The sequence below is a fragment of the Mycobacterium sp. MFM001 genome, assembly GCF_003402475.1.
GTDB lineage: Bacteria > Actinomycetota > Actinomycetes > Mycobacteriales > Mycobacteriaceae > Mycobacterium.
On sequence record NZ_BFAB01000011.1, the window covers coordinates 113,408 to 160,533 of the forward strand.

The window sequence follows — 47,126 nt, forward strand, 5'->3', positions numbered from 1 at the left end:
CGGACGATCTCTTCGATGAAAGCCCTGATCTGCCTTGGGTTGTCGCGCAGCATGGCGCCCAGCGCCGGCCTGCGTGCCAGTTCTAGCAAACAGAACCCTATTGCGGCCGTTACCGTGTCCAGGCCGGCCAGGATCAACAGGTGGCTCATGCCCAGCAGCTCGAGATCACTGAAAGCACCCTCGCCCGTCATCACCAAAGACAACATGTCGGTGCCCGGGTTCTGCCGGCGTTGCTTGATCGCGTCGACGAGGTACTCGAAAAGCTCACGCGCCGAATCGAGTTCGGCCTGCGTCGGATAGGGCGAGTCGGCGATGATGGCGTCTTTCCAGGCGATCAGACGGTCACGATCGTGCAGCGGCAGACCGTAGAGATCAAGGAACACCTGGAACGGATACACATTTGCCAGATCCGCCATCGCCTCGCACTCCCCGCGCTCGGCGATCGCCTCGATCATGGCCGCCGCATGTTCGCGCAGCACGGGCAGCGATTTACTCAACCCGTGCGGGCTGAAGTACGGCTGCAGGATCTTGCGGTAGCGGGTGTGCTCCGGCGGGTCGAACGCCAGCGGTACCACCGGCAGCGGACTGTCGGGCGGTTGGAGCGCCAATCGCGAGGAGAAGACCGTGGGATTACGCAGCGCCGCGAGCACGTCCTCGCGGCGGGTCAGGTAATAGAAGCCGTTCATGAAGACCACCGGCCCGGCATCGCGCAGGACCTTCCACCCGACACCGCGGTCGGCCGCCATCGGCAGCGAGGCGTAGTCGAGCATCGGCAGATGGAAGCTGCCGACCCCGCCGTCACCCACGGTGCTCATGTCAGGCATCGTATGCGCGCACTCGTGGCTTCTAGAATCGGTGTGATGCACGGTCGCGGAAGGACAACCCCATGAGAGTTCGTCTGGAACAGTCGAAATGCGTGGGGCATGCCCAGTGCTATGCGGTCGACCCGGATCTGTTCCCGATCGACGAATCCGGCTACTCCATCCTCGAAGAACACGAAGTGCGGCCCGAGGACGCGCAGGCGACTCGCGACGGGGTGGCGGCCTGCCCGGAGATGGCGCTCATCCTCGACGAGGATTGACGACACGTCTGATGGACGATCCGGCGCCCACATCGATCGATCCGTCGACGTTGCGCGAGGCCATGGCCCGGCGGTTGTTCCGCCGGGCGGTGGCCTCGGGCCAGATCACACTGCCGGCCGTCCCCGCCATGCTCGACGAATACGTCACGATGTGCCACACCGTCTTCGCCGGTATGGGCGTGGAATTCACCGACGACCAATTCGCCCAGCTGACGGCGGTGCTGGCGGCTCAGCTGGCCCAGGCCTACACGGCCTCTTCGCGTTCCAACATCGTCATCTCCTACCACGCGCCGTTCGGCACCACCCTGCACTATCGCGTCCAGGCGGAATCGTCGACGATCGAGACCGAGTACGACCACTGGGTCACCACCCGCGAGGGACCGCTGTTCGGCACCGAACCGGATGCCCGGGTGTGGGCTCTGGCGAGCGAAATAGCCGATCCCACAACGCATCCGGTTCTCGACATCGGCGCGGGAACCGGGCGCAACGCGCTGGCTTTGGCGCGACGCGGCCACCCGGTCGACGCGGTCGAGATCAGCCCGAAGTTCGCCCACATCATCCGCTACGAGGCCGAACAGGAATCACTTGACGTACGCATCATCGAGCGCGACGTCTTGGCGAGCGTGGATGGTCTGCGCCGGGACTATCAGCTGATCGTGCTCTCCGAGGTGGTGCCCGACTTCCGGACCACGCAGCAGCTACACGCCATGTTCGAACTGGCCGCCGGATGCCTGGCCCCCGGCGGACGTTTGGTGTTCAACACCTTCCTGCCCCGCAGCGGCTACTCCCCTGATGACGCCGCGCGAGAACTCGGACAACAGTGCAACACAATGATTTTCACCCGCGACGAGATGACGGCCGCGGCGGCCTCGTTGCCTCTCGAACTCGTTTCCGACGACTCCGCCGGCGAGTACGAGAAAGCCCATCTGCCCCAAGGGGCCTGGCCGCCCACCGGCTGGTACGAAAACTGGGCCAATGGCCTCGACCTGTTCGACGTCGCGCCGGCCGAATCGCCAATCGAGTTGCGCTGGCTCGTGTACCGGCGTCGCCCGTGATGTCAGCCGGCGAACGGCGGGCGTGACATCACCGTCGGACGGAACCCGTATCGGGGACCGGCACCTCCGGCATGTCCGGCACCGGCGCCGGCCAATGGCATGCCGCCCAACAGATTTCCGGCACCTCCGCCTTCGGGTGCGGCGGCGACGCTGCTGATGGGCATCGGGGCATGCGGGGCCGTCATCGGCGCTCCGCCGCTCCACGTGGGCGGCACCGACAACCGGCCGACTGCGCCCGCGTTGCCCAAGCCGGCCGACACCGCTGCCGGCGCGCCACCTCCGGCGCCTGCGCCGCCGCCCAGCAGGCCTCCAAGCCCGCCCAGGCCACCGGCAGCTCCGTTCGCAGCACCCGCGGCGGCCGACGGCGCAGAGCCGCCGATCATTCCCAGCGTCTTCGCCATCTGCACGAAGTTGTTACCCATACCGATGCTGAAGTAGGGCAGACCCTCGGTGTTGTAGAAGAAGCCGGCGAAGGGCGAGTAGGCGTTCAGCAGCCCCGACAGCGACGTGGGTGCGGTCGACGAACCGGTCAAGAGCTGCCAGATTCCGCCGAACGGATCCGTCGTGGTCGACGATGCGGTGGACGTCGGTGTCGCAAGGCTTTGCAGCGCGTTCGGCACCGCAGATTGCAGCTGCGACAGCGTCGACTGCGCGCTCGTGCCGGACGCGGTACCGGCGGCGTTGGTCACCGCGGCGGCTTGAATGGCCTGACCGGCCGGGTTGGTCGTCTGTGCCGGGGCGGCGAACGGCGTCACCTTCGTGGCCGTCGCCGCCTGGCCCGCATAGCCGTACATCGCGGCGGCATCCTGGGCCCACATCTCGCCGTATTGCGCCTCTAACTGCGCGATCGCCGGGGTGTTTTGGCCAAGGATGTTCGTCGACACCAGCTGCGCCGTCTGGGCGCGGTTGGCCGCGATGAGTGGCGGGGGCACCGTCGCCGCAAACGCCTGGTCATAGGCTGCTGCGGCGGCCCGGGCCTGAGTGGCGGCCTGCTCGGCCTGCGCAGCCGTGGTCTGCATCCACCCCACGTAGGGGGCCGCGGCGTTGGCCATCGACGTCGACGCCAGCCCCATCCACTCCTCGGTGGCGAGCCGCGTGACCACGGTGTCGTAGCCGGCGGCGGCCGAATTCAGCTCGGCCGCAAGGCTGTTCCAGGCCGACGCGGCGGCCTGGAACGACGACGATCCCGGACCGGCGTACATGCGCGCGGAGTTGATCTCCGGCGGTAACGCCCCGAAATCCAGCACTACTAGCCTCCTCAGCCCGCCGCGATCGCGTTGGCGGCCTCGGTGGCCGCATACGACCCGGCGCTGGTGCCCAGCGTGTTGACGAACATCTCGTGAATCGCCGCGGCCTGCGCACTGACTGCCTGGTACATCTGAGCGTGCGCGGCGAACTGTGCGGCGGTCAGCGCGGACACCTCATCGGCGGCGGCGGGGACCACGCCGGTCGTCGGGGCAGCGGCGGCGGCATTCTGCGCGGCCATCCCCGAACCGATACCCGTCAGGTTGGCGGCCGCCGCCGACAACGCCTCAGGCTGCGTTGTCACGAACGACATATGTTTTCCTCCCTCACAGACCGCAAAGACACCTCGATTAGTGAGGTTAGGGGCCGATTCCGCCCTGCACCCCGTCCAAAACCAAGTGTTCATTGGTGGACGGTTAGTGTTCACCCGCCAGCCACCGCTGTTTACCCACCGTTTGAATTGATGTCGCCTGACTCGGTGACGGCGAACACACCCGTCTACACCGAGCCCTGCGGGCCGACACGGCCCAGCATCGACCCGTCATCGGTGAGAGCGGCGCCGACCAGCGGCACGGTACGGATCGGGCGTAGCGGATCAGCCGTCTGCCATCGCGGTCACTATCGTGATATGGGCGATCGGCATTCGGACTCGTTGACTCCGAAGGGGACTGAGGCAGTCGCCAAACGCCAAGACCGGAGGACGAATGTCAATCCATTCGGCATCAGAACCGCTGCACGTGTGGGCCTTCGGCGATGCGCATGTCGGAACTGACAAGCAATTCGGCAGACACAGCCTTGCCGAGGCGATTTCGCAGTCCGAATTCGGTGGGAGCGAAGGCGGTCCGGCCTTCGCCTGGGACCTTGCGATCGATGTGGGCGACATGTCCGGTGCGCACCACAGCCTTCCCGATGACGCAGAAGGGCAAGAGGTGCGTCGACAGTTCTCGGTCTTGCGCAAGCACCGACGCGAAGACGTCTACAGCGTCTGCGGTAACCACGACCGAAGCGGTTTAGCCGAACCCGAGGCGTGGTGGTGGCGAAAGTGGGTGGACCCGCTGGGCGAACACACCGAATTCTCGGGTGTTGACGCCAAAGCCCGCCGATATCCCATTGACGGGACGTGGCAACGGTATTCCTTTCAGGTGGGCAACCTGCTCTTTCTGATGATGAGCGACCGCAACGAGCCCACCCAAACGGTGGGGCGGGGAACGCTCGGCGGTAATCCGGGCGGTGTGGTCAGCGGTGAAACGTTCCAGTGGTGGAAAGACGCGGTCCGCGACAATCCCGACAAGATCATCATTTCGGTGCACCATTACGTCCTGAAGGACACGACCGTCGCCTCAGGCGCATGGGAAGGTGTGCGCAAAGGCCCGGACGGACGTTGGCAGGAGCATTATCACCGATACTTCGAGCAAGGCACGCCACAGGGCGCGTCTTATCTGTATTGGGTTGACAGCAAACCGGATTCAGGCGCGTTCGAGAAGTTTCTGGCCGAACGGCCGGGACGCGTACAGATATGGATCGGCGGGCACACCCACACCAACCCGACTGACTCGTTCGGCGGCAAAACCCACATCGAGCGACGCTGGGGCACCTGGTTCATCAACGCCGCGTCGTTGAGCCGCCACCACATGCCGCTCACCACGTTGCCGATCAGTCGACTGCTGACCTTCACCCCAGGCAGCCGCGACGTGCGTGTGCGCTGCTACCTGCACACCAGCCAGCATGCACCGCAAGGCTGGTATCCCGAGGCGGAACGCACCCTGCGGCTCGACATCCCGTTCCGGCGTTGAGGTTCTGCCGTCCGACGCAGTGGCGTCAGCGAGACTCCAAGACGTAGTCGAAGCGGCGGTCCACCCAGTCGGCGAATCTTGGGGCGGAACGGATCTGACCGTCCGCCGCCAGCAGGTCGGCGAGCCGTTGCTGCGCGGCGATCACAGTGTCATCCAGTGGCGTCGGCTGGCGCAGAGTGCGGCCCTGTGCGACGGCGGCCACGACTGGGTCGAGGCCGGCTGACTCCGCGTACTTGGCCGCCCACGCCTGAGGGTGTTCGCGCGCCCAGACCGCGGCCCTGGCGTAGCGGGTCAGCAGGTCGGCCAGGGCGGTGTTGCGTTTCGGGTCGGCAAGCGCCTCGTCGGAAGCGATCGCGAACGAGTACTTGTACTTGCGCGAGACGAGACCGCGCACTGGGAGCTGCTGTTCGGCCTGGGCAGTGTAGGGATCCCACACCGCCCAGGCGTCCACCTGACCGTTGCGGAATCCCGACAACGCGTCGGCGGGCTGCAGGAAAACCAGGCGGACGTCGGCGGGTTTGAGTCCGGCCTTGTCGAGCTGGTCGAGCACGTTGGCGTGCGCCGAACTGCCCTTGGCCAGCGCAATCGTCTTGCCGCGCAGGCCGTCAACGGCCTGAATCGCCGAATCGGTGTGGACAAGAATCTGGTCGCCCGGGCCGCCTCCCTCGTACGCGGACAGCACCTTGATGCGGGCGTTGGCGGCTGCGCCGAAAATGGGCGGGGTGTCGCCGGTGATGGCAATGTCGACCTTGCCGGCGGTGGCGGCCTCGACCATAGGCGGCCCAGATGTGAACGTGGAGAACGTGATCCGATACGGCAGATGGTCGAGCTGCCCTGCCGCCCGCAGCATCGACTCGGTGCCGACGCTCTTTTGGTCCCCCACGTGCAGCGTCAGGTCGGCCAGCTGTGATAACGAAACTTTGGCCGGCTCGTGGGCGGGGCCGCTGGCAGCCTGGCGTGAGACGCATGCGGCGAGCAGCAGGGCGATAACGGCCAAAAGTACAGCGGTATAACGCCGGGGGGACATTGTTCTCCTCAGCTCCGCGCTCTAGCGATCAACTCAGGATGGTCACATTGTTGGCCATCTCAGCCCGCGAATGGTGGGCGGGCCATCACCGTTGGCTTGAACCCGTATCGGGGGCCAGAACCGCCCACGTGTCCAACGCCCGCACCAGCTAGGGGCATCCCGCCCAACAAGTTTCCGGCACCGGCGCCTTCTGGTGCGGCGCTCACGCTGCTGATGGGCAGCGGAGCATGCGGGGCCGTTAACGGGGCTCCGCCAATCCAGGTGGGCGGCACCGACAATCGACCGACTGCGCCCGCGTTGCCCAAGCCGGCCGACACCGCTGCCGGCGCGCCACCGGTTCCGTTTCCCAGCAGACTTCCGAGCCCACCCAGGCCACCGGCTATCCCCTTGGGAGCGCCTCCCGCGGCCGCGGGCGCGGACGCGCCGAGCAAACCCAGCGTCTTCGACGTCTGAATAGCGGCGTTGGCTATCCCGGTGGTGAAGTTCCCCATGCCTTCGCTGTAGTAGAGAACGGAAGCGGGCGCCACAAGGTCGGAGAAGATCGCCGACAGCGATTGGGGAGGAGTGGACGACCCGGTAAGGAGCAACCAGAATTCGCTCCACAGGTCCGGCGTCGTCGAGCTCGAGGACGCGGCCGACGCGGGCGTCGCGAGGCTCTTCAACGTACTGGGTACCGACGATTGCAACTGCGACAGCGTCGACTGCGCACTCGTGGTACTGGAGGTGGCGGCCGCGTGGGCGACCGCGGTCGCTTGCGTGGCCTGTCCGGCGGGATTGGTCGTCTGCACCGGGGCGGCGAACGGCGTCACCTTCGTGGCGGCGGCCGCCTGGCCCGCATACCCATACATCGCGGCGGCATCCTGGGCCCACATCTCGCCGTATTGCGCCTCGAGCTGCGCGATCGCCGGAGTGTTCTGCCCCAGCACGTTGGTGGCGACCAGTTGCGCCGTCTGGGCGCGGTTGACCGCAATCAGCGGCGGTGGTACCGAGGCCGCAAACGCCTGGTCATAGGCGGCCGCGGCCGCCCTCGCCTGAATGGCCGCCTGCTCGGCCTGCGCGGCGGTACTGCTCAGCCACGCCACGTGGGATTGCGCGGCATCCGCCATTGCTCCAGATGCCGGGCCCGACCACTCCTCGCTGGTGAGTTGGGTGACCACCTTGTCGTAGCCGAGGGCCGCCGAATTCAGTTCGGCCGCAAGGCTGTTCCAGGCCGACGCAGCAGCCTGGAACGACGCCGAGCCCGGGCCTGCGTAGATGCGCGCGGAGTTGATCTCCGGCGGTAACGCCCCGAAGTCCAGCACGGCCACCCTCCTCAGCCCGCCGCGATCGCATTGGCGGCCTCGGTGGCCGCATACGATCCGGCGCTGGTGCCCAGAGTGTTGACGAACATCTCGTGAATCGCCGCGGCCTGCGCACTGACCGCCTGGTAGAGCTGAGCGTGAGTGGCGAACTGCGCGGCGGTCAGCGCCGACACCTCATCGGCCGCGGCAGGCACCACGCCCGTCGTCGGGGCAGCGGCGGCGGCATTCTGCGCGGCCACCCCCGAACCGATACCCGTCAAGTTCGCAGCCGCCGCCGACAACGCCTCGGGCTGCGTGGTCACAAACGACATCGGGCGTCCTCCTCAAGAACCGTCTGCCTCAACGACTTCGAAACTCGCTTGGTAAGGGAGGTTAGATGGCAGATGCCGAGTCGTAACCCCGCCGACACTCGCTGTTCAGTTCATGGACAACATTCCTTGACCCCGGCACGACTCGCGCCGCCGAGCCGTCCAGCCGATTCGATGGCCGCTACCTGCACAAAGACCCCTTCGCCGCGCCCCCGGCCAGTTGGCCCAGACGGACAGTGCGGTCCTCCTCGCGGATAAAATCTCGGCGCGGATAAAGCTCGTGTGAGCCGGTTTGGTCCGGCCGCGGAAAGCCTGTCTGCCGCAAAGCGTTCGACGAAGTCGCGATCAACACGTGCCGGTCCTGGTCATCCGGCCGAGGGCGGCCGCGACACGACGCTGTGGCGGAACCCGTATCGGTGGACAAAGCCGCCGGTGGCGCGCCGGCCCGCTCCGGTCAGCGGCATTCCGCGGAGCAGACCCTGGGTACCTGGCGAAGCGCCGGATGCCTGGGCGCCCAGCGCCCCCGGGGCCTCAGACTCCAGCGCCGAGGATGTCGACCCGGCCCAACCCGGTGGCACCGACAGCTTCCCGATCGTGCCCGCTTGGCCCACATTCGCCGAAACTGCTCCGCCACCGCCATGGCCCAGACCCAGACCTGCGAATTGCGGTGTTGGATACCAAGCTCCACCGGCACCGGCCGTTGTTCCCCCGGGGCCAAGTGCCAGCTGCTGTGCGATCGAGATAGCAGAGTTGGGCATGCCCTCGAGGAAATAGGTCCCGCCAAAGATACGAGTGGTCAGCAGGGTCCTGATACTGCTGGAACCCAGGATGGCGTTCAGCTGGTCCCAGAACGACGAGCCTGACGACGAGGACGACGTGGATGTCGAGACTTGTTGCACCGCTTGGGAAATGGTGGAGGCCGAGGCCAGCTGCGGTGTCGTGGAGGCGGTGGTCTGCGCGGAAGAGCCTGCCGAAGTGCCTGCGGCTTTGGCGACCGCTGCCGACTGCCCCGCCAGCCCGGCGGGGTTGGTGTTCTGTGCCGGCGACGTGAACGCGGCCAACCTGGTGGCAGTCGCCGACGCCCCGGCATAGCCGTACATGGCCGCGGCGTCTTGGGCCCACATCTCCATGTAATGCGCCTCGGTGGTCGCGATCGCCGGGGTGTTCTGCCCGAAGAAGTTCGTCGCGATCAACGCCATCAACAGCGCGCGGTTGGCCGCGATCACCGGGGGCGGAACTGTCATCGCAAACGCCGCCTCATACGCCGCCGCTGCGGCCCTCGCCTGGTTAGCGGTCTGCTCGGCCTGCGCGGCAGTGGTACTCAGCCACGACACATAGGGTGCGGACGCCGCGACCATTGCCATCGATGCCGGACCGAGCCATGGCGAATTTGTCAGCTCGGAAATCACCGAGGCATAGCCGGTCGCCGCGGTATTTAACTCCGCCGCTATCCCGTCCCAGGCCCCCGCGGCAGCCAACAACGGTCCCGCTCCGGGACCCGCATACATCCGCCCCGAGTTGATCTCGGGTGGTAGCGCCCCGAAATCCATCGCTACGCTCGTCGACCGGCTGGTTCGCGTTTCGGGATGGTCTCGTCCGCGGCGCAGGAATTTGGGCTGCTCCCATGAGCGCGACCCAGACCTCGTGGCGCTTCGAACCGCGCCGCCCGGGCAGACATTTCCAGTTGCGTCGGCACGAGTGGAGACTCGCTTCCTTGTCAATAGCGTTCGGCATCAACCACATTGGGTGGTCGCTCGCGAATCGCGAGCGGTGTAGTGGATGACATTAAAGGGCCAGGGCCGAACCCATTGGCAACGCGGTGTTTACCCCGACGCCATCCAATGTCACCGGTGGGCTATCAACTGTTCATCCCGGCAGTGCGTTGGCCGCACCCGCGGCGGCCGTCACCTGGGCAAACAAAGCGAGGACCGGCCGCCGTCGGGAATTGACGGATGGGCCGCCGGCCGGCCGAGGCGGATAAAAATCTCGACGCGGATTAAGGCTTATCCGCTGCCGGGAAAAGCACAGACCTGCGCGGCAAACGGGCGCTAGCCGCTATCCGGCCGACGGGGGCCGGGTCAGCACGCTGTAGCGGAAGCCGTAGCGGTGGGTGAACCCGCCGGCGGCCCGCCGCCCGCCCGCCGAAAGCGGCATACCGCGAAGCAGCCCCGACGGTCCGCCATCCTCGGATGCGGCACCCAGGCTGCTCACCGAGGACAACGCGGCCGACTCGTTGGCCTGTGCAGCCCCGGCCGCCCAACTCGACGGCACGGACAACTGCCCGATCGAGCTGGCCTGGCCCACACTTGCCGACACGGATGAGGCGCCGCCGCTACCCAGTCCGCCCAGGCCGGCGAATTGCGGCGTCGGGTACCACGCCCCGCCCGACCCGGCCGTTGCCCCGCCGGGGCCAAACGTCAACTGCTGACTGATCGAGACCAGGAATTGCGAGATCCCGAGCGGGAAGTACCCGAACATGCCAGTGGTCTGCTTCAACAGCGCGGTCCAGTTGCCGGTCGTCAGCGCAGGGCCGGTGCCCAAGGGTGCCGGAAGGAACGACGACAGCGATCCGGTCGTTGTCGCCGAGCCCGTCGTTGTCGAGGTCGACGAAAGTTGTTGCAGCACTTGAGGCACCACGGCAGTAGACGCCAGATGTGAGGTGCCCGACGCGGCGGTCTGCGCCGACGTCCCCGCCGGCGTCGCCGCGGCCTTGGCCACCGCGGCGGCCTGGGCACCGAGACCCGCCGCGTTAGCGGTCGGCTTGGGCGGCGTAAACGGCGTCACCGTCGACGCCGCCGCCGACGCCCCCGCATACCCATACATCGCCGCCGCATCCTGGGCCCACATCTCCATGTAATGCGCCTCAGTAGCCATGATCGCCGGCGTGTTCTGCCCAAAAAAGTTCGTCGCCACCAACGACATCAACAACGCCCGATTCGCCGCAATCACCGGCGGCGGCACCGTCATCGCAAACGCCGCCTCATAGGCAGCGACCGCAGCCCGCGCCTGATTCGCCGTCTGCTCGGCCTGCGCCGCCGTCGCACTGAGCCACGACACATACGGCGCGGCCGCCGCCGCCATCGACATCGACGCCGGACCCACCCACGGACCACTGGTCAACTCTGACAGCACCGAGCTATAGCCGCTCGCCGCCAAAAACAACTCCGCCGCCAACCCATCCCAGGCCCCCGCGGCAGCCAACAACGGCCCCGCCCCCGGACCGGCATACATCCGAGCCGAATTCACCTCCGGCGGCAACGCGCCGAAATCCAGCACTACGTCCTCCTCCGCACGGCGCGGCGGTCATGGGTCTGGTAGCCAAATGCCTGATACATGTCGGCCCACGAAGCGCGGTGCGTAGTCACAGCCGAAATGCGCTTTCTTCCCTCAGTAACCCTCTGCATCAACACTGTTGAGCACGCGTGCTCGTCGCTGAACAGACGCTCTTCGGTGAGATTAATGGGCCGTACCGCAGTTAGCCGCCGACGACGCTAACTATTCATTCCTCGACAACTACTGTTCACCCGCGAATGACAATTGTTCATCCGTTGTTGGGTATGTGGACTCGGGCGCGGTCACTATCCGCCGGCTGGTGAGCGCGGGATCACACTGGGCCGAACCTCGAATCGTGGAGTGGCGCCGCCCACCGCGCCACGGCCGGCCATACTGGTGATCGGCATCATCGGCGGCACGCTCGTTTGGGCCGCCGCTTGCATTGCCGGTGCGGTCCCGGCCGGCAGTGCGGTGGCCGCGGCGGGGCTCACCGCGGGCGCCATCCCGGCCCAGCCGGACGGCACCGACAAGGCGCCGATCGAGGCTGCCCGGCCCATCCCCGCGGTGACCGCGGAACTGCTCCCGCCCAGGCCGGCAAAGCCGGCCGAACCCAGGGCATTCGTGGCCGAACCGAGCCCGCTGCCAAGGGCCATCGTGGTGATCCCCGTGGTGGCGGCCTTCGCGGCGGTATTGGTTCCGCCCATCATGAACATCCGCATGAGCATGCTCATCGGCATCATCGCCATCCTCGCAGGCATGGTCAGCATGCTCAGTGAGGACATCGACGACATACCCGACGTGGACGACGACGACCCGGTCCCCGACGATGCAAGGCTTTCCAGGCCTTGGGGTGACGCAAGTCCTTGCAGCGCTTGGGGTGTCGCGGCAAGCAGTTGCGGGCCTGCCGACATCACCGTCTCGGCGTGCGTGCCGGCGGAGGTGCCCGCGGCCTGGGCCACCGTGGCGGCCTGGGCGGCCAACCCGCTCGGGTCGGTGGTCTGCGGCGGCGCTGTGAACGGGGTCAGTTTCGCGGCAGTCGCCGACGCCCCGGCGTAGCCGTACATGGCCGCGGCGTCCTGCGCCCACATTTCGGCGTAGTGAAACTCGGTCGCGGCGATGGCCGGGGCGTTCTGCCCGAGCACGTTAGTCGCGACCAGGGTGGCCAGCAGGCTGCGATTGGCTGCGATCACCGGCGGGGGAACCGTTGCGGCAAAAGCGGTTTCGTAAGCCGCGGCCGCCGCGCCGGCCTGCGTGGCCGCCTGTTCGGCTTGGCCGGCGGTGACGCTGAGCCAGCCGACGTACGGGGTGGCCGCGGCCGCCATCGACGCCGACGACGGTCCCGACCAGGCCCCGCTGGTCAACCCGGAGATCGCCGAACCATACTGCGCCGCAGCAGAATCCAGCTCGGCGGCCAGTTCCTGCCAAGCCACCGCGGCGGCCAGCATCGGTCCCGATCCCGGACCGGAATACATGCGTGCGGAGTTGATCTCCGGTGGCAGCGCTCCGAAATCCAGCATTGCTCCCCCTCTTAGCCGGCCCCGACCGCGTTGGCAGCCTCGGTGGCCGCATATGACCCGGCGCTGGTGCCCAGGGTGGCGACGAACATGTCGTGAATCGCGGCGGCATGCGCGCTGACCGCCTGATACATCTGCGCATGCGCGGCGAACTGCGCCGCGGTCAGCGCCGAAACCTCATCGGCCGCAGCGGGAACCACTCCGGTTGTCGGAGCCGCCGCAGCGGCGTTCTGGGCGATCATCGTCGAGCCGATCCCCTGCAGGTTGCCCGCCGCGGCCGTCAACGCTTCCGGCTGTGTCGTCACAAACGACATCACGCACTCCCTTCACCACTACCCCGTCAGTCACTGCTTAGCGACGTTAACTAGGTAGCGTGAGCCGGCCACAAGAGCCAGCTGTGCGTCGGCTATGAGCCCTCTGTCAGGGCGGCGCAGCCGCTTAGCGGCGCACGTCGGTGGCCGCGACCTGGACGAACACGCCGGTGTCCTCGGCCATCAGCAGGCCACGGCCACGAGGCAGTGGGCCGCCCTTCATCTTGCCGCGGATGAAGCCCTCGTCGGGGTCGGCGTCCATCACCAGCAGCGGCGCGTTGGCCTGGTGCAGCGCCCGCAGCATCGGGTCGCTGCCCGCCGACGACCAGCCGCCGAAGGTGCGGGTGATGATTACGTGCAGCCCGACGTCGGCTGCCCTGGTCACCCACGGCGCCGCCTTGTGCAGCGGAGAGTCGAAGCCCGGCGGCAACTGCTGCACGTCGTCGATGATCAGGAAGATCTCCGGCCCGCTCCACCACGAGTGGGACAGCAACTCCTCGGCGGACAGTCCCGGCGGCGGCTCGCGGCGCGCCAGCGCGGCGGCCAGCTGGTCCATCATCGCGGCGACCCCGTCGAGGTTGTACGCGAAATTCTCGACGTAGTCGGACCCCAGCGTGGTCAGCAGCTGGCGACGCGGGTCGACCAGCCACACCTGCGCGGACGGCCGCGAGGTGGGTGGCGCGGTGCTGGCGCCGGGCGCGTAGATCCGGCCGATTTCGCGCATGATCGTGGCCAGCGTGGTGGTGCGGCCACACTCGCGACGTCCGGTCACCATCAGGTGCGCGTTGTCGTCGAAGTTGAGGTACACCGGCTGCAGGTCCAATTCCGATACGGCCCAAGCGATTCCGCCCGCGCCGACGCCCTGCCGGCGGTCGGCGGCGGCCAGCGCCTGCAGCTGCTCGAGCTCGAAGCGCGCCGGCAGGCGGCGCACCGGGCGGGTCCGGCCGACCGCCACCTGGCTAACCGCCGCGGCCACGCTGTCGGACTCGAACACCGCGTTGGACGTGGTGCCAAGGGCGGGCCGGGCCACCAGCGTGTGCAGACCGGACTGCGGGTCGCTGTCCAGGCGCACGTAGTTGACCGCGACCATGCCGCGGCCCGGCTTGACCGGGACGTCCTTGGCGAACCGGGAACGCACCAGCTTGGCGTCCTCCACCGCGGCCAGCCGCAGCTCGATCCGGGAGCCGAACCCGCTGCGCACCGGCGGCCGCAGCTCCGATTCCCGGTCGGCGGTGACGATCACGTGCACCCCGAACGACGGCCCCTGGTTGATGATCTGGTTGACCTGCTCGATCAGGACCTCGTTCTCCTCGGCCAGCGCCCGGTAGTTGTCGATCACCAGGTAGACGTCGCCGAAGCCGTCGTCCGGCACCGGCCCGGGCTCGCCGGCGAACTTGCGCCGCCGGAACATCTCCATCGAGGCGATCCCGTGCTCGAGGAAGCTGCGCTTGCGGTCGCGCACCAGCGCCAGCATCTCGGCAACGGTGCGGCGGACGCCGTACGGGTCGGTGGGGCCGACGACCTCGCCGACGTGCGGCAGGCCGGCCACCGTCGTCAGCGCGGTGCTGCTGTAGGCCAGGCAGTAGAACTGCACCTGCTCGGGAGTGTGGGTCAGCGCCGCCGCGCAGATCAGTGTCTGCAGCGCGGTGGTCTTGCCGGAACCGCCGGCGCCCAGCACCAGCACGTTGGCACCCGCGCCGGAGGTGTCCACGGTCCACGGCGGCTGGTCGTGCTTGTACGGGCGGTCGATGATCCCGACCGGGAACACCAGGTTGCGGGCGGTGCCGTAGTTCTGCTGCCAGGGCCGGCCCAGGAAGCGGTTGACCAGGTCGTCGATCGCGACCGGCTCGTCCAGCGGCGGGTGCCACAACCGGTACGGCTCGAACGGGATCTGGCGCAGCCGGTCGATGATCACCGTGCCGACCTTCGGCGTCCGGATCGCCTCTTCTTCCTCGTCGTCGACCTCAGCGACTTCGCCGTCGATGACGTCGACGTCCGGGTCGGCGACTTCGCCGTTCACCGTCTCCGGCAGAGCATCCAGGTCTCCGCCGCCCACGCTGACTTCGAGCGGCGTGAACGCGGTGGTAAAGAGTTGCGGGCGAATGTAATCGACGCTGTGCACCAGCGGCGCCTGGCCGTCCTCGTCGAGCGATACGCCGCGGCGGTAGTCGCGCCACAGGAACTCGGCCTGGAACCGGATGATCTCGTCGCCGCTCTTGCGGAAGTATCCCAAGCCCGCCTGGGCCGGCAGGTTGACCGCGTTCGGCACGCCGGCGGCCTGCGCCGCACCGGCGGTGCGCGCTTTCAGCACCAGCCGGTAACCCATGTTCTCCATGAGCTTTTCGGCCCGGCTCTCGATGGTCTGCGACGCCATCATCAGGTGGATCCAGTAGGCGCGGCCCTGCCGGCCGATCGAGTCGAGGACGTCGACCGCGGTCGGCATGATCCGGAACCATTCGTAGAACTCGTCGATGACGACCACCAGCATCGGCAGCGGCGGCATGTCCTGGCCGCGTGCGCGCAGCCGGGTGCGCATCTCGTTGTATTCCTTGGCGTCGTCGACGCCGGCGTTGTCGCACACCGCCTTGCGCCGGGCGATTTCGCCCCACAGCGCGTCCAGGAAGCGCTCCATCAGCGCCTGGTCTTCTTCGAGGTCGGTGATGATGCGCGACACGTGCGGCACCCCGGCGAACGGCTTGACCGCGGACCCACCCTTGAGGTCGGCGAGCACGAACTGCAGTTCGTCGGGTGGGTGCCCGAGCATCAGCGACTCGAGCACGGTGCGCACCAGCGTCGACTTACCCGAACCCGTCGTCCCGGACATCACGCCGTGCGGGCCGTCGCCGCCCTCGTCGAGCGACTTCATGTCCAAAAACAGCAATTCGCCGTTGTCGGAGCGGTTACCGAACGGCACCCGCAACCGCGACCGCCGCATCGAATCGCCGCGCCCGTTCCACAGCGCGTTGAAGTCGATCGATGCCGGGTCCTCGATTCCGTAGTAGGACAAGATGTCTCGCGCACCGATGTGCGCCACCCGCTGCCCGATCTCCTCGTAGGCCTCGGCGAGCCGCCACTGCGCCATGCGCTGCGAGAACTGTTCGGCCTCGGCTGCGCTCAGCTGATCGGCCAGCGCGAAGAACCACTTGTTGTCGTCGATCACCATCCAGGTGTCGCGGTCACGCGGCAGCGCCTCGATCACCCCGGTCTTGTCGAACGTCAGCACCCGCTCGGGCACGGCGGTCCACAGCGCCGCCCCGGTCAGGTCGAAGAATGTCACGCCGTCGACGCCGCCGGTGCTGACCACGTATTCCCACTGCGGGTCTTCGAGGTCGCAGATGACCACGTGGTGCGGGGTAGGTGTCTCGGCCGACGAACTGGCGTGGCGCGGCGTGAATGATCCACGGCCGGCGAACAATTCGGCTTGGTCGGCGCCGAACTCACGCACCGACCCGTACACCATCCGCGCGTTGCCGGCGGCGTCGCGCCGTCGCGGGTCACCGAAGTGCGGCAGCCACTTGACCCAATCCCATTGCGCCACATCAGAAGTGACGACGATCATCTGGACGTGGTCGGGACCGTGCGAGAACGCCAGCTGGCAGATGATCGCCCGCATCAGGCCCAGCGCCTGCTCGCGCTCGCCCACCAGCGAGTACCACGGCTCGACCAGCAGCGACACCATCTTGGGCAGGTTGTAGACGACGCTCTGATAGCGGCCGAACTCCTGCAGCGCCTTCCCGGTAACCGGCTCCAGCTCGATGTCGGTCGGCATGTTCTGCGGCTCGCCCCAAGTCACCTCGGGCCGCGTCATTCCCACGCCGACGCGCGCGACCCCGAAGTTGAGGTCCTTGCCGTCAGGCTTGCGCTCCCACATCCGGCTCGAACCCACCGCAGCCGACAGGGTCGTCGGCTCCGGGTGGTACCAGCGGTAGTTGGCGTCCATGGAGTCGGCGGACTCCTGGGCGGTTTCCCGCAGCATGTCCAGCATCAGCATGAACTGGGCACGCATCGCGTCCAGTTTGGGCCGGCTCATCTGCTGCTGGCCGCCGAACCGGCCGCCGAACATCATCATTGCGACGCCGCCGATCATGAAGATCGGGAAGATCGCGCCGGCGCCTAGGAACATCCGCGAGCCGCTGGCGACCGTCATACCGACCATGCCGACCAGAAGGCCGACCACCAGCACGCCGACGACGACCAGCCACCACGGCTTGCCTTCGGGAGGCGGAACGCTCAGCGGCGTCGGGAGGACGATGTTCTCCGGCTTGACTACCGGCGCGCGCTCCGGCGTGGGCCGCGCAAAGCCACGTTTCACTTCGGTACCGCCAATTCTGCAGGGTTCATGTCTTTGGGGAGGGTGTCGTGGCGCACCAGCGCGTCGGCCCGCGACAACGCCGGGCCGGGCGCCAACAGCCGCAACGCCACCCACGGCGCCGGGCTCGGTGTCGAGGTCAGGCCGAGCGCGGTGCGGGCGTCGCGGGTGTTGTCAACGCCGAACCGCACACCCGAATCCGACAGCCACCACAGCGATTCCGTCGTGGATGCGCCGGGGTCGTTGCCGGTGACTGCGACGAAGTTCGCGAAGTTGGGGCCGAAGTAGACCCGGTCGGCTTCCCGGCCGGAGTTGTCGGCCTTCACCAGCGACACCACTTTGTTGGACTCGGACTGGGCCACCGGAATGGTGGGACCGGACACCACCTGGGTGCGCGCCCGCTCCTCACCGGCGGTCTTCTCCCACCACCAGCAGGTGGCGGGGTTCTCACGGATGTCGACCACGTCCAGCGGGCCGTCCGGATAGGCGGACAGATCCAGCCCGGTGACCACCGGCATTTTCGCCAGCGCGGGCGGCGCGACCGTCACCAGATGAGCACCCGGGGTGGCGCCGGCGTTCTGCAGGATCTGAGCCACCACCGGGGTGACGGTCTGCACGCCGTCGGTCAGTACCACCGAATATTGTTGCGGCCCACTGATTTGCGGCGTCACGAACACCGTTCCCACCGGGCCGGGGGCGCCGGGGAAATTGGCCGGGCTGCCGGCGTCGGGCACCTTGGGCACCGTCAGCTCGGGGCCGACGGGCAGAGCGTCGTAGAGCGCGCGGCTCATCGGCCGGGCCTGAGTGACCTGCTCGGGGGTGATGCCCAGCGGCAGCAGCACGGCCCGGTTGCCCGCGTCGATGCGCGAGCGGCGGCCTTCCCGGATCACCCAGGTGTCGTTGCCGTAGCGCAGCACCACCGCGTCCGATCCGCTGAGCACCCGCCGGTGATTCGACAGGTCCGGGGTGCCGTCGATCACCGTGACCGTCACCGGCGACGGTGCTCCGACGCCCGCCGTCGAGGTGACCGCGTCGCACACCAGCCACGACGACGACGCCGGCGTGGTCGGCGAGAACGACGACGGTGCGCCGGGGATGCCGACCATGGGCCCGTGGGGTTGCTGGGCGATCTGGCTCGAGCGCACCTTGTGCGGGTTGTCGGCGCGGCCGGCGATCAGCCGAGCCGAGGCCAGGTTCAGCGCCGGGTACAGCGTGTCGCCCACTCGGACGTAGAGCGCGCCGGAATCGCGGTCGGCGATGATCGGCGACTCGTTCAGTTGGCCGGAGGGGTTGATGAATGACCACAGCAAAGCGCCCAGGCAAATCACCGCGGCCGCCGAGACAGACGCCACCACGGCCAGCGTCTGGCGCCGGCCCGGTTCGATCTCCATGCGGACCCGCCAGCGGGTCAACGCCATCGCGGTCCGTCGTGCCAGGAATTGGTAGCCGGTTACCTGGGTGCGGGTCGACAGCCCGAGGCCGTACCCCGAGCCGCGCTGCCCACCTTGTTCAGACGGCACGGCGGATCACGCTCCGAACCGACGGAACGCCTGCAAAGTGCCGGTGGTCACTATTCACATCGATAACCGTAGGGCACCCCCGCCCACCTCGCCACGCGAGAAGCGGCGTCATGACCTGCCCCCGCGGTGGTCTACACCACAGTGTCATCACTTGCCATCTGTCCTGCTGGAATTGCCAAAAGCCTTCACTGGAATGGTAGCGACGCGGAGCAAAGTCGGCTCGTCTTGCAAGATGGCAGCATGACGCCCACTGCGCCGACGTTGACCGAACTCGCCGGGCGGCTGGGGATCGCCACCGACTACGAGGACTGGACCGGTCGGCGGGTGCCCGTCCCGGAAAGCACCGTGGTGGCCGTTCTCGCCGCGTTCGGGGTGGCCGCGAACACCGACGCGGAACGCGCCGCCGCGCTGTCAGCCCTGGACCGTTTGTATTGGTCGCGTCCGCTGCCGGCGACCGTGGTCGGGCGCGCCGGTGCGCAGACCCGGTTCTGGGCGCACGTGACCCACGGCCATCCGGCCGAGGTGTGGGTGCAGTTGGAGGACGGGACGCTGCGCCACGGGGTGCGGCAGGTGGACAACTTCGCCGCGCCGTTCGACCTCGACGGCCGCCTAGTCGGCGAAGCCAGCTTCGTGCTGCCCACCGACCTGCCGCTGGGCTATCACCGTCTGCATCTGCGCTCCGGCGACCAGGAGGCCGACGCCGCGCTGATCGTGACGCCTGACTGGCTGGGATTGCCGGAGCGGCTCGGCGCTCGTCGCACATGGGGTCTGGCCGCCCAGTTATATAGCGTGCGGTCGGGGCGGTCGTGGGGAGTCGGCGACCTGACCGATCTGACCGACCTCGCGGTCTGGTCGGCGTCGCAGCACGGCGCCGGCTACATACTGGTCAACCCCCTGCACGCGGCCACGCCGACCAAGCCGATGGAACCGTCGCCTTATCTGCCGACGTCGCGGCGCTTCGTCAACCCGCTCTACCTTCGGGTCGAGGCGATCCCGGAATTCGCCTACCTACCCAAACGCGGCCGGGTGTGGCGGCTGCGTGACCGTGCCCGCGACCGCGCGGCCACCTCCGACGCGATCGACCGCGACACCGCATGGGCGGCCAAACGCAAGGCGCTGCAACTCGTCTACCGGGTTCCGCGTTCGGCCGGCCGGCAACTGGCCTATGCGGCGTTCTGCGCACGCGAGGGGGTGGCGCTCGACGACTTCGCCACCTGGTGTGCGCTGGCCGAGGAGTTCGGCGGCGACTGGCACCAGTGGCCGGAATCGCTGCAGCACCCGGGCGCGCCCGGCGTCGCCGATTTCGTGGCCGGACACGCCGCGGAGGTGGATTTCCATCGCTGGCTGCAATGGCAACTCGACGAGCAGCTGGGCTCCGCGCAATCGCAGGCGGTGGCCGCCGGGATGTCGCTGGGCATCATGGCCGACCTGGCCGTCGGCGTGCATCCCACCGGCGCGGACGCCTGGGCGCTGCAGGACGCGCTGGCGCTCGGTGTGACGGCAGGCGCGCCGCCGGACGAGTTCAACCAACTCGGCCAGGACTGGTCGCAGCCGCCGTGGCGGCCGGATCGGCTCGAGGAGCAGGAGTACCAGCCGTTCCGGGCGTTGATCCGCACCGTGCTGCGGCACGCCGGCGGGGTGCGCATCGACCACATCATCGGGCTGTTCCGGCTGTGGTGGATCCCCGCCGGTTCACCGCCCACGCACGGCACCTATGTGCGCTACGACCACGAGGCGATGGTCGGCATCGTCGCGCTGGAAGCCCATCGCGCCGGGGCGGTGGTCGTCGGTGAAGACCTCGGCACGGTCGAGCCGTGGGTGCGCGACTATCTGCGGGCCCGTGGCGTGCTCGGCACCTCGATTCTGTGGTTCGAGCTCGACCGCGACGGTGACGGCGGTCCGCTGCCGGCCGAGCGCTGGCGCGAGTACTGCCTGTCGTCGGTCACCACGCACGACCTGCCGCCCACCGCGGGGTATTTGGCCGGCGAGCATGTGCGGCTTCGGGATTCGCTGGGGCTGTTGACCCGTCCGGTCGACGACGAACTCGCCGATGCACAGGCCGATCGGGAGGCGTGGCTGGCCGAGCTGCGCCGGGTCGGGCTGCTGGGCCGGCACGCCGACCTCGACGAGACCGTGGTGGCCTTGCACGAGTACCTGGGCCGAACACCGTCGCGGCTGCTGGGCCTGGCGCTGACCGACGCGGTCGGCGACCACCGCACCCAGAACCAGCCCGGCACCACCGACGAGTACCCCAACTGGCGGGTTCCGCTGTCCGGCCCGGACGGACGGCCGGTGCTGCTCGAGGACGTCTTCACCGACCCGCGGGCCGCCAGGCTGGCCGAGGCGATGCGCGCCCAGACGGCCCGTTAACCTCACGGGCAATGAAAGTCGCGGTGGTCGCCCCGGTCGGCGCCGGTGTCACGGCGGACCCCGCCTGGATGGCGGCGTTCGCGCGGCATCTGGAAACGTGCGGCTTCGAGTCGATCGTGGTCGTCGAGCACACCGTGCTGGCAACCCGCTACGACAGCGTCTACCCGTATGACAGCTCGGGCCGGGTGGAATTGCCGGCCGACTGCCCGGTTCCCGATCCGCTTGACCTGCTGGCGTTTTTGGCCGGCCACACCGAGCGACTCGGCCTGGCGACCGGGGTTCTGGTGCTGCCTAATCACCATCCGGTCGTGCTGGCCAAGCGGGCGGCCACCGTCGACGCGCTGTCGGGCGGGCGGCTTCGGCTGTGCGTCGGTGTCGGCTGGCTGCGCGAGGAAATCGAAGCCTGCGGAACAGCATTCGACAGCCGGGGCCGACGAGCCGACGAGCAGTTGGCGGTGCTGCGGGCGCTGTGGGACGACCAACCCCACGGGGTCAGTCATCACGGCGAGTTCTTCGGTTTCGACGACGTCACCTGCTACCCGAAACCCGTTGCAGGCGCTGGCATCCCAGTGCACATCGGCGGGCACAGCAGAGCGGCGGCACGACGGGCCGGGCATTTCGGCGACGGTTTCCAGCCGTTGGGGGTCGCCGGTGCTGAGCTCGGCTCGCTGCTGTCGCTGATGCGCGACGAGGCCTCGGCCGCGGGCCGCGACCCGGACCGCCTCGAGGTGTCGCTGGGCCACTCGGTCAGCAAGATCGACGCCGACCGCGCGGGCCGGCTGACCGAGCAGGGTGCTCACCGGATCGTGTTGGCCATGCCGCCGATCACCGACATCGAGCAGGCCAAGGACGCGTTGTCGGCCTGCGCGCAACGTCTGTCGCTGGCGACGTGACGCTCGACTACGCCGACCGAGCGGCTGTTTCCGAGCTGGTGCACCGGTACGCCGCCGGCGTCGACGACCGCCAATTCGACTCCGTGGCAGCACTTTTCACCGATACCGCCGAGCTCGCGGTGCCCGACCCGCCGGGCTCGCTGGAACCGGTCCACCATCACCGCGACCCGGGCGCCATCCGTGCGGCGATCGCCGCCGTCGCCGCCACCGCGCGCACCGAGCACGCGATCGTGGGAGAGGTCTACGACGACGGCGCAGCGCCCGGTACGGCACGCGGTCGCATTACCTGCGTTGCGCATCACTGGATTCAGCGAGCAGACGAGATCACCGACGTCGTCTGGCACCTACGTTATGACGACGAGTACCTGCGGACCGACGACGGCTGGCGGATCAGCCGGCGCGCGCTGACGATCAACGCGATCGAGACCCGGCCGGTGCGCCGGTTGCGGCCGCCCTAGCCGTGTCTTCCAGGAGATCGGCGGCCAGGGCGACGCTTTCGGCAGGTGTCGTCAGCCGGGCGGCGACCTCGCGGGCACGAGCGACGCATTGCGGCGAGAGGAGGGACCGCAGATCCGCCACCAGCGATTCCAGGGTGGTGTCCGAAAACTGGCGGCCCGAGCCGACTTTCAGCCGGGTAACGACGTCTGCCCAGATCGGCTGATCGAGCCAGCGCCACAGGATCAACGTCGGGACTCCGGCCCGCATCCCTGCGGCCGTGGTGCCGGCGCCGCCATGGTGCACCACGGCCCGGCACGCGGGCAGGACGGCCGCGTGGTTCACAGTGTCGGCAACCTTGACGTGGTCGAACTGCGGAATGTCGGCGAATTCGCTTGCACCAGAACAGATCAGCGCTCGCTCGCCCAATTGCGCGCATGCCTCGCCGATCACGGCGACCGTGTCGGCGGCGGAGGCCAGCCGCACGCTGCTGCCGAAGCCGAAGTAGATGGGTGGTGTCCCCGCGGCGATCCACGACAAGACCTCGTCGTCGGCATCCGTCGGCAACTCCAGCGTCAGCGCGCCGACGAAGGGCCGTCGGCCACCGCTTTTCAGCCATTCGGCGGCCAGGCCGGGAAAGCACAGCTCGTCGTAGGCCTGGATCTCCAGCGATGCGCCTTCGACCAACTGCCCTGCCGGCAAACCCAGTGCTTGGCGTTGAGCCTCGTCCGCGTGTGCCGTCGCGCTCTCGAAAAGCAACCCGGGCGCCAACACCGACGCCGGGAAGAAGTGCAGCGCGGCCAGCGGAATGCCGTAGTGCTGCGCGACGTTGGCGGCCAGCTCCTGCTCACTTGTGCCCGTCAGCAGCAGGTCGGCGCCCTTCGCCAGCCGCGTCAACGTCGCACCCGACTCCGTCAAGGCCCGGCTGACGTGGTCCAGCAGTTCGCTCATCATGCTGAGCGGATCGGCGGCGTGGCGAGCCTGCGGGTTCGGCCCGTAGGCGAGGCCGGCAAGTCCCGCCGACTCGACGATGCCGAGCATGTGCGGCGGGGCAGCGATACACACGTCGTGCCCGCGGCGCAGCAGTTCCCGCCCCACCGCAGCGAAAGGCTCGACATCGCCGCGACTTCCATAGCTCGCCAGCGCAAATTTCATCCGCAGAAACGTTAGTGCCGGGACGGCTGCGCTGCCGGGTTCGCGATGCGCGAGCGTGACGCCGTTCGTACCCGAGGGTCGGGTGTGATGAATCTCACTCTGGCCGCCGATCCTTGGATGGGCTGGTGCACACCGCCACCATGTACTAAATGCGCAGCGCCAGAAGGGTTTCCGCGGTGACAAGGAACATACTCCGCAATTGCGTTAATTAATCGCTATTTTTGCCGCAAGCTCGGAGCAAATAGATATTTGCTCCCGCAGATGCGCACGGAATCACACCGGGGTTGTGAAGCGCGCGCCGGAACCTCGCGATGACCAGCCAATTCACGGCCAGTGTTTCCTTTATGTTTACCGCGGTAACAATGGCGCTTCGTGTAAGTTCGGCCGCGTGACGACCACGGACGCTAATGGCCCCGAGGGGCGCATCGATTTGGCCGAGACCGACGTCGTACCTACAGACTCCACCCACCATGTCGACTATCCCGCCGATGTCGTCGACGTGGAAATGGAGCTGGAGCAGGGCTACCGCACCGAAGTGCACAAGGCCCATGACGTCGTCGATGTGGAGAACTACGGCGGCGGATTCGACCTCACCAGACGGGCCACCGCCCCGAAACTGCGGGTGGGCCGCGACAAGTGGTTCAATCTGCTCTGGCTGATTCCAATCGGCTTCGCGCTACTGGTCGCCGGGGTAGCGATCGGCAAGGGCCTCTACCACACGCCCGCCGTACGCGACTTCGTCGAGCGATACCCCGGTTCGGACCCGACCGGCGTCATCCCCGGCATGCCGGCCTGGATCGGCTGGACCCACTTCTTCAACCTGTTCATGATGATGTTCATCATCCGGACGGGCATCCAGATCCTCTGCGACCACCCGCGGTTGTACTTCAGCCGCAACTCCACCCCGGGCAAGGACGAGTGGCTGCGGGTCGGCCCGCCGGTCCCCGACGACGAGTACTGGACCGCCAACGCCGACACCGTCGCGCTGCCTCCGCAATTCGGGCTGCCCGGGTTCCGGCACTCCATCGGGCTGGCCCGGTGGTGGCATCTCGGCGTTGACGTCCTGTGGCTGCTCAACGGTGCGGTGTTCTACGTGCTGCTGTTCACCACCGGGCAGTGGCGGCACATCGTGCCTACCAGCTGGGACGTCTTCCCCAACGCCGCGTCGGTGGCCATCCAGTACCTGTCGCTGCACTGGCCGACCGACAACGGGTGGGAGGCCTACAACGGCATGCAGTTGCTGGCGTACTTCACCACCGTCTTCATCGCCGCGCCGGCGGCGCTGATCACCGGGCTCGGCATGTCGCCGGCGCTCTCGCAGCGCCTCACCGTCATCAGCAAGCGGCTGAACATTCAGATCGCCCGCTCGCTGCACTTCCTGGTGCTGGTCTACTTCCTGTTCTTCATCCTCGTGCACGTCACGCTGGTGTTCGCCACCGACGCGCTGCGCAACCTCAACCACATGTTCGCCGCCCGCGACGACAACGGCTGGGCCGGTTTCCTGGTGTTCACCGTGGCGATGCTGGTGACGGCGGTCGCCTGGGTGTGGGCCACCCCGTTCACCATTCGGCACCCGCGCGTGGTGCAGCGGGTTGGGTACGCGTTGATCGGTCCGTTCCAGCGGCTGCTGGAAAACCTCAACCCGAAGCCCGGCGCGTTCACCGAGGAAGACATCTCGCCGCATCACTGGCGTAACGGCCGGTTGCCGGAGACCGTCGAGTACAAGGAGTTGGAGAAGAACGACTTCGCCGACTGGCGGCTGCGGGTTTACGGGCTCGTCGAGAACCCGATGGAGTTCTCGCTGGAGGATTTGAAGGCGCTGCCCTACCACGACCAGATCACCCAGCACTTCTGCATCCAGGCCTGGTCGGGTGTCGCCAAATGGGGTGGCGTGCAGATGAAGACGCTGATGGAGATCGTCAAGCCGCTGCCCGAGGCCAAGTGGGTGGTGTTCTACTCGATGGGCCTGGGCGCCACCGGTGGGATCTACTACAACGCGCACCCCATCGACCAGATGTGGCACCACATGTCGATGCTGGCCTACAACATGAACGACCAGCCGCTGCCCTACATGCACGGCAAGCCGCTGCGGCTGCGCAACGAGCTGCAGCACGGCTTCAAGCAGGTGAAGTGGATCAAGGGCATCGAGTTCGTCGAGCACTACTCCGAAATCGGTAGCGGCTACGGCGGTTACAGCGAAGACCACAAGTACTTCGGGCGCCACCAGACGCTGTAAAGCGCGAGCAGCGTCAGTCGGTCTTGGGCAGCGGAATCCCTTCGCTGGTGGAGAATTCGGCGTCGCTTTGCGTCGACAGCCCCATCGAAACCAGCGTGCGCGCAAAGAACATGTCGGTCACGTAGGCCAGCGACACCGCCCACCGGTTGACGAATCGCGGTATGGCATAGAGGTGATACGACCGGGTGACCAACTTCGCCGGGTATCCCGACAGGTGCACGCCCAGCGGATTGGCGACAGCGGAGCGCGGCCCGAGATCGACGACCAGGCCCATGTTTTTGTGCTTGTACTGCTTCGGCTTGCCGTGCCCGAGGCTGGCGGCGACGTTGTTGGCCAGCACCTTGCCCTGACGGATCGCGTGCTGGGCGGTCGGCGGGGTGATCTTCCCGGGCTGGGTCACGTCGGGAACCGCGGCCGCGTCACCGGCGGCGAACACGTCCGGATGGCCGGGGACTGATAGGTCGGTCTGCACCGTCAAGCGGCCCTTTTCCGTTGGCAGGCCTAGTGTCTCGATCAGCGGCGCAGCCGTTACCCCGGTCACCCAGGCGACGGTGCGGGTGTTGACCCGCGAACCGTCGCTGAGCACCACATAGTCGGGATGTACTTCTCGCAGCGTCACGCCCAGCCGGACGTCGACACCGCGGCGCCGCAGCACGCGCATTGCCTTGTCCCCCAGCTTTTCTCCGACTTCGGGCATCACCTGTTCGGCCAGGTCCAGCAGCAGAAACTTCACGTCGCCGGGGCCGAAATCCATGTGCTTGGCGGCGGCGTCGGCCAGTGCGCGCAGCTGGGCGGTGAGTTCTGTTCCGGAGTACGACGCTCCGACGACGACGATTGTGCGACGCGCCTGTGCGCTTTCCGGGTCGGACTCCAGACAGGACAGCTCGAGTTGCTCGAGGACGTGGTCGCGGAGGTACAACGCTTCCGCGATTGACTTCAAACCCCTTGCGTAAGTGGATAATCCGGGGATGTCGAATAGCCGGGTGACCGATCCCGGGGTGAGCACCAGCCGATCCCAGGACAGCTCGCTGGCGCGCTGCTCGAGGTCGGTGAAGGTGAGGGTGTGCCGGTCCAGGTCGACACTTTCGACGCGCCCCCGCACCTTGCACACACCGTGGAGCGTGCCCGCCAACGGGATCGTGACGAACCGCGCGTCGACCACGCCGCCCGCCACGTCGGGCAGCAATGGCGTGTAGAGCATGTAGTCGACGGGCGAAATGATGGTGATGTCGACATTGCGTTTGCCCAGTTTGCGGGCTAGTCGGCGTGCGCACTCGAAACCGGTGAAGCCACTACCCACGATCGCGACGGACGTCATTGTCCCCACAGTAGCGACCCCGTCGGGTCGCGGGCTGACACTCACCCCACGACCCGGATCTGCTCCAACTGCGGGTCCGCGCAGTCGGGCAACGGCATGCCGGCCTGAAGGCCCGTGCGCAGGAATTCGATGACGGCATCGTTGAGCCGCTCACCAGGCACCACCACGGGAATGCCGGGCGGATACGGCGTGATCTGCTCGGCGGCGATCCGGCCCGCCGCCTTCTGCGCAGCCACGAGCTCGGTGGGCCCGAAGAACGCATCCCGCGGAAGCATCACGTTCTCCAGCTGCAGCTCATCCGGCGTCGGCAGCCGCATCTGTGGTGGCCGGTCGAACGAATCGGCCGCTTCTCGCCAGGCCGTCAACGCATCGACCAGACGGTCGGCGCTGTGTCGGTCGTCGGCAAAGGACAACGTCGCCAGGATGCGACGGTGGTCGGCCAGCCCCACGTCGAGGTAACGCTGCTCGCGCAGCCAGTCGCGGGCCTGATACCCCGACGTCCCGGTCGCCGACACGTCGAGCAGCACTTGCATGCGGTCCAGGTCGTGCGAGGCCTCCACGCCGAGCAGCTCGTCCTCGAGGACCACGATGTCGGGGATCCGGCTGATCCTGTCCCGCACCTCGGCGGCCAAATCCAGTGCGGCACCGAGCAATTCGCGTCCATGCTGCACCATCTGCCGTCGCCAGCCGTCCAGCGCGGCGTAGATCAGCACGTTGGGGCTCGTCGTCATCAACTGGTCGGCGCACGCCGAAAGCCGGTCGGCGTCAACCAAATCCCCTTGCACGTGGTAGACCGAACCCTGCTCGAAGCCGGCCCCCATCTTGTGCACGCTGACCACGCAGACGTCGGCGCCGGCATCCATCGCCCAGGTCGGCAGGCCGGGATGGAACGGCAGATGCGCGCCCCACGCCTCGTCGACGATCAACGGCTTGCCGCGCTCGTGGCAGATCTCCGCGATCTTCGCGATGTCCGCGCAGGTGCCGTACGGCGACGGACTGACGATCAACGCGCCTGCGGCGTCGGGGTATTGCTCCCACGCGCCGGCGACCCGCTCCGGTGACGGCGGGTGGGAAAGGTGGCGTTCGGTGTCCCACCGCGGGGTGATCCAGCACGGCTCGATGCCGGAGAAGATCAACCCGCCGACGATCGACTTGTGGCTGTCCCGCGGCACCAGCAGACCCCCATCCGACCCGCCGGCCACCGCCATCATCGCCGCCCTGACCGACAGCGAGCTGCCGCACGTCGAGAAGAACGCCGAGGACGCCCCGACGGCGTCGGCCATCAGCTTCTCGGCGTCGGACAGATAGCCGCCGGACGAACGCCAGTCGTCCAGCCCGCCGCTGGCCAGCACGTCGTCCCGGAACGGCTCGCGGCCCAGCACCGCCACGACCCGCTCGTCGGCGCCGCGGCCCCGGCGGTGGCCGGGCGGGCTGAATCCATATCGGTCGAGCCGGTGATAGTCGGCCAAAGCGTCCAGCAGCGGCGCCCGGCTATGGTCCATTACCCTGGCTTACCCAACGGCGACGTTTACTGCAATGCGGCCAGGTTGTCGATCGATCGGCGTACGTCGGACTTCAGCACCCGCGCCACCAGCCGTCCGATCGGGCCGTTGAGCAGCCCGCCCTTAAGCTCGGCGCTCAGATGAAAGGTCGACCCGGGATCGTTGTCGCGGACCGACATCGTCACCGCGAGCCGGATCCCGCCCCGGCCACGGCCATTCAGCTCGATCTCGTGTGGTTCGTCGTAGCGGGTGACCGTCCAATGCACGATGTTGCGAAAGCCCTTGACCTTGATGCACGACGACACGCAGGTGCCTTCCTCGATGCGCGACGGAACAGGGCTGCGCCAGCCGGCGAAGATCGTCATCCACTCGTCGAACCTGCTCAGATCCGAGGCCAGCTTCCACGCCGACTCCGGCTCGAGCTCCGACGACGTCGAAACCTCTACTCGCGCCACGCCGTTTCCATACCCTCCATCGGATCGGGTTAACCCGGGCCTAATTGCCCGGCTCCTCCTCATCGCGCTGCGCGCTCTGCATCGTCGCCGGGCCTAATTGATTGCCCGGCTCCTCCTCATCGCGCTGCGCGCTCTGCATCGTCGCCGGGCCTAGACGCCTTTCCAGGCCTCGTCGAGCTGAGCCGCCACGTCGATGACCTGCGCGGCCTGAGATTGCGGCGAATCGATTTCGTCAGCGACGTACTTGGCGATGAACCGCCGGATCTCTCCGTCGACACCGGCGATGACCCGCAGTACCTCGCCGCGGATGGTGTTCGACGAGACGTGGACGGTGATGTCGGATGCCCGCGGCTTGGCGACGTCGACGATCAGCAGCAGCGGTTCGGCGGCTCGCGCGGTGGCGCGGAGTGCGATGTCACCGTCGACCAAAAACCGCTGCTTGTCCAGTCGCAGGTCGACAAGCAGGTCGATCGCCAGCGGGATGTGGATGTCGAACGTGATCGCATCGCCGACCTTTCGCCGAAGCTGCGGCTCCTGGATCTTGACCTTGGCGCTGACCTTGGCGATCTTGCCGGGCCCCTGTCCGATCGGTTCCATCTCGAACTCGTCGCCGGCGATCTGGGCGAACGCGGCGCCGACCCGCTCCTCGGTGACCGCCACTTCGAAGAATCGCCGGCCGAAGTCCTCGTAGGTCATGTAATCGAAGTTCTGCATAAGTTGATACCGTCTCACGTCCTGTTCTGAGCCGACGGCTGATCCGCCTGTGTCGGCTCGAGCCTGGTGTTATCCGACTTCGGCGCGGGTAAACCGGCTGCCATGAGGCTGCGCCGAAGCAACGTGGGCGGGCCGGGCTACCGTCGCGTCCGGCGCGGCCGCGGCTTCTCGTACGTCGACGGACAGCGGGAGCCGGTCGACGATCCCGAGGTGCTGGCCCGGATCGAAGCACTGGTGATCCCGCCGGCGTGGAAGAACGTCTGGATCTGCGCGCACCCGAACGGCCACATTCAGGCGGTCGGCACGGACGCCGCCAGCCGGCGCCAGTATCTCTACCACGAGCGGTGGCGGGCAGAGCGGTCCGAGGAGAAATACGACCGGGCGCTGAGCCTGGCGAAACGGCTGCCCGACTGGCGCACGCAGGTCCTCGCCGATCTGCGTGGCCGCGGTTTGCGACGCGATCGTGTGCTCGCGGTCGCCCAGCATCTGATCGATCGCGGCTACTTCCGGGCCGGCGGTGAGGAGTACGCGCAGGAGAACGGCAGCTTCGGACTCGCGACGCTGCGCCGTGACCATGTGCGGCTGCATCGCGACTGCGTGGAATTCGACTACCCGGCCAAAAGCGGTGTGCGCCGGACAGTTTCACTGGAGGACCCGTTGGTGATCCGGGCAGTGCGGTCGTTGCTGCGTGCCGACACCCGGATTCCCCGTCTGCTGGTCTACCGCACGTCCGACGGCTGGAGCGAGCTGCACGCCGACGATCTCAACGCACGGTTTCGCGAGCTGGTCGGCGACGAATTCAGCGTCAAGGATCTGCGGACGTGGCACGGCACGGTGCTGGCGGCCGAGGCGTTCGCGACAGCGCGAGAGCCGACGTCGAAGACCGCCCGCCGCCGCGAGGAAGCTGCCGTGATGCGTTCGGTTGCCGAGGAATTGGGCAATACGCCGGCGGTAGCACGCAGTTCGTACGTGGACCCGCGGGTCGTGACGGCATACGAGCAGGGCATCACGATCGGTCCGGCATTGCGCCGCGCAGAGCGCGAGCGCACTCCACTGCGCCGTCAGCACGTGCTGGAGCAGGCCACTGCCCGCGTGATCAAACGAGTGTCCTGAAACCGTTGCGCCGCAACGGGCTACAACGTCTCAGTTGATCGGCCGCCGCGCACGAAGAATGCCGCGGCTACCGCAATGGCACCGATCACGGCCACCGGGATGGTCCATGACCGCCGGCTGGACAGCGCCGACTGACATTCGGCCACATAGTCGGTGTGCGGCACGACCTGGTTGAGGATCGGGATGCTGGCCACCGACTTGTTGTTCGCCGATTCGGCGCTCTTGGTGTCGCTGACCAGTGCGTTGCCGCAGCCGATGTCGCCGCCGTTCTGGTCGGACACCTTCACCGGCACCAGCAGTCCGATGATGCCGACGACCAGAACCACCGCGCCAATTGCCAGGACCAGCCGTCGTACGGTCACAATGTGCTCCTTTGCCCGTGCCCAATGTCAGGCGCATAACTACCACTCCGGATGAGCGGCTAAACCAGTGTGAACCACATCACACGCCGCCGCTTCGATTCGGCGTATCAGCTCGCGTGCTGCCGATAACGCTGATCCTTCGCGTGTGGCGCGGTGGGACGAGCCACGATCGCCACGCGGCCGCTCGCGCGGAGCGTGACCGCGCGGAGTTGGCGGCGGACACCGCGATCGCGGTGAAGCAGGCCGAGCTGCGGGTAGCCGCCGAAACACTTTGGGCCGAACGGCAACTCGCGCAGACGCGGCTGGCTCTCGAACGGAACTGCCCGCGAGCAGCGAAACTGCCTCGGAGACAGCGAATCTGCCGGCCCACGCGCGGCCCACTCCCGCGGTTCCCACCATCCCCGGCGTCACCAAAGCCGCTGCGCGCTGGATCGGCCCGCTGGTGCCGACGATCGTCACCCGCGCGATCGGCACCACAACCCAGCCGCTTCGCACCGCCCGTCAGGTGTTCGAGGAGTTCGAGGAGATCACTTTCTCGCTCAAGCGCACTCGCAAGGTGGTCGTACACACCGACGGGATTTCGGTGGAGGGTTCGCCATTCCAACACTCGAAATCTCCGGAACTCGACTGCCCCGATGGCCCACCGCAATTGCCGTCCGCGGGACTAGTTCGCGGCACGAAATAAGGTGATCTGCATTACTTCTCCATCGCGAAAACGAAACGGCAAGCGTACGTTCGTATTACACGACCATCGAATATCGAGCTGAAAAAGCGTATTTACCTAGGTTTTTGAGCTGGCTTATGTAGCCTGGATCACTGGTGGGCTTAAACGTAGTGGCTACCACAATTTTTGGCGGCTACCTGCGGTGTTGTTAATGTCCCGCCGCATGTTTGTTTTAGCAACGCTGATGACACTTATTCAACAGGTGTCGGGCACGCCGTATGTCACCGGCGGGGATTCTCCTGCGGGAACGGACTGTTCGGGCCTGGCTTCCTGGGTGTCCAATGCAGCCACGGATCGCCCGGTATTCGGGAATAGGTTCAACACCGGAAACGAAGAATCCGCACTGCTGGCCCGCGGGTTCCAGTACGGGACTGCGCCCGGCGCTTTGGTGATCGGCTGGAATGGCGGCCACACCGCGGTGACGCTGCCTGATGGCACTGCGGTGTCCAGCGGCGAAGGCGGCGGCGTGAGAATCGGTGGCGGCGGCGCGTACCAGCCGCAGTTCACCCACCACATGTATCTGCCGGTGGACCCGGAAGCGTTCGAGGACGCCCCGCCGCCTGCTGACGGCGCCGTTCTGGTCGGCGCGGTGGCTCCCGAGGAAGCCCCGCCCGCTCCGGACGAGGTCGTCGAGGCCGAGGCGCCTGCGCCCGAACCCGAGCCGGAGCCGGTGCCTGCGGCCGACGACGCCGCCCCGGCACTGTAAGTCAGCGCAAGAAACGCTCAACGTACGAACCGAAGCGCACGGCCAGGTCGTGCTCGTCGAGCCCGAACAAATCGGGCGACGTCGCGACCTGGCCGAGCCGTCCCCGCTGATGACCCGCCAGATATGCGGCCATCGCCGCGCGCGCCTCGGCGGTGAGCGTCTCGCCGGCGAGGTCGTAGAGCCGTTCGGCGACGCCGAGCTCGTCGGCCATGAAGTCGTCGAAGCCCACGTCGACCGAGCGGTCGGGACCGATGACGTCCCGGTCGCGCACCAGCGCGCCCAGCATCAACTCCAGCCGGTCGATCCACGACGCGGCGATGTCGGTGATCGGAACCGGCGAGCGGTGCATCCGCGCGGTGTAGGTGATCATCGTGATCATCGACAGGGCCACCGGCACGGGGTCGCGGTGGGTGAAAATCACCACCACACCGGGAAACACTGCATCCAACACCGGCAGCTGTTCGAGGTGTGACGGCGATTTGAGCAGCCAGCGCCGGCCGCCGCGCAGGAACTGCAGCGCCTTCAGCTGCAGGGCGAGGTATTCGTAGGCCGGCGTCTGGTCGTGGGCCAGGTAGTAGTCGCGCCAGCGGGGCACGTCCGCCAGGGTCTCGAACAGCATCGAGGAGAAGGCGTTGGCCAGCAGCTGGATCTCCTCGTGCACATGGTCGGTGGTCATCTCGTGCATGAGCCGAAAGTGCGGCATCACCGCGTTCATGAAGTCGACGGCCGCGTCCATCCGCGTCCGGCGCGGATCCGGCTCAATGCCCGCCTCGGCGGGCAGCGGAAACGGCTCGACGCTCTCCCAATAAGGAAGCGTGCGGAACGTGGGCGCCGCGGCGAGCAGGTTGTGCAGGTGGGTGGTGCCGGTGCGCGGCAGGCCCGCGATGACGACCGGTGGCAACAGCTCGATGTCGCGGATCTCGGGGTGGCGCGTTAGTAGGTCGGTGAGCAGCAGCCGGTTCTTCAGCCAACCCAGCAGCTGCGCGTGGAAGTTGACGACTCCCGGCCCGTGCATCCCGCTGACCTCGTGCAGCGCCGCGAGATAGACGTCGAGCCGCTCCCGGTAGTCGTCGGGGCCGAAGTCGTCGAGCCCGGTTTCCGCCGTGGCCTTGGCGTGCAGCGCGTCGGCGTCCAGCGGGCTGTCTGGCGCCATCGCGGCCATCAGGTCGCGGATCTGCTGGATTTCTGGGCTGAAGCGCGGTTCGGCGAGATCGTCCAGGTAGACGGTTGTGGCGTCGGTCACGGCGACTTATGTTACTTTGAGTTTCGTAATGACGACGGAAATTGGCCGGCCCCGCGACAAACGCATCGACGGCGCGGTGCTGCGCGCCACCGTCGAACTGCTCGCCGAGACGGGCTATGCCGATCTTTCAGTGGATGCGATCGCGCGGCGGGCCGGTACCAGCAAGCCGGCGATCTACCGGCGCTGGCCGGGCAAGGCGCATCTGGTGCACGAAGCGGCGTTCCCGCTCGACGACGCCACTGCGCTGCCGGACACCGGGTCGCTGGCCGGCGACGTGCGCGAGATGGTGCGCCGCACCGCCGCCGTGCTGACCACCCCGGCCGCCCGCGCGGCGCTGCCCGGCCTGGTCGCCGAGATGGCCGCCGACCTCACGTTGCACTCGGCGCTGCTGGAGCGGTTCGCCGGGATCCTGTCCCGCGGCCTCTCGCAGCGCCTCGCCGACGCCGTCGCGCGCGGCGAGGCCCGGCCCGACGTGTCCGCCGCCGAGGTGGTCGAAGCCGTCGCCGGCACCACATTCCTGGCGCTGCTCACCCGCGCAGACCAGCTCGACGACACCTGGATCGAGCGCACCGCCGCCCTGATCACGAGAGGAATCAGCGCATGACCCACCAATCGACCGCTGCCTGGCGCGAGCTACTGGACATCCTGGGCGGCCTGGATCGCTCGTTTCTCGAAGGCGACCGTGCGGTCACCGACGACCGGCACATCGCCGACGGCTACCGCATGCTCGCGACCACGCTGGGGGTCGCCTTCGATACCTATTTGTTCGCCGAACCCAGCCGGCCGATATTCGTGGACGTCAATACGCCGTTCCGGCGGGACCGGCGCTGGGGCGGCGACAACACCGACGCCTACTACTGCATCTGCCCGATCGACCCCAAACGGCGCTACCGGATCAGCGGCAACAAGGGTGACAGCGTTTACTTTTCGCTGACCGCCTACAACGAACCGTCGCCCGGCGCGTGGTCGGATCGGATCGTGGCGATCGTGCGCGACGACGACCTCGACGTCGACGCGGACGGCAACTTCTCGTTCGAATTCGGGCCGGAACCCGACGCGGCGGTGCTGATGACCCGCGACTACCAGGCCGACCCGCTGACCGGCCGCCCCGTCAGCTGGCGCATCGAGGCGCTCGACGAGCCCGACCCGATACGTCACGGCGACGCCGAAACCGCTGCCTCACTGCGGGCAAGCGCCACGTGGTTGCGCACGATGTTCGCCATTGTGCCCCTTGCCGTCGGCGCGCGCAGCGACGATGTGCACACACTGGGGCACGAAACCTCTTACAGTGCAAATCAATTCGCTGACCCTTACCAGGTGCCCGACGCGAATTTCGGCTGGTCGGCCCGTGACGCCTGCTACGCCTACGGCAGTTTCGTGCTCGCCGACGACGAGGCGCTCGTCGTCACCCATCGGCCGCCCGACTGCCGGTTCTGGAATCTTGTGGTGTGGAATCAGTTCATGGCGACGCACTGCGTTACCGACGCGCGCAGCTCGATCAACGGGCATTCTGCGGTGTCCAACGCCGACGGCTCGGTGACGATCGTCATCTCCCGCGGCATGACCGCTCACCCGAATTCGCTTACCACACTGGACTATCCGCGCGGTAATCTCGCGTTCCGCTGGTTTTTGGCCGACGCGGTGCCCGACCGGCCGCAGGTGCGCCTGGTCAAGGCATCGGATGCGCCGACGAACGTGGACTGAGCCCGTCTACAGCTCGGCGGGCACAGCGCACGTGCTTTGCGCTCGCGCTGCCCGCACCACACCCTCCGCGGTTCGGTATGCAGGGGTATCGAGGTGGAGCGGATCGATGGGCAATCCGGCGGCTCGGCGCAGCACCAGCACCGCAAGTGCGGTGTCGGTCCGACACGGCACGATGAGCAGCGTCGCGCTCCCGCTAGTGCCGGTGATCGTCATGACATGCTGGCGCTTTGCTTCCCAGCCATAAGAGTCCAGCTTGGGCGGACCGTGCGACGCCGACCAGTTGACGTTGATCCCGATGATGTCGCCCAAGCGAGTACCGAGAAGCGCGATCAACTCAGGCAGCTCCCGTGCGATGCTCGGTGTCCGGGGCCACCACGCCCCATCGATGTCATGGCCGAGGCGCAATGACAGGGTCAGCCGCACCGGAGTGCCACGAGGGCGCATTCCCCGACGCTACGCCACCAGGCGCCGGCCGTCCCTCATGGGCCAAGGCTGACCGGGTCGCCGACGTGGATGGTGCCCTCGGCGAGCACCTCCAGGTAGACGCCAGCGCAGGGCAGCGAGTCCACCCGGTTTTCGGCCACCGGCGTGCGCAGCGCATGCGGCGCCCGGGGCAGTGCGCCGTGCTCGAGCGTGGGCACCGCGCAGCGCGACGTGGGCTTCAAAACATGCAGCCGGGTCTCCCCTACCGTCAATTCCCTGCCAACCCAGGTGTTTTCGGCATAGGGCCGGTATCCGGGCGGTGTCTCGATCACCAGGTTCGGCCGGTAACGTAGCGCCTCGGTACCGATCCGCTCGCACGTGGCCGTGGTGATCGCATGCAGCGGCGCGAGATCGGTGAACGAGTCGCCCGGCGTCGCCTTGGCGATCTCGACGATGCGGGTGTCGACCTCGGCGTCCACGCCGAACTCCAGAACCTGCTCGGGGTCGGGCCGCTCGAGCGTGGCACCGTCCGGACGCTTGCTCACCAAGTGAACCGGCCGACCGAGCAGCCGGGACAGCACGTTGTCGACACCGGGTTCGTCGGCGGCCACGCTGGTTCCGTCGGGTACGCGGATGTGCACCCGGCCAGTGTCTGCGGTGGCGGAAAAGTGCAGCAGCTCGCGCCACAACCGCGGCTGTTTGGCGCTTGCCACCCGCCCGGTCGCGGCGTCTACCAGCGCCAGCCGCCGGTCGCCCGCGGCCCCGCCTTTGTCGACGAACAGCGTCGTCACCGTCTCGCCGAGCATCGACTTGACCGGGTAACGGCTCAGACTCTTCACGCGCATCTGCAGCTGGCCGGCCACGGGTTTCAGTATGCGCTCATCTCCTCGCCAGCACCCAGGCCACTCCGTCGGCGTCGTCCGCGGCGATCAGCTCGAGCTCGGCGCACGCAGTGGTCAGCTCGCCGGGAGCCGCGCGGAACGGCCCGGGCGCGGCACCCACCTCGCTGAGCGCGCTGATCGCGACCAGCCCGCCGGGCGCCAGCCGCCCGATGATCGCCCGATCGAGGCGACGGTCCCGGAACCGGTGACAGACGATGACGTTCGCCGGTGGACCGTTCGGCAGACCCTGATCAAGATCGACGACGTCGAACCGGCAGCGATCGCCGACGCCGCATCGCCGGGCCAGATCCCGCGCCTGACCGATGGCCACCGGCGAGACGTCGAATCCCCGGACCTCCATGCCGCGACGAGCGAACCACACGGCGGCAAGCCCCTGCCCGCAGGCCAGATCAAGAGCATGCCCGCCGGTCGGGAACAGCTCTTCGAAGCCGGCGAATACCGAGGGCAGGCCGACCGCATCCACGTGCGCCGGCCCGCTGCTGGCGTATTTCTCGTCCCAGCGGACGCGATCACTCTCGGCCACTCGGCTACACCGCTGGCTGTACGGATAACGCTGTGCCAGTTTCCTTTTCGGCGAAATCCACCACACGCGCGGCAGCGTCGTAGTCGCACGCGACCGCCGAGCGGCCGATGAGCACCGGGCCGCCTCGCAGACCGAGCCTGCCGCTGACACCGACATAGCTGCCCGGCGGTATCGGCTCGCTGATGCAATACAGCGTCGGCACCGCGCCCGCGTCGATGTCGTTTGCCAACCGCCCGGCCACGAACTTCACCGCCTTGTGCGCCAGCGACATCAGCGGCGAGTCGCCGACGTGCGACAGGTTCGAGGCCACCCAACCCGGGTGCGTGAGGTGCGTGACGACCGGCGACCCCGCGGCACGCAGCCTGCGGTCGAGCTCCAGCCCCCACAGCATCACCGCGAGCTTCGAGGCGGCGTACGCACCCATCGTCGTCCACTTGTGGTGACGCAGGTGTAAGTCGTCGAGCCGCAGCGTCGCCGACCGGTGTGCGTCCGAGCCGACGTTGATGATCTGCGAGCGCACCCGGGGCAGCAGCAGATTGGTCAATGCGAACGGTCCCAGCAGGTTGGTGGCCAGCGTCGTCTCGAAACCCTCGGCCGTCTCGGTGCGGCGCTGCGTCAGCGTGCCGGCGTTGTTGATAAGGACGTCCACCTCGCCGTCGATCAGGTCGGGGAAAGCGCGCACCGACGCCAGGTCGGCCAGATCGAGCTTGACCACCGACGTCGACCCACCGATCTCGGCCGCGCGCTGCTCGCCCAGTTCGGTGTTGCGCACCGCCATGATCACGTGCGCGCCGGCGTTGGCCAGGGCGCGCGCCGTGCCCAGTCCGACCCCGTTCGTTGCTCCGGTCACGACGATGCGCCGGCCGGTCAGGTCGCCGAGCCGGCTCAGTGTCCACGGTGATGTCACGGCCATTACACTAACCGGCCAAGCATGTGGGACCGACGGAAAGCGGGGTCGTTCAGGGTGATTCGCCGTGAGTGACAGCGCAGTCGAGATCACCAACCTGATCTACCGCTACGCCGAACTAATGGACGCCGGCAACCTGGACGCGGTGGCCGGGTTGTTTGCGCACGGTCGTATCTGTGGTGTGGAGAACGGGCCGCCCGAGACGGTGTTCGCCGGGCCCGCCGCGGTCCGCCGGATGTACGAGATGGCCATCCGCATCTACGAGGACGGCACTCCAAAAACCCGACACCACACCGGCAATGTGCAGCTCTATATCGACGACGCCGACGGGACAGCGAGCAGCACGTCCTATTACTGCGTCACCCAGGCCACACCGGCGTTGCCGTTGCAGGTCATCGTGACTGGGCATTACAAGGACACCTTTCACCGGCTGGACGGCACGTGGTGGTTCGACACCCGGACGATGTTCATCGACCAGGTCGGTGACGTCAGCCACCACCTGAAGTAGATTCCCCGGCCCGGATGTCCTCGCGGAGTTGGCCTTTGGCAATCTTTCCGCCGGACGATCGCGGTAGTTCGTCGACGACAATGAGCCGTTCGGGTAGCAGTTCCTTGGAAACGCCCAGCGCAAGCAGATGTTCGACGAGTTGCGGCAAGTCGATGCTGGCGCCCGCGAGTTCGGCGTAGACACAGACCTTTTCGCCGAACACCGGATCAGGCATCGCCACCGCCGCCGCGACGGCGATCGCGGGATGGGTCATCACGGCGTCCTCGACTTGGGCGGCGCTGATGTTCTTACCGCCGCGCAGGATGAAGTCGGAGGTTCGGCCGGTGACCCGCAGGTAGCCCTCAGCGTCGATCTCGCACATGTCGCCCATCCACATCCACCCGTCGCGAGTGAAGAGCTTGTCGTGGTCGGTGCCGTCGAGATAGCCGAGGCTGGTGGCGGGGCCACGGCACGCGGGTTGCCCGCGCCCCGTCGCCGTAACATCCCGATCGCCGTCGAAAAGCCGGACCGACATTTCCGGCACGATGCGCCCGGCGGTACTCAGCCGACGCTCCTGGGAGTCGTCGATCGTGGTTGCGCTGAGCAGGCCGGTCTCATTCGAGCCGTAGAACTGCAGGATGGTTGCGCCGGTGAGTTCCTCGAACGCGGCGGCCGGCCGATACGGCAGCGCTTCGCCGCCGGTGAAAACGACGCGCAGCGAGCGCAAGTCGTAGTCCAGGCGGACGGGATCGGCCATCAGCATCGTCAATTGTGTGCTGACACAGCACAATACGGTGACTTTGTGACGGGCGATCGCCTCACATGTCGCCGCGGTGGTGAATCGCTCCAGGGTTACCGCGGTGGCGCCCAGGTAGATCGGAGTCGTGTGACTGGTCCAGATCCCGAAGCCGAACGGCGTCGGTATGACGGGCAGGAAGATGTCCTCCGGCGTCAAGAGCCCGTTGGCGACGGCTTTCTGATGGAAGTAGTGCCAACGGTTCTGCGTGTGCACCACGCATTTGGGCGATCCGGTGGTTCCCGACGTCGAGTTGATCAGGAAGACGTCGTCGGGGCCGAGTTGGCGTGCCGGCGTTCCGGGCGTCGCGTCGGTGGTCAGACGAAGCGTGTCATCCATCACGTGCGTGATCATGTTCGCCACTGTTCCGCGCTGTCGATCGGCGATCAGGAGCTTGGGCTGAGTGCTGCGCAGTATCGCTGTGACTTCGCGGGTACCGGCGCGCGCACCGATACCGACAACGACAGCACCGCAGCGTTCGATGGCCACGAACAGCACATGGATAGCGGCCGAGTCGGCGTGCCACACCGCGACCCGGTCGCCGGGCATGACTCCGATCCCGGCTAGTTGTTCGGCTAAAGCAGTTGCGGCAGTATCGAATTCGCGCGATGTCAGGCGCCTTGCCGGGTGGTCGATATAGGCGACACGGTCGGGCGCGGTTTCGGCGTTACGACGTACCGCATCCGACAGCGTCGAGTCGATCCACCAACCCGCCGCCCGATACCGCGCCGACTCCTCCGCAGTGAATGCCGGCGAGCCCGCGATCTGCGTCATGGGAGCACCGTAACCAGTCGTTCACCGCGAAAACGGCAGCCCAGTGTTTACTCTTCTTCAATGCACGCGAAGAAGACGGCTATCGCCACAGCGGCGATGGTGCTCGCGGGTTGCGGGGGGTCAAGCCATTCGGTGGCCACCGTGACGTCCACGGTGCAACCGGTGATCACCAAGACAGTGACGGTCACCGTCCCGCCGCCAGCGGCTCCGCTGCCCAAAACGACCATGGACACCGATGGCACCTACCGGATCGGCACCGACATCGAGCTGGGCACTTACCGCACCGGCGGTCGGAGCGCCGAAGGAGAATCGGATTGTTATTGGGCCAGGCTGCACAGTCTCAATCCCACGGACATCATCGACAACAACATCGGCAACGGTCCGCAGGAAGTCGCGATTCAGCCGAGCGACGTCGCATTCCTGACACACAGCTGCCAGCGCTGGGAGAAGACGCACTAACCATCCGGCAAGACGTCCGTCAACCACGTCAGGCTGATTTACGCTCAGATCATGCGCGATCGGGACGCGATCGACGCCGAGTTGCGGCGCCTGGCAGCAGCGCGCCAGTCCACCCGCGAGCAGGGTGGTGCGCCGTCCACGCGTGAGTTCGACGCACTTCTCGACGAGCGCCTGGGACATCTTCCGGAGGCCGCCCTCACCGAGGCGCGTCAAGCGTCCAACGTCAGGCCTTACCGACTCAAGGGTGTGCAACGGCGCTTCGGCCTGCTCGCGGCGTTGCCGCTGTCCCTGATCGCTGTCGTCGCGGTGGTCGTGGTGATGTTCACGTTCCACAACACACCGCCGCCGGAGCAGCCGGCGGAAGCGCCGCCGGCACCGTCGCACGCGCCACCCCAGCCGGCCCCGCCGAAAGCTCAGCCGCCGCCGCTCGACATGGTCGACAAGGCGTTCATCGGCGCATTGAAACAGGAGCAGGTGCCGATCCCCAGTCGCGAATATGTGACGAGCCATGGGCATGCGGTCTGCGACTTCCTCGCGCAGCAACAGAACTTCGAGGACGCCGTCCATTTCGTGCAGCAATCGTCGGTGTGGGATGCCAACCAAAGCGCCTACGTGACTGCAGGTGCCATCGTCTCGTACTGCCCGCAATACCTACCGACAAGCTCCGACGAGATGCAGCACGCTTCCCAGACTCCTCTCCCCGACCTGCCGAACATCCAGGGTGATCTGGAAGGAATCGAAGGCGTTTTGCAGGGCATCCGCGACGATCTGCAAGGCATCACAGGGCAGCAGTAGCCCGGATCGTCGCCGGGCTGACATGATCGACGGAGATGAAAGCACTCCGCATCGTGGCGGCAACCGCCATAGCTCTTGCGCCGCTGCTGGCGGTAGCCACCACACCCGGTGTGGCACACGGGGCTCCCTGCGTCGGCGCCGGATCGAATCCCAGCTTTTGCGACGAATGTCTGTTTTGGGTGTCGGAATATCACCTTCGATCGCCCCGGTCGTGCTACGAAGAAGGGCCGCCGCCCCGCCCGGCCCAGCCGCCGTCGAGCAGCGTGCCGGTGCAGCTTCCGCCACCTCCCCCGCTGCCCGCTGTGCCCCAGCCCCCGCCGCCGAGCGTGACGCAGGTCGTTCCGAGTCCGCCCACGGTTCCGGCTCATGGCCCGAAGATCAATCCGCTGCCGCCGGGGGTGTCGCGAAACGCCCCAGTGGTGGCGGCGCCGATGGGACTGGATGCGCCACCGCAGGCGGTCAAGGCCGCGAAGGAGGCACCGCCCACGCGGGTTAATCCCAGCATGGACAAGATGCTGCAGGTGGTGGATTTCAATCACCAGGTGCAGACCGTGGTCGACGCCCACAACGGCAACGTCGACGTCGTAAAGGCCGACAACAAGTCGCTGCCGCGCCCCCGCCATTGGGACTACATCGACTACGACGCCTACCACCGCCCGATGCTTTACAACCCGCTCAATGAGGCGATGACCTTCCGCTATTTCTACAACGGCGCCTACCGGGAGGCGTATGTGCCGGCCGGCGGTCGGATCGTGCTCGACGCCGCCGTCGCCGGCCTGTTCCCGTTCACCGCGGTCGGCGAAAGCCATTTGGCGACGGGCAGCTTCAACGGCGGGGCATGGATACCGCCGGAGGGTTGGGACGGCCCCCCACCACCGGACTACAAGCCGCCGGCGCCCCCGGAGGTGTACCGAGACGTCGTGGCCGACGTTCCCGCGGATGCCAAGACCGTCGCAGTCGGCCAGGTACAGCTGGTGGGCCGCGACGACAGCCAGTCCGCGGGCAGCCGGGACACTTTCCTGCTCGACGACTCGACATTTGCGTGGGGTCAGATCAACGATCCCGGGAGCAACACCCAGATCAAGGTGACCAAGACTCAGTCGCTGCCAGGCGTCGGGCCGATCGACAATGGCAGTTACTTGGTGGCGCTGGCCGCGCTCGAGGAGCCCGGCCACTCCTCCGGACCCTGGTGGCCCTCGGCGCTGGGCTATGGGGCGTTGGCGCTGGCGGTCGTCCTCGTCGCCTGGGGCCTCAGCCGCGGGAATCGGGAAGAAGAGACCTGACGGCTTTGGGGTTTCGCTGAGCATCAGTGAAACAGCGTATACTCAGCTAATACCTAGCCCTGGCGGATTAGCTGGCGTGAGTCTAATTGCTGGGCGCTTGGGGGTATGAGGTTGGTCCCGCGTGGGGGAGCGCGCGGATGGGGGTGGTTACGGTGGACGGCCGTGCAGTCGAGCCTGAGGATTTCGCGCCGCAGGACTACACAATCCCGCTGGGAGTGAATGCGGGATGCGTCGGGCGGGTTATCAACCGCATGTGGCGCAATGTGGCGGCCTACGTGACGTTGCAACACGACAAGGCGTGCAGCGCCGCCATGCAAGGAGTGCGGGAATGGCCGCCGCTCCTTCCGATCACCCAAGCTGACTACCTTGTCGCGTTCTCCAGAGGCCGTGTTTCTCGTGAACAGGCCAAGGAACGGCGCGCCGTCATTCAGAGCAAGTGGGTGGCGGGGCAGACACCCAGTGAGTCCGCCGCCTGTTTGCGTGACAGCTGGGCGGTCGAGCAGCGGCACATCGCTTGCCTACGGCGTCAACTCGCCACCATCAGCGCTGAACTGGAACACGCCGAGGAACGGTTGCGCGAGCTCCAACAGCGCATCGACATCGCGGAGGAACCGGAACATGTTGCGCACTAAGCGATTTGGATGCGAAGTGAGGAAGGCACTTCTTCGGTCGGGCTGACAGTGTCGGGCTGACAGGATTTGAACCTGCGACCACTTGACCCCAGATAGCCGAACGCGCTGCGCGGGTGTTCACCGGCAACCGGTCTGCGCCGGTCAGTGGCCTTTCACGACATCGGCGGACATTGACGAACCGGCCCGAAACCAATGTGGTTGGCGTATGCCTCACAACACACGCCGCGGGGGGTGGAGCTTGAATTGGTGACGAAGTTAGTGTGCGTCCATGCGGTTCACGGCGATCACGGTTAGCAACATCGGCGGCGTTGTTGACCAGCGGATCGAGCTGCCAAAGTCACCTGTTGTCGCATTTGCGGGTCCGAACGGTACCGGGAAGACAAAGCTGCTTGCAGCCATGCTAAGCCACTGGGCAGGCAATTTGCCGCCACCACGTCACAAAGCAAAGGCCGAGGCAACCCTCGAGGTCGAGCTCGACCAAACGGACCGCGACGCCCTGGTTGCATTTAGTGAAGAGGTCGGGTGGGGTTCACCTGAAATCCCCGAAACCGTTGAGCTCACAGCCACCCGCAGCGACATGGTCGGCACGCAACGTGCTGCCAAGCCCGCAGTAACAGCCCTCGAACAATTCGGAACCCACCAGGCCCTGTTGCAAATCGCCCCGAATCTGAACCCGATGTATCTGCCGGCGGAGCGACGACTGCTCCCGGCTGGCACCGCCGGTATCGACCTCGCGCAGCTCGCCGAAGCGTTCGCTTATCAGCAGACGGCGCAGTCCCGCGCCGCGATCCAGAACTACGGAAGGCTAGACGACCAAGAGTTCGAGCAATTTGCCAAAGCTTTGTGCGTAGCCGATCGGTTGGACGACGACCCGGATGAGGAACCCGCGCCGCCCCTGTCGCGGGTTGAATGGCCCGAGTTCGTGGAGACGGTCAACGCACTTTTGCATCCGAAAAAGCTCTTACCGTTGAGCAAACAGCACCCGGACCAATTGCGCATCCAACTCGCCAATGGCGACGTTCATGCAGTGCCTGACCTATCCAGCGGCGAACGACAAGCCTTAGTAATCATGAGCAGGGTTCTCAGGGCAGGAGCGGGACACAGCGTGGTCCTTGTTGACGAGCCCGACGCCTACTTGCACCCAAACCTAAGTCGCCGGCTCATCGAGGCCCTTGAGAGCGGCACCGGTCACACAGGCCAACTCATCTTGGCCACACACAGTCCGGCCATCCTGGACCGAATCCCGACCGATTCGATCGTCAGACTCGATTACGACTCCGCCGCAAGGCGTGTGGCGAACGAGTCAGGCCTTATTGAGCTCTACAAAACCACCGGATTCAAAGCCAGCGCGCTAACCCAGTCGGAACTGCTAGTGGTAACTGAAGGTGACTCCGACGATGTGGTTCTAAAAGCGTTATTCCCTAGCCTAGCCCGCGCCGCGGTGCAACAAGGTCAAGGCCGGCGCGGTGTGCTTCAACGCGTCAAGCACCTACTCGAGTACGACGTACCCGTCGTTGGTCTAGTTGACCGTGATGTTGAGCCGCCAACACTCGATGCAGTACTCGAACCTCATGTTTGCATCTTGCCGACCGCCGACCTTGAAGGTGCGTTCCTTTCAGACGACGCGGCACTGCAGGTCATGGTCGATCAACGTTACGCAAAAGCCGAGTATCGCGACGTTGAAGCATTGCGAGCAATTCGCGACAGCCTTTATGCCGCGAAGCGCGACAACACCATCGCTGAACTGGCGCAACGAGAACTACGCGATAGCTTCGGCATCCAATGGCCAAGTTCACGAGCAGATGACGCGCTGAACCTGCTACGTGCGACGAGTTCGCCCCCCTCCAACCCGACTACGGCGGACATCGAGGCGGCAATTCAGCGCGCATCGGATCGGTGGGCCGAGCACGCCACAAAGCCGTGGAAGTTGGTGCGAGGCAAGTACATTCTCGGTCAGTTCACGCGTACATGTACGAATTGGACGAAGGGATCGACCCTGCTTGAAGCAGTGGCTGGACAACAACCCAAGCTGACCGCCCTTCAAGAGTTCGAGCAGAAGATCGACACTCTGCTTGCCTAGGCGAATCACATCTGCTCGCTGACATCCCTGGCACAGATCATCCCGACGGCCGGTCTTCCGTTTTTTGCGTCGCCCGAAAAAATTCCTAACTATCGCGGGGAAGTCAGCCGGCCCGGGGGCTCGGATTTCTTGCCGGGCGGTCGACTGTCGACGTCTCGGCGGGCGGTCAGGCAGATTGCTCGGCCTGGCCGCTACCAATCGCTGTACGGAATACTTGACGACAGGACTTTTGGAGGCGCAGCGCCTTCGCCGGGCTTGATTCCCTTGAACCCGTTCCGCTCCACATACATTGCAAGCGGCTGCATTCTGAGGTCGGCGTGGGCACCGGGACCCACTGTAATCGTCGTCAATGCACCGTCTACGAGTGGGATCTTCACGCGGGGCATCATGCCGTACTTACTAGGGGTGAAGAAGTTACGCAGCGGTCCGGGCTGCACAATTCGGACCTCGCGTTCTTCTGCGAAGCTTTTGTCCTTCATGAATGCAGCCTTCTCAGCGACCAACTCCGAAAGTTGGCGACGTTGGTGCCGTACCCGATCTCGGTTACCGGCACGGCGGTTTCGGGCGCCATGCCAGCCAACACATCGGCCATGTGGTCGTCGTTTTCAATGAGGGTGGTCCAGTGCTTGCGCCAGCCAGCCGTGATCTTGCCCTTGTTGATCGCCTCGTTGACCTCGGCTTCGATGTCGGCCTTTCGGGCTGCGGCGGCGATCCGCCGACCCTCTGCGGCATTCGGCGGCCGTCGCGTGGTTGGAGTCGGGTATGCACATCAAGGCCGTTGCCGACCTGCTCGGGCACTCATCCATCGCTATTACCGGCGACGTGTACCGCCACACATCCGACGACACGGCGTGGGCCGCAGTCGCCGGCCTCGCGGCAAAACTAGGGATCTGACGAGCTTCAGCCGAGGAGATAACCGAAGGGGCATCAGCTCGGGTTAGAGCCCGAGCGGCGGGTGGTGAACCCCTCCGGTGGTTTCGCCAAATGGAGCTTGAACATCACCACCTCCTCTATTCAGTTCCACGTCCACCGATACCGACGAATGTCCGCGAACGGCCGCGGGTTTGGCGTATGCGTTGGCGTATGGAGGCCGTAGAACGCAATCGAGGCGGCCCCGGATTCCTCCGAAATCGCCTCTGACCTGCGCTAATTTTGGTCGGGCTGACAGGATTTGAACCTGCGACCACTTGACCCCCAGTCAAGTGCGCTACCAAACTGCGCCACAGCCCGGTGCCGCCGAAAGCACACTGGCGGCAGGTCGAAAGCCTACAGCAGACGGCGGTTATCGCTCGAACCCAACGCACGGCGATCAGACTGTGGATGAATGCCCAACTGGGGATAACCGCGGCCCTGGACGCGCGAACGGAAAACTTGTCGGCCTGTTGCCTCATGTCAAGA

At 66.7% G+C, this 47,126-nt stretch carries 41 protein-coding genes, 1 tRNA gene and 3 pseudogenes (1 of these 45 cut by a window edge); 19 read left to right on the plus strand and 26 right to left on the minus strand.

Going from position 1 to position 47,126, the window contains the following annotated elements:
* Window positions 1-815, minus strand: partial view of a cytochrome P450 gene (locus MFM001_RS18630; RefSeq protein WP_116376792.1) — the 5' portion only. The gene continues 361 nt to the left of window position 1, outside the view; 815 of the gene's 1,176 nt are visible here — the first part of the coding sequence; its start codon is at window positions 813-815; its stop codon lies beyond the left edge, outside the window.
* Between the two features lie 71 nt (window positions 816-886).
* Here MFM001_RS18630 and MFM001_RS18635 point away from each other — a divergent pair, with 71 nt between their 5' ends.
* Together MFM001_RS18635 and MFM001_RS18640 are read left to right on the plus strand one after the other, a co-directional pair.
* Window positions 887-1,081 (plus strand): ferredoxin, encoded by a 195-nt coding sequence (locus tag MFM001_RS18635; RefSeq protein WP_116376747.1) that lies wholly within the window; start codon window positions 887-889, stop codon window positions 1,079-1,081.
* Window positions 1,082-1,092: 11 nt separating this feature from the next.
* The gene (locus tag MFM001_RS18640; RefSeq protein ID WP_116376748.1) at window positions 1,093-2,136 is read left to right on the plus strand and encodes a bifunctional 2-polyprenyl-6-hydroxyphenol methylase/3-demethylubiquinol 3-O-methyltransferase UbiG; all 1,044 of its coding nucleotides are present in this window, start codon (window positions 1,093-1,095) and stop codon (window positions 2,134-2,136) included.
* Window positions 2,137-2,138: 2 nt separating this feature from the next.
* Here MFM001_RS18640 and MFM001_RS18645 read toward each other — a convergent pair whose 3' ends face one another.
* Window positions 2,139-3,380, minus strand: coding sequence for a PPE family protein (locus tag MFM001_RS18645; protein ID WP_116376793.1), 1,242 nt, complete (start codon window positions 3,378-3,380; stop codon window positions 2,139-2,141).
* A 14-nt stretch (window positions 3,381-3,394) separates the two neighbouring features.
* Window positions 3,395-3,694 carry a PE family protein gene (locus MFM001_RS18650; protein WP_083134191.1) on the minus strand — a complete coding sequence of 100 codons (300 nt, stop codon included), beginning with the start codon at window positions 3,692-3,694 and terminating at the stop codon, window positions 3,395-3,397.
* Between the two features lie 391 nt (window positions 3,695-4,085).
* Between MFM001_RS18650 and MFM001_RS18655 the strand changes: the two genes are divergently transcribed.
* Window positions 4,086-5,174, plus strand: a complete 1,089-nt coding sequence (locus MFM001_RS18655) for a metallophosphoesterase (protein ID WP_116376749.1) — start codon at window positions 4,086-4,088, stop codon at window positions 5,172-5,174.
* 25 nt (window positions 5,175-5,199) lie between these two features.
* Here the strand turns inward: MFM001_RS18655 and MFM001_RS18660 are convergent, their stop codons facing one another.
* The 9 genes from MFM001_RS18660 to eccB all read right to left on the minus strand — a co-directional run bounded on the left by MFM001_RS18660 (window position 5,200) and on the right by eccB (window position 18,737).
* On the minus strand, window positions 5,200-6,201 hold the full coding sequence (locus MFM001_RS18660; protein WP_116376750.1) for an ABC transporter substrate-binding protein: 1,002 nt from the start codon (window positions 6,199-6,201) through the stop codon (window positions 5,200-5,202).
* A 59-nt stretch (window positions 6,202-6,260) separates the two neighbouring features.
* Window positions 6,261-7,499: a PPE family protein gene (locus MFM001_RS18665; protein WP_116376794.1), complete on the minus strand. Its 1,239-nt coding sequence runs from the start codon at window positions 7,497-7,499 to the stop codon at window positions 6,261-6,263.
* Between the two features lie 14 nt (window positions 7,500-7,513).
* On the minus strand, window positions 7,514-7,813 hold the full coding sequence (locus MFM001_RS18670; protein WP_116376751.1) for a PE family protein: 300 nt from the start codon (window positions 7,811-7,813) through the stop codon (window positions 7,514-7,516).
* A gap of 362 nt (window positions 7,814-8,175) precedes the next feature.
* Complete coding sequence (locus MFM001_RS18675; RefSeq protein WP_116376752.1) at window positions 8,176-9,360, minus strand: PPE family protein; 1,185 nt, start codon at window positions 9,358-9,360, stop codon at window positions 8,176-8,178.
* A 505-nt stretch (window positions 9,361-9,865) separates the two neighbouring features.
* Window positions 9,866-11,086 (minus strand): PPE family protein, encoded by a 1,221-nt coding sequence (locus MFM001_RS18680; RefSeq protein WP_116376753.1) that lies wholly within the window; start codon window positions 11,084-11,086, stop codon window positions 9,866-9,868.
* A gap of 302 nt (window positions 11,087-11,388) precedes the next feature.
* On the minus strand, window positions 11,389-12,600 hold the full coding sequence (locus MFM001_RS18685) for a PPE family protein (protein ID WP_304481783.1): 1,212 nt from the start codon (window positions 12,598-12,600) through the stop codon (window positions 11,389-11,391).
* Window positions 12,601-12,611: 11 nt separating this feature from the next.
* Window positions 12,612-12,911 (minus strand): PE family protein, encoded by a 300-nt coding sequence (locus MFM001_RS18690; RefSeq protein WP_116376754.1) that lies wholly within the window; start codon window positions 12,909-12,911, stop codon window positions 12,612-12,614.
* A gap of 124 nt (window positions 12,912-13,035) precedes the next feature.
* Complete coding sequence (gene eccCa / locus MFM001_RS18695; protein WP_116376755.1) at window positions 13,036-17,220, minus strand: type VII secretion protein EccCa; 4,185 nt, start codon at window positions 17,218-17,220, stop codon at window positions 13,036-13,038.
* A complete protein-coding gene (eccB, locus tag MFM001_RS18700; protein ID WP_116376756.1) occupies window positions 17,217-18,737 on the minus strand; it encodes a type VII secretion protein EccB in 1,521 nt (506 codons plus the stop codon). The genes eccCa and eccB overlap by 4 nt, the downstream gene beginning before the upstream one ends.
* A 240-nt stretch (window positions 18,738-18,977) precedes the next feature.
* Between eccB and malQ the strand changes: the two genes are divergently transcribed.
* From malQ to MFM001_RS18715, 3 genes are read left to right on the plus strand one after another with little or no spacing between them, the layout of a single operon-like run.
* Window positions 18,978-21,107: a 4-alpha-glucanotransferase gene (gene malQ, locus MFM001_RS18705; protein ID WP_116376757.1), complete on the plus strand. Its 2,130-nt coding sequence runs from the start codon at window positions 18,978-18,980 to the stop codon at window positions 21,105-21,107.
* An 11-nt stretch (window positions 21,108-21,118) separates the two neighbouring features.
* Window positions 21,119-22,000: an LLM class F420-dependent oxidoreductase gene (locus MFM001_RS18710; RefSeq protein WP_116376758.1), complete on the plus strand. Its 882-nt coding sequence runs from the start codon at window positions 21,119-21,121 to the stop codon at window positions 21,998-22,000.
* The gene (locus MFM001_RS18715; protein ID WP_116376759.1) at window positions 21,997-22,458 is read left to right on the plus strand and encodes a nuclear transport factor 2 family protein; all 462 of its coding nucleotides are present in this window, start codon (window positions 21,997-21,999) and stop codon (window positions 22,456-22,458) included. The genes MFM001_RS18710 and MFM001_RS18715 overlap by 4 nt, the downstream gene beginning before the upstream one ends.
* Here the strand turns inward: MFM001_RS18715 and MFM001_RS18720 are convergent.
* Window positions 22,412-23,341, minus strand: a pseudogene (locus MFM001_RS18720) (glycosyltransferase); the annotation flags it as partial. The gene MFM001_RS18715 and the pseudogene MFM001_RS18720 overlap by 47 nt on opposite strands.
* 754 nt (window positions 23,342-24,095) lie before the next feature.
* Here MFM001_RS18720 and MFM001_RS18725 point away from each other — a divergent pair.
* Window positions 24,096-25,826, plus strand: a complete 1,731-nt coding sequence (locus tag MFM001_RS18725; protein WP_116376796.1) for a molybdopterin-dependent oxidoreductase — start codon at window positions 24,096-24,098, stop codon at window positions 25,824-25,826.
* Between the two features lie 13 nt (window positions 25,827-25,839).
* On the opposite strand, the gene MFM001_RS18730 is transcribed toward MFM001_RS18725, so the two are convergent.
* From MFM001_RS18730 to MFM001_RS18750, 4 genes are all read right to left on the minus strand, one after another.
* The gene (locus MFM001_RS18730; protein ID WP_116376761.1) at window positions 25,840-27,144 is read right to left on the minus strand and encodes an NAD(P)/FAD-dependent oxidoreductase; all 1,305 of its coding nucleotides are present in this window, start codon (window positions 27,142-27,144) and stop codon (window positions 25,840-25,842) included.
* 41 nt (window positions 27,145-27,185) lie between these two features.
* The gene (locus MFM001_RS25130; protein ID WP_116376762.1) at window positions 27,186-28,646 is read right to left on the minus strand and encodes an aminotransferase class I/II-fold pyridoxal phosphate-dependent enzyme; all 1,461 of its coding nucleotides are present in this window, start codon (window positions 28,644-28,646) and stop codon (window positions 27,186-27,188) included.
* A gap of 26 nt (window positions 28,647-28,672) precedes the next feature.
* Complete coding sequence (locus MFM001_RS18740; protein WP_192886986.1) at window positions 28,673-29,101, minus strand: SRPBCC family protein; 429 nt, start codon at window positions 29,099-29,101, stop codon at window positions 28,673-28,675.
* A gap of 150 nt (window positions 29,102-29,251) precedes the next feature.
* Window positions 29,252-29,815: a hypothetical protein gene (locus MFM001_RS18750; protein WP_116376764.1), complete on the minus strand. Its 564-nt coding sequence runs from the start codon at window positions 29,813-29,815 to the stop codon at window positions 29,252-29,254.
* 102 nt (window positions 29,816-29,917) lie between these two features.
* On the opposite strand from MFM001_RS18750, the gene MFM001_RS18755 reads away from it, so the two are divergent.
* A complete protein-coding gene (locus tag MFM001_RS18755) occupies window positions 29,918-30,928 on the plus strand; it encodes a DNA topoisomerase IB (protein ID WP_116376765.1) in 1,011 nt (336 codons plus the stop codon).
* Between the two features lie 20 nt (window positions 30,929-30,948).
* Here MFM001_RS18755 and MFM001_RS18760 read toward each other — a convergent pair whose 3' ends face one another.
* Window positions 30,949-31,290, minus strand: a complete 342-nt coding sequence (locus MFM001_RS18760; RefSeq protein WP_116376766.1) for an aminopeptidase — start codon at window positions 31,288-31,290, stop codon at window positions 30,949-30,951.
* Window positions 31,291-31,415: 125 nt separating this feature from the next.
* Between MFM001_RS18760 and MFM001_RS24380 the strand changes: the two are divergent.
* Window positions 31,416-31,975 (plus strand): annotated as a pseudogene (locus MFM001_RS24380) (DUF4407 domain-containing protein); the annotation flags it as partial.
* 190 nt (window positions 31,976-32,165) lie between these two features.
* Window positions 32,166-32,684: pseudogene (locus MFM001_RS18770) on the plus strand (peptidoglycan endopeptidase); the annotation flags it as partial.
* A 37-nt stretch (window positions 32,685-32,721) separates the two neighbouring features.
* Here the strand turns inward: MFM001_RS18770 and MFM001_RS18775 are convergent.
* Window positions 32,722-33,963, minus strand: a complete 1,242-nt coding sequence (locus MFM001_RS18775) for a sulfotransferase (protein ID WP_116376769.1) — start codon at window positions 33,961-33,963, stop codon at window positions 32,722-32,724.
* Window positions 33,964-33,991: 28 nt separating this feature from the next.
* Between MFM001_RS18775 and MFM001_RS18780 the strand changes: the two genes are divergently transcribed.
* Together MFM001_RS18780 and MFM001_RS18785 are read left to right on the plus strand one after the other, a co-directional pair.
* On the plus strand, window positions 33,992-34,567 hold the full coding sequence (locus MFM001_RS18780) for a TetR/AcrR family transcriptional regulator (RefSeq protein ID WP_116376770.1): 576 nt from the start codon (window positions 33,992-33,994) through the stop codon (window positions 34,565-34,567).
* On the plus strand, window positions 34,564-35,667 hold the full coding sequence (locus tag MFM001_RS18785) for a DUF1214 domain-containing protein (RefSeq protein WP_116376771.1): 1,104 nt from the start codon (window positions 34,564-34,566) through the stop codon (window positions 35,665-35,667). The genes MFM001_RS18780 and MFM001_RS18785 overlap by 4 nt, the downstream gene beginning before the upstream one ends.
* A gap of 6 nt (window positions 35,668-35,673) precedes the next feature.
* Here the strand turns inward: MFM001_RS18785 and MFM001_RS18790 are convergent, their stop codons facing one another.
* The 4 genes from MFM001_RS18790 to MFM001_RS18805 are packed head-to-tail and all read right to left on the minus strand — an operon-like array spanning window position 35,674 to window position 38,422.
* Window positions 35,674-36,111 (minus strand): DUF5994 family protein, encoded by a 438-nt coding sequence (locus MFM001_RS18790; protein ID WP_116376772.1) that lies wholly within the window; start codon window positions 36,109-36,111, stop codon window positions 35,674-35,676.
* Window positions 36,112-36,146: 35 nt separating this feature from the next.
* The gene (locus MFM001_RS18795) at window positions 36,147-36,935 is read right to left on the minus strand and encodes an MOSC domain-containing protein (RefSeq protein ID WP_116376797.1); all 789 of its coding nucleotides are present in this window, start codon (window positions 36,933-36,935) and stop codon (window positions 36,147-36,149) included.
* Between the two features lie 34 nt (window positions 36,936-36,969).
* Window positions 36,970-37,515 carry a bifunctional 2-polyprenyl-6-hydroxyphenol methylase/3-demethylubiquinol 3-O-methyltransferase UbiG gene (locus MFM001_RS18800; protein ID WP_116376773.1) on the minus strand — a complete coding sequence of 182 codons (546 nt, stop codon included), beginning with the start codon at window positions 37,513-37,515 and terminating at the stop codon, window positions 36,970-36,972.
* Between the two features lie 4 nt (window positions 37,516-37,519).
* Window positions 37,520-38,422 carry an SDR family NAD(P)-dependent oxidoreductase gene (locus MFM001_RS18805; RefSeq protein WP_116376798.1) on the minus strand — a complete coding sequence of 301 codons (903 nt, stop codon included), beginning with the start codon at window positions 38,420-38,422 and terminating at the stop codon, window positions 37,520-37,522.
* A 67-nt stretch (window positions 38,423-38,489) separates the two neighbouring features.
* Between MFM001_RS18805 and MFM001_RS18810 the strand changes: the two genes are divergently transcribed.
* Window positions 38,490-38,930 carry a nuclear transport factor 2 family protein gene (locus tag MFM001_RS18810; protein WP_116376774.1) on the plus strand — a complete coding sequence of 147 codons (441 nt, stop codon included), beginning with the start codon at window positions 38,490-38,492 and terminating at the stop codon, window positions 38,928-38,930.
* Here MFM001_RS18810 and MFM001_RS18815 read toward each other — a convergent pair.
* Window positions 38,911-40,479 carry a class I adenylate-forming enzyme family protein gene (locus tag MFM001_RS18815; protein WP_116376775.1) on the minus strand — a complete coding sequence of 523 codons (1,569 nt, stop codon included), beginning with the start codon at window positions 40,477-40,479 and terminating at the stop codon, window positions 38,911-38,913. The two genes, MFM001_RS18810 and MFM001_RS18815, sit on opposite strands and share 20 nt — an antisense overlap.
* Before the next feature lie 60 nt (window positions 40,480-40,539).
* Between MFM001_RS18815 and MFM001_RS18820 the strand changes: the two genes are divergently transcribed.
* The 5 genes from MFM001_RS18820 to MFM001_RS18840 all read left to right on the plus strand — a co-directional run bounded on the left by MFM001_RS18820 (window position 40,540) and on the right by MFM001_RS18840 (window position 45,728).
* The gene (locus MFM001_RS18820) at window positions 40,540-40,938 is read left to right on the plus strand and encodes a hypothetical protein (protein WP_238159280.1); all 399 of its coding nucleotides are present in this window, start codon (window positions 40,540-40,542) and stop codon (window positions 40,936-40,938) included.
* 51 nt (window positions 40,939-40,989) lie between these two features.
* Entirely contained in the window at window positions 40,990-41,733 is a 744-nt protein-coding gene (locus tag MFM001_RS18825) for a DUF732 domain-containing protein (protein ID WP_116376776.1), read from the plus strand.
* 35 nt (window positions 41,734-41,768) lie between these two features.
* Window positions 41,769-43,016, plus strand: coding sequence for a hypothetical protein (locus MFM001_RS18830; RefSeq protein WP_116376777.1), 1,248 nt, complete (start codon window positions 41,769-41,771; stop codon window positions 43,014-43,016).
* A 137-nt stretch (window positions 43,017-43,153) separates the two neighbouring features.
* Window positions 43,154-43,648, plus strand: a complete 495-nt coding sequence (locus MFM001_RS18835; RefSeq protein WP_116376778.1) for a hypothetical protein — start codon at window positions 43,154-43,156, stop codon at window positions 43,646-43,648.
* Window positions 43,649-43,916: 268 nt separating this feature from the next.
* Window positions 43,917-45,728, plus strand: a complete 1,812-nt coding sequence (locus MFM001_RS18840; RefSeq protein ID WP_116376779.1) for an AAA family ATPase — start codon at window positions 43,917-43,919, stop codon at window positions 45,726-45,728.
* A 191-nt stretch (window positions 45,729-45,919) separates the two neighbouring features.
* Here the strand turns inward: MFM001_RS18840 and MFM001_RS18845 are convergent, their stop codons facing one another.
* Window positions 45,920-46,207, minus strand: a complete 288-nt coding sequence (locus MFM001_RS18845; RefSeq protein WP_116376780.1) for a hypothetical protein — start codon at window positions 46,205-46,207, stop codon at window positions 45,920-45,922.
* A gap of 283 nt (window positions 46,208-46,490) precedes the next feature.
* Here MFM001_RS18845 and MFM001_RS24635 point away from each other — a divergent pair, with 283 nt between their 5' ends.
* The gene (locus MFM001_RS24635; RefSeq protein ID WP_192886988.1) at window positions 46,491-46,622 is read left to right on the plus strand and encodes a hypothetical protein; all 132 of its coding nucleotides are present in this window, start codon (window positions 46,491-46,493) and stop codon (window positions 46,620-46,622) included.
* A 259-nt stretch (window positions 46,623-46,881) separates the two neighbouring features.
* Here MFM001_RS24635 and MFM001_RS18855 read toward each other — a convergent pair.
* A tRNA-Pro gene (locus tag MFM001_RS18855) sits at window positions 46,882-46,958 on the minus strand.
* Window positions 46,959-47,126: the final 168 nt, after the last annotated feature.

Bases quoted from the DNA above. Each gene is read 5' to 3' on its own strand.
- MFM001_RS18635 (WP_116376747.1), top strand. From the start codon at position 887: ATGAGAGTTCGTCTGGAACAGTCGAAATGCGTGGGGCATGCCCAGTGC.
- MFM001_RS18640 (WP_116376748.1), top strand. From the start codon at position 1,093: ATGGACGATCCGGCGCCCACATCGATCGATCCGTCGACGTTGCGCGAG.
- MFM001_RS18650 (WP_083134191.1), bottom strand. From the start codon at position 3,694: ATGTCGTTCGTGACAACGCAGCCTGAGGCGTTGTCGGCGGCGGCCGCC.
- MFM001_RS18655 (WP_116376749.1), top strand. From the start codon at position 4,086: ATGTCAATCCATTCGGCATCAGAACCGCTGCACGTGTGGGCCTTCGGC.
- MFM001_RS18660 (WP_116376750.1), bottom strand. From the start codon at position 6,201: ATGTCCCCCCGGCGTTATACCGCTGTACTTTTGGCCGTTATCGCCCTG.
- MFM001_RS18670 (WP_116376751.1), bottom strand. From the start codon at position 7,813: ATGTCGTTTGTGACCACGCAGCCCGAGGCGTTGTCGGCGGCGGCTGCG.
- MFM001_RS18675 (WP_116376752.1), bottom strand. From the start codon at position 9,360: ATGGATTTCGGGGCGCTACCACCCGAGATCAACTCGGGGCGGATGTAT.
- MFM001_RS18685 (WP_304481783.1), bottom strand. From the start codon at position 12,600: ATGCTGGATTTCGGAGCGCTGCCACCGGAGATCAACTCCGCACGCATG.
- MFM001_RS18690 (WP_116376754.1), bottom strand. From the start codon at position 12,911: ATGTCGTTTGTGACGACACAGCCGGAAGCGTTGACGGCCGCGGCGGGC.
- malQ (WP_116376757.1), top strand. From the start codon at position 18,978: ATGACGCCCACTGCGCCGACGTTGACCGAACTCGCCGGGCGGCTGGGG.
- MFM001_RS18710 (WP_116376758.1), top strand. From the start codon at position 21,119: ATGAAAGTCGCGGTGGTCGCCCCGGTCGGCGCCGGTGTCACGGCGGAC.
- MFM001_RS18725 (WP_116376796.1), top strand. From the start codon at position 24,096: ATGGAGCTGGAGCAGGGCTACCGCACCGAAGTGCACAAGGCCCATGAC.
- MFM001_RS18730 (WP_116376761.1), bottom strand. From the start codon at position 27,144: ATGACGTCCGTCGCGATCGTGGGTAGTGGCTTCACCGGTTTCGAGTGC.
- MFM001_RS25130 (WP_116376762.1), bottom strand. From the start codon at position 28,646: ATGGACCATAGCCGGGCGCCGCTGCTGGACGCTTTGGCCGACTATCAC.
- MFM001_RS18750 (WP_116376764.1), bottom strand. From the start codon at position 29,815: ATGCAGAACTTCGATTACATGACCTACGAGGACTTCGGCCGGCGATTC.
- MFM001_RS18755 (WP_116376765.1), top strand. From the start codon at position 29,918: ATGAGGCTGCGCCGAAGCAACGTGGGCGGGCCGGGCTACCGTCGCGTC.
- MFM001_RS18780 (WP_116376770.1), top strand. From the start codon at position 33,992: ATGACGACGGAAATTGGCCGGCCCCGCGACAAACGCATCGACGGCGCG.
- MFM001_RS18785 (WP_116376771.1), top strand. From the start codon at position 34,564: ATGACCCACCAATCGACCGCTGCCTGGCGCGAGCTACTGGACATCCTG.
- MFM001_RS18790 (WP_116376772.1), bottom strand. From the start codon at position 36,111: ATGCGCCCTCGTGGCACTCCGGTGCGGCTGACCCTGTCATTGCGCCTC.
- MFM001_RS18795 (WP_116376797.1), bottom strand. From the start codon at position 36,935: ATGCGCGTGAAGAGTCTGAGCCGTTACCCGGTCAAGTCGATGCTCGGC.
- MFM001_RS18815 (WP_116376775.1), bottom strand. From the start codon at position 40,479: ATGACGCAGATCGCGGGCTCGCCGGCATTCACTGCGGAGGAGTCGGCG.
- MFM001_RS18820 (WP_238159280.1), top strand. From the start codon at position 40,540: ATGCACGCGAAGAAGACGGCTATCGCCACAGCGGCGATGGTGCTCGCG.
- MFM001_RS18825 (WP_116376776.1), top strand. From the start codon at position 40,990: ATGCGCGATCGGGACGCGATCGACGCCGAGTTGCGGCGCCTGGCAGCA.
- MFM001_RS18830 (WP_116376777.1), top strand. From the start codon at position 41,769: ATGAAAGCACTCCGCATCGTGGCGGCAACCGCCATAGCTCTTGCGCCG.
- MFM001_RS18835 (WP_116376778.1), top strand. From the start codon at position 43,154: ATGGGGGTGGTTACGGTGGACGGCCGTGCAGTCGAGCCTGAGGATTTC.
- MFM001_RS18840 (WP_116376779.1), top strand. From the start codon at position 43,917: ATGCGGTTCACGGCGATCACGGTTAGCAACATCGGCGGCGTTGTTGAC.
- MFM001_RS18845 (WP_116376780.1), bottom strand. From the start codon at position 46,207: ATGAAGGACAAAAGCTTCGCAGAAGAACGCGAGGTCCGAATTGTGCAG.
- MFM001_RS24635 (WP_192886988.1), top strand. From the start codon at position 46,491: ATGCACATCAAGGCCGTTGCCGACCTGCTCGGGCACTCATCCATCGCT.